This window comes from Saccharopolyspora endophytica, assembly GCF_018070075.1.
GTDB classification, from domain to species: Bacteria; Actinomycetota; Actinomycetes; order Mycobacteriales; family Pseudonocardiaceae; genus Saccharopolyspora; species Saccharopolyspora endophytica.
In genome coordinates this window covers 111,765-165,976 of record NZ_JAGPXE010000015.1, presented here as the reverse complement: position 1 = coordinate 165,976, position 54,212 = coordinate 111,765, and the positions used below count along the sequence as shown (strand labels likewise).

Sequence of the window (54,212 nt, the reverse complement as noted above, 5' to 3'; positions counted from 1 at the left end):
CTCGAAGCCGTCGACGGGCTCGCCGCTCGGCTGCGCGCGAACTCCGAGCGGCTCGGCCGCGCCTTCGACGAGCTGGGACCGGGGATCCGCGTCCTCAACGAGCAGCGCGACGCGTTGCGCTCGGCCCTGGACGCCTCCAGCAGGCTCGGCGCGGTCGGAACCGACGTGCTCAACCGCTCCCGCGAGGACCTGCTGGCGACGGTGCACGACCTGCGCCCGACGCTGCACCAGCTCGTCGCAGCCGGCGACGACGTCCCGAGGTCCCTGGACACGCTGGGAACCCTGCTGTTCCCGCTGAGCACCTACAAGAAGATCGTGCGCGGCGACTTCCTGAACCTGGCGGTGACCCTGGACCTCTCGGTCCCGAGCCTGGAATCCGGGCTGCTGGCCGGAACTCCCGTCGAGACCGTCTTCGACGCCGCCCGCACCGCCCTGCAGGCCACCGACCCGATCCGCGGCCCGCTGGGCATCGGCTCGCCCGTCGAGGAACCACCGCCGTCACCGCCACCCGCGAACCCGCCGCCGGACCCGGCCCTGCCGCTGCTCGGCGACCTGCTGGGAGGTGGTTGATGCTCACCAGACGAGTGCGGCTCCAGCTCGCGGCCTTCGCCGTGCTCACCGTGTTCGGGGTGAGCACGGTGCTGGTCAACTACCTCGACCTGCGCCAGCTCCTGGGCTTCGGGCAGTACGAGGTCACCGCCGTGTTCTCCGACGCCACCGGTCTGCACCCGGGCGCGATGGTCGGCTACCGCGACGTCGAGATCGGCAAGGTGCGTTCGATCGACCTCGGCGACGGCACCGCGGTGGCCACGCTCGGCATCGACGACGACGTGCGCGTCCCCGCGCGGGTGAGCGCCGCGATCCGCAGCAAGTCCGCGATCGGGGAGCAGTCGGTCAACCTCACCCCGTCCGGCGACGGACCGCCCTGGCTGGCACCGGGCGACCGCATCACCGACACGACGACGCTGCCACGCACCGACGAGCTCATCACCAGCCTCGACGACCTCGCCGCCTCCATCCCGCAGGCGGAGCTCAACGTCGTCCTCGACGAGCTCACCACCGGACTGCGAGGTCGGGAACCGCAGGTCACGACCCTCCTGGAGAACACCAGGACGGTGCTGCACCAGGCCGGGCTCCACCTGGAACCCACCGTCGGGCTCATCGCCGAGCTCGGGCCGTTCCTGCGCACGCAGCGCGACATCGCACCCGAAACCCGTTCCACTCTAAGGGATCTCGCTTCGTTCACCGAGCAGCTGCGGCGCAGCGACGGTGACCTGCGCGGGGTTCTGGCCCGCACCCCGCCCGCGGCCGAGGAGCTGATCGGCTTGCAGGACCGGCTGATGCCGGCGCTGCCGCACCTGCTCGCCGACCTGGACGCCACCGGGCAGGTGATCCGGACCCAGCTGCCCGGCGTCTCCCAGACCCTGGTGCTCTACCCGGCGATGACCGCGGCGCTGCAACGCGTCGTCCAGGAACCCGGTGCCGCGCCCGGCAGCGCCCACCTGGGCATCCGCTTCTCCGTCAACAGCACGCCGCCCTGCTACTCGGGCTACACGCCGATGTCGCAGCAGCGCTCCTTCGACGACACCTCGCCCGCGCGGACACCACCGGACCAGTACTGCAAGGTCGCTCCCGACGATCCCCGGTCGATCCGCGGAACGCGGAACTACCCGTGCGCCAACGATCCCGGCCGCCGCGGGCCGACCGCGGCCGCGTGCGGGGCGCGACCGGAGGAGGTCGTGGCCTCCTACGACCCGAGCACCGGCAACGCGATGCTGCCCGACGGTCACCTCCTGGTGCTCGGTGACGTGGCTGAACAACGGGGAGGGGAGCCGACCACATGGCACGATCTGCTGCTCAAGTGAGGCGCACCGGGGGCCTGGTGGTGGCGACGCTGCTGCTGATCGGGCTCGCCGCGCTCGGCACCCACTTCCACAACGCGGCCGAAGCCGCCGCGGAGCGGGACGAATCCGACCGGCAGGCGGTCGTCGTCGCGCGGCAGGCCGCGCTGGGGCTGACCAACATCAGCGCGCAGACCGTCGAGAAGGACTCCCAACGCCTGACCGCGCTGGCGACCGGTGACTTCAGGGACCAGTTCGCCCAGCAGAGCACGGCGTTCCGCGACATCGTCACCGGCTCGAAGGTGACCTCCCGGGGCGAGGTGGTCGAGGCGGCGCTGTCGAGCTCCGACGGCACGACGGCGGTCGCGCTCGCCGCGGTGCGGGCCACGGTCGGCAACGCGGCGTCACCGGAGGGCCAGCTGCGCCAGTACCGGTTGCGGATCACCTTGGAGAAGACCGGCGAGACCTGGCTCGTCGCCAACCTGGAGTTCGTGCCATGACCACCACCGCAGACGCCGTCGAGGAGCGGGACGTCGCCGAGAACCCGGGACGCCGCCGGATCGCCACCGCACTGGTCGTGGTGGTGCTGCTGGCGGCCACGGCCGCCGTCGTGGTCCTGCACCAGCGGCAGGCCGCCGCCGCCCGGGTCGCAGCGGCTCGGGCCGCCGCCACCGAGGTGGCGACCCGGCGCATCCCCGAGGTGCTCAGCTACAGCCACGAATCGCTCGACCGCGACCTGGCCGCCGCCGAGAGGGCGGTGACCGGCGGCTTCGCCCGCGACTACCTCGAACTCCAGCGCACCATGATCCGCCCCGCCGCCGTCCGCGACCGGATCAGCACGCGCACGACGCTGTCCGCGCTGGGGGTCGTCACCGCCACCGACCGGCAGGTGGTGCTGCTGGCGTTCATCAACCAGCTCACCACGAGCAGCCGCCAACCGGCTCCGCTGATCGAGGGAGCTCGGGTCCGGGTGACGATGGAGAAGGTCGGCGACGACTGGCTGGTGTCCACTCTGGACACGGTGTGAACTGGTATTTCCTCGATTGATGTTCACCGCGTCTGTGACAGCGGGGATGAGACCCCGATCATGTGCCAGTGCCGGTGTGATGTTGACCCCGGGGTGGCGCGGTGCGAGTATCGGTGGGACGACGTTCCCACCACGAGCCGTGTCAGAGCCCGTTCCGCTGAGTTCACGAGCTGATCCCCCTCTTGTCGTTCACCGAGGTTGTTCCCCGCTCAGGTCGTCCTCAGGGCGGAGGTGGTCGCTCGACGGTCGGCCGAAAACTCGGCAGGACCACGCCGTTCTTCCAAAGGGGGAGGAGCAGCAATGGTTTTCCAGCTGGAGAAGGTCAACGAAGCGATACGACGGCGGGTTCCGCCGCTCACCTCGATGCCGCTGCCGCGCTCGGTCGACCAGCGCATCTTCGAAAAGCAGTGGCCCGTCACCGAACTCGCGCCACCACCACCCGGCAGCGGCCTCAAACCCGTGCTCGGCGACGCCGGAGCGCCGCTGATCGGCCACTCGCTGGACTTCATGCGCTACGGTCCCGCGTTCGCGCTGCGCCGGTTCGAGCTCTACGGCCCGGTCTCCTGGGCCTACTCTCTCGGCCAGCGCATGGTCACCCTCGGCGGTCCGGAAGCCACCTCGGCCGCCTTGGTCAACAAGGACAAGGCGTTCTCCCAAGGCGGTTGGCGCAAGCTCATCGACAGGTTCTTCCACCGCGGCCTGATGCTGATGGACTTCGAGGAGCACCTCGGGCACCGGCGCATCATGCAGCAGGCCTTCACCCGGCAGCGCCTCACCGGCTACGTCGACCAGATGGGCCCGACGCTGCGCGAAGGCGTCACCTCCTGGGGCGGGCAGGACAAGACCCGGCTGTACTGGCTGCTCAAGCAGCTGACGCTCGACGTGGCGACCCGGGTGTTCATGGACCGGCGCAGCGGTCAGGAAGCCGACCGCGTCAACCGCGCCTTCGTCGACTCGGTGCGCGCGGCCACCGCCGTGGTGCGCTACCCCGTTCCGGGCGGGCGCTGGGCGGCCGGCCTGGCGGGGCGCAAGCTGCTGGAGCGCTACTTCGCCGACAACATCGGGACCGCCCGCGCGGTCGAGGGCGACGACCTGTTCTCCGCGCTGTGCCACGCCCGCAGCGAGGACGGCGAGCAGTTCGGCGACGACGACGTCATCAACCACATGATCTTCCTGATGATGGCCGCCCACGACACCTCCACCATCACCAGCTCCGCCGCGGCCTACTACCTGGCCAAGCACCCCGAGTGGCAGGAGCGGGCCCGCGCCGAGTCGCTGGCGATGGGGGAGGAGATCCCCGACATCGAGGCGCTGGAGAAGCTCGACACGCTGGACCTGGTGATCAAGGAGGCGCTGCGGCTGGTGGCGCCGGTGCCGTCGATGGTGCGCGAGACCGTCCGCGACACCGAGGTGCTGGGCCACCACGTGCCCGCGGGCACGATGGTCGGCGTCTCACCGCTGGTCAACCACTTCTCCCCGGACCACTGGACGAACCCGTTCGACTTCGACCCGGAGCGCTTCGCCGAGCACCGCCGGGAGGACAAGTCGCACCGCTTCGCCTGGATGCCCTTCGGCGGTGGGGCGCACAAGTGCATCGGCCTGCACTTCGGGACGCTGGAGGTGAAGCTGCTGCTGCACGAGATGCTGCGCGCCTACACCTGGAGCGTCCCGGACGACTACGAGGTCAAGTGGGACTACGTGTCGCTGCCGGTCCCGGTCGACGGGCTGCCGGTGCGGCTGCGCCGGAGGTGATCTTCGATTCGTCGCGGTTCCCGGCCCGATCTCCGCGGGGCTAGTGGCTGTTGATGAGTGCGGCGGAGCCGCATCCTCTTCCACCACCTGACGGCAGGGCCGCCCACCAGGCCCGGATCAGGGTCAGCCCGGAGCGCGTGGACCTGCTGCGCGCGGACCTGGTGGCGTTCATGATCAACGGCGGTGACCGGGCGGCCTGTCGCAGATCCCGGGCTTCGACCAGCTGCCGGGCACCGTTATGGCCTACCCGACGATCGCGGCCTCAACACCCCGTCACCGCTGTCCCTGCCCTACGCCCTCGACCAGTTCCGCCCGGCTCTGGAGGCCGCCGCGGCGAAGTGACCCGCGGCGACGTGTCCAGGCGTCCGCCCCGGGGTCACCCGAACGACGCTCCGATGAGGGGGAGGGCGCGGAGTTCCTCGATGGTGAAGGTCAGGCCGGCCAGGGCGCAGGTGGCGCGCATGGTCACCGCGTAGTCGAACTGGCCGGGCTCCAGGTCCTCGTCCTCGACGACGCCGGCCGCCTCGAACGCCGCGCGCAGCTCCTCGGGGAAGTCGTCGAGGTCGTCCTCGAGGAGGTCGTCGACGTTGATCCAGACGACCTCCTCACCGTCGACGGAGAACGTCATGCTCGCGTCGGCGTTGATGGTGAACACGCTGGTCGCCGCGGTGCGGCCGGACGCCGACAGCGCCTCGGTCGCTTCCTCGAAGGTGTGCCCGGAGTCGTCGTAGACGAACGTCCAGTCGCCGACCTGCCCGGCCAGCAGCGCGGCCGCGGTGCCGGGCTCGATGCCCAGGGCCGCGCCCGGCAGCGAGGTCCAGTCGTCGGGCTTGGAGGCGGGCAGCTCGCACGGCTGGATGAGATGCGGCTTGGCGCCGATGGCCTCCAGCGCGGCCTGGGGGTCGAGGCCCCGGACGACGTGCAGGACGTGGTTCGGATCCGCGGCGGCCAGTTCGGTGATCCACTTCGGATCGCCGTCGTCGTCCAGTGCGTTCGGTGGAAAACCTGGTACGGGCACGGATGTCTCGCTTCCGGTCGCTGATCGTGCGCGGGGGTTCCGCACCCATCACACGTGCGGAGGGGTGGATCCGGATCACTCGGGATGGTGATGATGGGCCGCTTTGACTTGATTAGTTCAAGAAAATGCGGCAGGCTGCAGGGCGTGACGACGACTGCGGACTACGAGCGCATGTTGCGCGAGGCTGCGCTGCGTGTGACGCGACCTCGGGTGGCAGTGCTGTCCGCAGTGCACGAGAACGCGCACGCCGACACCGATTCGATCATCGGACAGGTTCGCCACGACCTGCCCAAGGTGTCCCACCAGGCCGTCTACGACGTCCTGCGCGCGCTCACCGTCGCGGGCCTGGTGCGCCGGATCCAGCCGATGGGTTCCGTGGCCCGCTACGAAGCGCGGGTTGGAGACAACCACCACCACGTCGTGTGCCGGTCGTGCGGCGAGATACACGACGTCGACTGCTCCGTGGGTGCCGCGCCTTGCTTGGAGGCGTCGGACTCCCACGGCTTCGTCATAGACGAGGCAGAGGTCATCTACTGGGGGCTCTGCGCAGCCTGCGCCCCCGAATCCGCTGAAGAACTGCACTGAAATTCGGAAGGATTCCCGTGTCTGACAGCCCTGACACCCAAGAGACGAACCAAACCGGTGGTTGCCCGGTCGCGCACGGGGGCCTGACTCACCCCACCCAGGGTGACGCCAACCGCGACTGGTGGCCGAACCGGCTCAACCTGAAGATCCTGGCCAAGCAGCACCCGAACAAGAACCCGCTGGGCGAGGACTTCGACTACGCCGCCGAGTTCAAGACGCTGGACCTGGCCGCGGTCAAGAAGGACATCCAGGAAGTCCTGACGGACTCCAAGGACTGGTGGCCGGCGGACTTCGGTCACTACGGCCCGCTGATGATCCGCATGGCCTGGCACTCCGCGGGCACCTACCGCATCAGCGACGGCCGCGGTGGCGCCGGCGGCGGTCAGCAGCGGTTCGCCCCGCTGAACTCCTGGCCGGACAACGTCAGCCTGGACAAGGCCCGCCGCCTGCTGTGGCCCGTCAAGCAGAAGTACGGCCGCAAGATCTCCTGGGCGGACCTGATGGTCCTCACCGGCAACGTCGCGCTCGAGTCGATGGGCTTCAAGACCTTCGGCTTCGGCGGCGGCCGCGTCGACGACTGGGAGCCCGAGGACGACGTCTACTGGGGTGCCGAGACCACCTGGCTGGGCAGCGACAAGCGCATCTCGACCGAGTCGGGCGAGCGCGAGCTGGAGCGTCCGCTGGGTGCCACCCACATGGGTCTGATCTACGTCAACCCGGAGGGCCCGGAGGGTCAGCCCGACCCGGTGGCCGCCGCGCGCGACATCCGCGAGACCTTCGGCCGGATGGCGATGAACGACGAGGAGACCCTCGCGCTGATCGCCGGTGGTCACACCTTCGGCAAGACCCACGGTGCCGCCCCCGACTCCAACCTGGAGGCCGAGCCGGAGGGCGCCGGTCTCGAGGCTCAGGGCCTGGGCTGGAAGAACAACTACGGCACCGGCAAGGGCGCCGACACCATCACCAGCGGCATCGAGGTCACCTGGACCTCCACGCCCACCAAGTGGACCACCAACTTCCTGTGGAACCTGCTCAGCTTCGAGTGGGAGGTCTACCAGGGACCGGGCGGTGCCTGGCAGTGGCGTCCGAAGGGCGGCGCGGGCGAGGGCACGGTGCCCGACGCGCACGACCCGTCGAAGCGGATCGCGCCGAACATGCTGACCACCGACATCGCGCTCAAGGTCGACCCGATCTACGGGCCGATCGCGCGCCGCTTCATGGAGAACCCGGACGAGTTCGCGGACGCCTTCGCCCGCGCCTGGTTCAAGCTGACCCACCGCGACATGGGTCCGAAGTCGCTGTACCTCGGCCCGGAGGTCCCGGACGAGGACCTGATCTGGCAGGACCCGTTGCCGGCCAACGACAACGACACCCTGTCCGATGAGGACATCAAGTCGCTCAAGGCCAAGATCCTGGAGACCGGCCTGTCGGTGTCGCAGCTGGTGTCCACCGCGTGGGCCTCGGCTTCGACCTTCCGCGGCAGCGACAAGCGGGGCGGCGCCAACGGTGCGCGCATCCGCCTGGAGCCGCAGCGGAACTGGGAGGTCAACAACCCGGACCAGCTGGCGGGCGTGCTCTCGGCCCTGGAAGGCGTGCAGCAGTCCTTCGGCAAGAAGGTCTCGCTGGCCGACCTGATCGTGCTCGGCGGTTCCGCCGCCGTCGAGAAGGCCGCCGCCGACGCGGGTTCCAGCATCGAGGTGCCCTTCACCCAGGGTCGCGTCGACGCCGGTGAGCAGCACACCGACGCGGACTCCTTCGACGCGCTGGAGCCCATCGCCGACGGTTTCCGCAACTACTCCAGCAAGGCCGCGGAGCTCCCCGCCGAGTACAGCCTCATCGACCGGGCCAACCTGCTCACCCTGAGCGCCCCGGAGATGACGGTCCTCATCGGTGGTCTGCGCGTGCTGGGTGCGAACTACGACGGTTCGAACCACGGCGTGTTCACCGACAAGCCGGGCGTGCTGAGCAACGACTTCTTCGTGAACCTGCTCGACATGGCCTACACGTGGCGGTCCACTTCGGACGACAAGTCCACCTACGAGGCCACCGACGCCTCCGGTGCGGTCGTCTGGACCGGTACTCGCGCCGACCTGGTCTTCGGTTCGAACTCCGAGCTGCGCGTGCTGGCCGAGGTCTACGCCTCGGCCGACGGCAAGGAGAAGTTCGTCGAGGACTTCGTCAAGGCCTGGGTCAAGGTCATGAACCTCGACCGCTACGACCTGGTCTGATCCTCGCGGTTCGAGCATCCGCGGTCGCTCTGCTTCGAGCGCGGGCTGAGTCCCGCGCTCGAAGCAGCGGCTCACGCCGTGGTGAGGCCCCGTCCTGTTCAGGGCGGGGCCTTTCCGCGTCTCGGGACTACTTCTTCTTGCGGGTGACCCAGATGGTGATGGTGGCGCGGACGACGACCTGGTCCTTCTTGTCGTAGACGTTGACCGGGACGTCGATCTCCTGGCCCTCGTCGCCGAACTCCGGGATCGCGTCGAGCTCCGCGACCGCGCGCAGGCTCGTCTCGGCCTTGGCGAGGTACTCGACGTTCATCTTCTTCGGCAGCCAGCGGTGCGAGGTGGGCACGGTGGCCTCGGCGACCATGCCCATCGCGACCTCGGCGAGGTTGCACGCGGCGATGGCGTGGTAGGTGCCGATGTGGTTGTGCACGCCCCACCACTTCGGCGAGGTGACCACGCAGCGGCCGGGCTTCATCTCCTGGACCATCGGCAGGATCGTCCGGAAGTAGGGCGCCTTGAGGGCCACGCTCAGCGAGAACAGTCCGCGGCCGCCGAAGACCCGGGAGGCCTTGTTCCAGAGCGCGAAGGTCGGAGTCTGGGAGCTCATGACCCGAGAGCGTATATTACCCGCCAGTAACCTCCGTGGTCCGGTGCGCCAACTCACTCAGCTCAGGAACCTCCGCGCCAGCTTCGCCGCACCTCGCAGCACGCCCCCGGACTCGCCCGGCGGCGGGGGAGGCGGCAGCGGCCGGTCGCCCGGACGCGGCGCGGTGCCGGCGAACTGCATCGCCCGGTACGGCCAGTTGCGCTCGGTGTTCCACTGGCTGACGACCAGGTGCAGGTCGTCGAGCGTGGACCCGGGGACGATGTAGCCGCCGTAGAGCTGGGCGACGTGACCGGCGCCGTGATCCTCGCAGCCCCACGCGCAACCGTGCAGGACCGTGCCGCGGACCGCCTCGTAGAGGTTCGACGTCGGCTCGTCGATGTTGAGCACGTCCACCCGGTAGTCGCCGGCGTTGAACAGCGCCAGCAGCCAGCGGTTCTCGACCTTGCGCAGGCACAGCTCGCCGTAGGAGCCGGTGAGCGCCACCGTCGGCGGGTTGTGCCACGCCCACTGGCCGTCGCGGAAGCCCCAGCCCTGCCACGCGCCGGGGTCGGTGATCCGCTCGGCGGGCACGCGCTGCAGGATCAGGCCCTTGTCGCGCTGGAAACCGGTGGAGAAGGCGTAGACGAAACCGTCGTCGCCGAGCTCCCAGGTCAGCATCTGGAACAGGCCGCCGTGCGCGTCGCCGGGCCAGGTGGCCCCGGTGTGCTCCCAGGTCTCGCCGTTGTCGGTCGAGCGGTGGATCTCCGTCCAGTGCACGTTGCCGAGCCCCTGGCACACCATCACGTGCAGGAACATCTCCCGGCCGATGGTGATGAGATCGGTGGGCAGCACGGTGCTGACCGGGCGTCCGTGGATGACCGAGTCGTGCTCGTAGGGCAGGGCCTGGTCGGCGTAGTCGCTGCGCGGCCCGTACGAGCCCGTCCAGCGGATGCCGCTCAGCGCGCTGGCGGCGTCGCCGAAGACCACGACCGGCGAGCGCCAGCCCGGTCCGCCGACCCCGGCGCGGTCGAAGGTGTCGCCGAACACCGCCACCAGTCGGCCGTCCGGTGCGACCGCGGTGACCCCCAGGTCCGTGCCGCCGATGCCCAGGTGGTCGGTGATCCCCGGTCCGGTGAGGTCCTTGACCTTGCGCAATCCGTTGCCCTTCGTCGGCTTTCGTCGGTCACCCCGACGGTACGTGCTGCAGCTCGGTGGCCGCGTAGTGGCGGAGCTCGTTGATCATGTGGTGCACGATCGCGGGCGCGTTCTCCCGGTGCAGGCAGGTGAGCACGCGGGAACCGGGGTCGGCGATGGCGTTGCTGAGCCGCACCTTCGGCGACGGGTTCTGGCGCAGCGTCAGCGACGGGATGATCGTCGCGCCCAGCCCGTGCGCCACCAGCCCGAGCAGCGTCGGCGCCGTGCCGGTGCCGATGTCGTAGGAGTCGAGTTCGAGCCCGTGCTCGCGGCACATCCGCTCCAGGTGGCGGCGGGTCGCGGGGCCGAACGACGTGGTGATCCACCGCCGCGCGAGCAGCGTCGCCGGCTCGGCGTCCGACGGCCAGGTGGCGGGCACGACCACGCGGAACGGATCCCGCATCAGGTCCACCTCGACGACGCCGGGAGGGCGTTCCGGTCCGTCGGCGCCGGGGCGTTCGCTGAGGATCAGGTCCAGCTCGCCGGTGGCGAGGGCGTGCAGCCGCTCGGACTCGGAGATCTCGTAGACGTGCGGGTCCAGCGCCGGGTTCGCCGCCGCCATCCGCATGGCCACCGGCGCCCCCAGCTCGCTGATCGCCACCGAGAAACCCCCGATCCGCAACGGGCCCGCCGGTCCCTCGCGGAACTGCTCCATGTCCCGCTCCGCCTCGGACAGCGCCTCGGCGACCCGACCGGCGTGATCGGCGAGCGCGTTGCCCGCCGGGGTGAACCGGATCGTCCTGCCGCCGCCGCGCTGCTCCCGGTCCACCAGGTCGATGCCCAGCTCGTTCTCCAGCTTCGTGAGGTGCTGCGACACCCCGGAGGGGGTCAGGTGCAGCAGCCGGGCGGCGGCCAGCACGCTCCCGGTCCGGCGAACGGTGCGCAGGAGCAGGAGGCGGCGCGGGTCCAGGGGCATTCAGCCAGGCTAACCCAGTGTTCCAGAACAAGTAACTTTCGCTGATGTCGAATCCGGTGAACACTGGGTCCTCGTGAAGCCACAACAGCCCGACCAGGCGTACCGCGCGGCTCGGGACACCGTGCTCATCGCGGCCCGGCAGACCGGCGCGGATGCCCTGGGCGAGGACGTCTACTGGACGCTCGGCTCGCTTCGCCAGCTCCTGACCTCGCTCGACGCCGCGTTGGGCAGCTTCGGTGACGGGCTCGTGGACCGCGCGTGCGCGGGTGAGCTCACCAACGTCGAAGGCCCCTTCGCCGGTGACCCCGTCGAATCCGCCCTCACCGCGAACCAGTGGCTGGACCGCGCCCGGACCCACCTCGCCCAGGCCCGCGACGCCGCCGACAACGCCCACATCGCCATCGCGGGAATGGCCCGGTCCCGCTGAGGCCGAGCGGGTGGGGCCGGACTTCAGTGGAAATCCGGGTCCCGATTTCCACTGAAACCGGCCGTGGACCCGATCCCGGTGAGGCGCGGTCCCAGCGGGTCGTGCCGTGACCGCGGGAGGCCAGGGCACGCGGAAGTTTCGACGCCGCACCCGAACCCACCAGCACGCCCACTGGTGATGCCCCCGCGGGGCGCTGACGACGTCGTGGCCACGAGCGACTCCGCCCCTGCGACCGTTCGCTCAGAGCGTGAGAATTCGAATTTCGCGCGAAATTCGAACGCCAAACTTCCGGCTCGAATTTCGCGCGAAATTCGAATCGGGCCTGTGACGGCGGGGCCAGGGCGTTGAGAGCCTCGCTGAGGTGGGGGATGTGACGGGCATTTCGAGCCCGTCAGGGGGTCTCGGTCAGGCCTGCGTAGAGGTCGGGACGGCGTTCGGCGAGCTGGGTGTTGACCCGCCTGGCGGCGGGGGTGGCTGCGGGGTCGACGCGGGCGAAGAGCAGCTCCTCGCCGCTGCCCGCGCGGGCGAGTTCGGTGCCGTCCGGGGCGATCAGGCACGTCTTGCCGATGTAGCTGAGCTCGTCCTCGCTGCCGCAGCGGTCGACGTAGGCGACGTGCATCTGGTTCTCGTAAGCCCGTGCCGGGACCAGGGTTTCGGCCACGACGTCCTCCGGCGGCAGCAGCGCGGTCGGCACCACCAGGAACTCGGTGCCCGCCAGCGCGTGGGCGCGCGCCGGTTCGGGGAACTCGATGTCGTAGCAGATCAGCAGGCCGATGCGGACGCCGTCGAAGTCGGCCTGCACGACCGGCACGTCACCGGGCCGGAAGTACTTCTGCTCCATCGGTCCGTACAGGTGTGTCTTGCGGTAGGCCGCGAGGAGTTCACCGGTCGTCGAGATCAGGAACGACGTGTTGTGGACGGCGTCGCCGACGCGCTCGGGATTGCCGTAGACGATCCCGATCCCGTGCTCGGCGGCGATGCGTCGGACGCGCCTGCCAACGGGTCCGTCGGCGGGCTCGGCGAGCCGTTCGATGTCGGCGCCGATGTTGTAGCCGGTCACCGACATCTCCGGGCACACCAGCAGCCGGGCGCCTCCGGCTGCGGCGCGGCGCGCGACCTCGTCGAGGCGCGACAGCGCCGCCTGCGGAGTGTGGCGTTCGAGCGGACCCTGGTCCAGTGCGACGGTGAGCATCAATCCGACAGACTAGAGCGCCGCCGTCCGTAAGCGAAGTAGATGAGCAGTCCTGCCAGCATCCAGACGCCGAAGGCCACCCACGTCGCCGCGCCCAGGCTCAGCATCAGGTAGCAGCAGGACAGCACGCCCAGCAGCGGCACCAGCGGCACCAGCGGCGCCCGGAACGAGCGCGGCAGCTCCGGGTTGCGCCGGCGCAGGACCACGACCGCCAGGTTGACCAGCGCGAACGCGAACAGGGTGCCGATGCTGGTGGCGTCGGCGAGCTCACCGAGCGGAACCACGGCCGAGAGCACCGCGATGAAGCCCGACACCAGCAGGGTGTTCGCCCGCGGGACCCCGGTCCGCTCGTCGACCCGGGAGAACAGGGGAGGGACCAGCCCGTCCCGCGACATCGAGAACAGGATCCGGGTCTGCCCGTACAGGACCGTGAGCACCACGCTGGCCACCGCCACGATCGCACCGGCCGACAGCAGGATCGACCCCGTCGTGCCGCCGAGCACCTTGCTCAGCGCCGCCTCGGTGCCCTCGAACAGCGTCCAGTGCATCGCGCCGACCGCGGCCAGCGCGACCAGGCAGTACAGCACCGTGACCAGCACCAGCGACAGCATGATCGCGCGCGGCAGGTCGCGCTGCGGATCGCGGGCCTCCGATCCGGCGGTGGAGGCGGCGTCGAAGCCGATGTAGGAGAAGAACAGCTTCCCGGCCGCCGCGCTCACCCCGCCCATGCCCAGCGGCAGCAGCGGCGAGTAGTTGCCGTCCTGCACGGCGGTGAACGCCAGCGCGCAGAACAGCACCAGCGTCGCCGTCTTGATCAGCACCATCGCGGTGTTGATCCGCGCGCTCTCCCGCGCGCCGCCCAGCAGCGCCACCATCGCCAGGACCACGACGACGGCGGCGGGCACGTTGAGGATCCCGCCGTCGCCCGGCGGGGAGCTCAGCGATTCGGGCAGCGACACACCCGCCACCAGGTGCAGGAGCTCGTTGACGTACTGCCCCCAGCCGACCGCGACGGCCGCCACCGACACGCCGTACTCCAGCATCAGGCACCAGCCGCACACCCAGGCGGCCAGCTCGCCCATCGTCGCGTAGGCGTAGGAGTAGGACGATCCGGCGACCGGGATCATGCCCGCGAGCTCGGCGTAGGACAGCGCCGAGAGCAGCGCGGTGACACCGGCGATGACGAACGCCAGCGCCACGCCCGGTCCGGCCAGCGGCACCGCTTCGCCGAGCACCACGAAGATCCCGGTGCCCAGCGTGGCACCGACGCTGAGCATGGTCAGCTGCCACAGCCCCAGCGAACGCCGCAGCGAGCCGCCCTGACCCTGCCCGCTGTCGGCGACGAGGTCCGCGATGGGTTTGCGCCGCACGAGCTGTGCCCCCACGCCGTTCCTCGGTCCGCGCGACGGCGCGAGAGCGTCCTCCACCACGAATGCCTCCACTGTGGACGCAACGGTGCGCCCGCCTCGATGTGAACTGCCACACCACGCTGGCGGGCAACGTTAGCGAGGCAACCGTGTACAGAGAAGCCGCAATCGTTGCGGAGGGAGCCGCCTGACGTTCGAACGTTGCGGCATCCGGAAATACCGGTGAAAACGCCGTCTCGGTCCCGAGGGGACGGGTTGCGGGGCGTTGGGCCAGGTGGCGGGTAGGGTCGTCGTTTTCGGGAGAGGTGGCGCTGTGGGAGTGCGGTTCGAGGAGCTCGATTGGCGGGAGACGCCGATCGGTGCGATCAGCCTGCGGAGGCGCCGGGACCCGGTGCTCGACGTGGACGTCTTCGAGGTCAAGCTCGACGACGAGTACCTGATGTCGAGCCTGTTCACCGTCGCCGAGGTCGAGCTCGCGCGGCTGGGCCTGGCCAAGTCGTCGGGTTCGGAGCTCGACGTCGTGGTCGGTGGGCTCGGACTGGGCTACACCGCGCGGGCCGCGCTGGAGGACCGGCGCGTGCGGTCGCTGCTGGTCGTGGAAGGGCTCGGCGAGGTCATCGAGTGGCACGAGCAGGGGCTGCTCCCGCTCGCGCCCGAGCTGACCGGTGATCCGCGAAACCGGTTCGTGCACGGGGACTTCTTCGCGCTCGCCGCATCTTCTGACGGCTTCGACGGAGGTCGCCGGTTCGACGCGATCCTGCTCGACATCGACCACTCCCCGCAGAACGTGCTCGACAGCGGGCACGCCGGTTTCTACGCCCCCGACGGCCTGCGCGCGATGGCCGCGCACCTGCGCCCGGGCGGCGTTTTCGCGCTGTGGTCCGACGATCCGCCGGAGGACGGCTTCACCCGCGACCTCGCCGAGGTCTTCGACGACGTCACCGCCCACGTGGTCAGCTTCGACAACCACTACACCGGAGGCACGTCGGCCAACACGGTCTACGTCGGCGTGTCCACCTAGGCGTGGTTCAGAACTTGCTCTGCTCTGCGTGGCGGTGCGGGCTGAGTCCCGCACTCTCTATTGCTCGGCCGCCGCCTTGATGTGGCGGAGGGTTTCCAGCATTCCTGCTTCGAGCTCGTCGGCGTGCTCGGATTCGCCGCCGAGCGCGAAGGTGGCGAACGCGGTGCTGATCTTCGGCAGCGTCCGGGTGAGGACGCGGTGCTGGACCAGGCGGGTTCCGGAGTCGGTCGGTTCGAGCTCGAAGGTCCAGCGGGCACCGCTGGTCGTGGTGTCCCACGCCAGCCGCCGCTGCGGTTCGAAGACCGCAACGACGTTGCGGGTCGGCCACACCACCGCCTTGCGCCGGTTCAGGCCGAGGAACCACTGCCCGCGCCGGAACCCGCCGGGCTTGAGCGGCAGCATCGCCACGAGCTCCGGGCTGGCGTCCGCATGGGTCCTGGTCCGCGTCAGCAGCCGCCAGACGTGCTCCGGGCGGGCGTCGATGAGCACTTCCGCCCGCATGTCCCGATCCGCTGCACCCACGTGGCTCCTCCCTCGCGCCCGGTCGAACGCTAAGCGACACCGTGCGTGCGGACAAGGGTGCGATCACGCACCGGCGGTCAGCGTGGCGTAGGCGATGACGTTGTCGCGGTAGCTGTCGCGCTCCGCGTCGAACGCTCCGCCGCAGGTGATCAACCGCAGCTCCGCGGCATCGCTGTTGCCGTAGACCTCCTGGGCCGGGAACTCGGTCTTGGGCACCTGCGCGACGCGGGTGACGGTGAACCTAGCGGTGCGGCCGTCGCGGCGGGTCACGATCACCTCGTCCTCGGGCTGGATCTCGTGGAGCCGGGCGAAGATCCCGTCCTGGCCGCCGCCGTCGACGTGCCCGAGGATCACCGCCGGGCCGAGCTGCCCCGGCGTCGGCCCGAACCGGTACCACCCCGCCTGCATCGGCGTCTCCACCGGCGGCACCTCGACGGTGTCGTCGGCGTTGAGCCCGAGCGGGATCAGCGTCGAGGTGGCCTCGATGGCGGGGATGCGCAGTGCCACCGGGTCGGAGGCGGGAAGCGCGATGCTCGCCCGCGTGATCGGTGCCGGAGGTGCGGTGGGGCCCTCCACGGCGGCCCCACCGCAGCTGGTGAGCGACCCGATCAGCGCTGCGAGCAGCACCGCGCGGAGTCGGCTCACCGGCTCACCGCAGCGTGGAACCTGGCCGGATCAACGCTCTCCGGGCCACCACCGGTCTCGGGAGCGCCCTTCGGGATCCGGGTCACCTGCCGCGGCTCCGCGCCGCTGCTCCCGGACGGCGCGGTCGCCTCGTCGCCGTCGTCCGCGGCGTCGGGCGGGTAGACGGTGAACGTCCACTTCAGGTGCTGTCCTCGACCGCACCACGCGGTGACCGGGTAGTCGCCCGGCACGGTCTTGGGGTCAATGGTCGCGGGCGCCACGTAGGTGTTGATGCCCGAAGGCGTCTCCACCTGCTCGTAGGCGCCGATGTCGAGCACGGGCGAATGGGCCTCGCGCGGCTCGAACGGGCACCCGACCACGACCCCGATGTCGTCACCGGGCTGCGGCCGGCCGTCGCCGGTGATGTGGATGAACGGCGACGGCGGCGGGTAGCCCGGCTCGGAGGGCTCCGTCGTGGTCGGTTCCGTCGTCGTCGATTCGCCGGGGACCGGTTCGGTCGCGGACGTTTCGGCCAGCGCCACCGGCGCAGCCGCCAGGGCCGCGGTCAGGCCCAGCAGCGCGAGCGTGCTGAAAGTGGGCGTGCGCATGATGTTTCTCCTTCACCCAGCCCCGATCAGGCGGATCGCCTCGGGGTGATGTGGGAGAAACGCCGGTGGCCGGGAAAGGTTGGCCGCGTTACCCAACCGAGATGTCCGGTCACCGCATGAACAGGCCTCCGTTGACGTCCCAGCAGGCGCCGGTGACCGAGTGGGCTCCCGGGGAGGCGAGCAGGGCGACGACGTCGGCGACGAACGCCGGGTCGCCGAGGCGGCCCACCGGGATGGTGCGCTGGAACGCCTCCAGGTTCTGCTCGCCGACGATGTCGCGGACCATCGGGGAGTCCTGGGGGCCGGGGGAGACGGCGTTGACCGTCACGCCCCGGGCGGCGAGCTCGCGGGCGAAGACCTTCGTGGCCGACATGACCGCGCCCTTCGACGACGCGTAGTGGCCGCCCGTGGCCGTGCCGCCGTTCTGCCCGGCCAGCGAGGCCATGTTCACGATCCGCCCGTAGCCCTGCTCGGCCATGTGGGCGCCGAAGATCTGGCAGGCGTTGAAGGTCCCGGTGAAGTTGACGGCCATCACCGCTTCCAGCTCTTCCGGGGTGATCTCGAACAGCGGCGTGGCCCGGGTGCGGGCCGCGTTGTTCACCAGCACCCGCACCGGACCGAAATCGGCGAGCACCGAGTCCAGGAGGCCGGCGAGCGCGGCGCGGTCGGCCACGTCGGCGGAGTACCCGCGCGCGGTCTCACCGCTGGGATCCAGCGCGGCGGCCAGCTCCACCGCTCCGGTGCCGTCGACGTCGGCGATCGCCACGGCCTGCCCCTCCGCGTGCAGGCGTCGGGCGATGGCCTGGCCCAACCCGTTGGCGCCTCCGGTGACCACGGCGGTCATAGCAGGAATCCCGCCGCCGGCACCGCGTCCTCGCTGTTGACCAGCCGGATCACCTTGCGCGCGATGGTGTCCTCGGCGGGCGCGGTGCCCAGCCGGACGGTGTAGTCGACGTCGGCGGCCCACAGGTCGTGGGTGCCGCGCTTGTAGGCCACCAGCACCTGCGCGGCCCGCAACGACACCTGGGAGTCGGAGACCTCGGTGGTCACGAAGCGGGAGACCGTGCGGACGGTGATCGCCGAGTCGACGGCGGCGATCGCGTAGCCCTCGGTCATCCGGTTCACCCGCAGCCGCCGCATCCGCTGGTCGTCGTAGACCATGTTGAGGACGTCGTCGAACTCCTCGGCGTCGCGGTCGATCGGGACGACGTAGACGCCGTCGTCGGCGTAGAGCCCCTGCCAGGTGACGTAGTCCTTGCGGTCGAGCAGGTCCGCCTCCCGCCACACCAGCTCGATCGCGCGCGACACGCGCACGTCGCCGAGCGTCGTCGGGGTCCGCAGCTCAGTCATCGCCCATCACCTGCTTCCACTTCTCGTAGGCGGCGCGCATGCCGGTCTCGTCGGTGACGTGGGAGGTCGGCCAGCCCTCCGGCGAGGGCTTCTCGCGCCCCAGCCCGCGGTTGACCATGATCGGCATCTCCGGGGCGCCCGCGGTGCCGCGCTGCACGCGGTCCCAGCCCTCGGCGTCGTCGGGCGTGCCGAAGCCGAACGGGCCCTGGAAGTGCTCGTGAGCGCGCAGCCGCTCCCGGTTGACCGGGCCGGTGATCTCCGGTGGCCCGTCCGGGCCGATCGCGATGTGCTCGATCTCGGTCTCGCCCACGCTGATCGGGCGCAGCACCCGGAAGAACGAGATCGACATCGACACGTTCGGGAACAGGTTGAGGTTGAACCCGGTTCCGTGCATCGCCCGCACGAGCCGCCGGACCTCGGCCTGCTCGACGCCCGCCGACTCCAGCTGGGAGATGAGACCGGCGAAGCGGTCCTGGAGCTTCTCGGTGCCGTCGTCGGCGTCGAGGTCGGAGTGCTCGGGCACCATCTGCATGACCGAGTGCCCGTTGCCGAGATCGTGCGTGATGGCCGCGGGATCGGTCATGAAGCTCATCATGTTGGCCGTCTCGGCGTCCACCGAGGCCATCCAGGCCCGGTGCACGATCGGGAAGTGGTAGCCGTCGGTGGTGTTCTCCAGCTGGATCTTCCAGTTGCCGCTGAACCGGAACCGGTGCGTGCCCAGCACCTTCACCGGATACCCGCCGCCCTGCTTCATGAACCGGTCGATCCACGTCCGCGCATCGCCCAGGAACTCGGCGAGCGGTTCGGCGTCGTCGGCGAAGGTCGCGAAGACCATCCCGCCGTAGGACTCGGTGCGCAGCCGCTTGAGGCCCATGCCGCTGCGGTCCATCACCCCGTTGTAGCCGTCGGGGTAGGGCAGTCCGCGCAGCGAGCCGTCCAGGCCGTAGGACCAGGCGTGGTAGGGGCAGGTGAAACCGTTGGCGCGACCGGTCTTGCGCTCGCACACGCTCGCGCCCCGGTGGCGGCAGCGGTTGAGCATCGTGCGGAGCTCGCCGTGCCGGTCCCGGGTGACGATGACCGGCTGCCTGCCGACGTGGGTCGACTTGAAGGTGCCCGGCTCGGGCAGTTCGCTGTCGTGGGCGACCCACACCCAGGTCCGCTCGAAGATCCGGGTCATCTCCAGCTCGAAGATCTCCGGGTCGGTGTAGATCCGGCCCGCGACCCGGTCGGGTGCGACGAGGTCGGCGGGCGCGAGGTCGTGGACGTTGCTCGCGGTGATCTCGGAGTGCATCGTCTCACCTCAGTACTCGCGCGGCGTGAGCGCCCGGCCGATCCGGGCCTCGATCTTGGCGTACTTCCACAGCTTCCAGTCCGACTGTCCGACTTGGACGGTCCGGAAGAGGTTGCAGGCGGCCTTGACCGTCTCCTGGGTGTCGACGTCGGCCAGCAGGTAGCAGGTCCACGGCCAGGAGTCGGACGGCCCGACCAGGTGGCTGTCGTCGTCGATGTCGCCGATGAAGTCGACCCCGGGCAGCGCCTTGATGCCGTCCATCATCTCGACGAAGGCCGTCCACACGTCGCCGGCGGTGACCCCGTCGCGCGGGAGGTCGAAGAAGTTCTGGTTGATGCCGATGCAGAACAGCACGCGCAGTGGCGGATGGGCCATGGCAACTCCTGTGTCGTGGCGGGATCAGCGGAATCCGGGAACGGTCGGCGGCCTGCCCAGCAGCACGGCGCCCGCGGCGTCGTACATCGAGGGCATCAGGAACGCGTGCAACGCGGGCACCTGCGAGTCCTGGCGCATGCGCTGCAGCGGGTGGGAGTTGTCGATGGTGGAGGTCCCGGAGAAACCGCACACCTCGTGCACGACCTGCGCCGCCGTCGCGGCCAGGTGGGTGGCCGAGAGCCGGATCATCGCGTTGTGCTCGTCGCCGACCTCGCCGCCGGAGGCCACCGCGTCCCAGACCTCCTCGGCGACCTCGTAGTAGAACGCCCTCGCCGAGCGCATCGCGGCCACGGCCTGGGCGTACCCGGTGCGGTAGTAGGCGCGGTCGGCCAGCGGGGGAGCGCCGGTGACACCGGTGCGGGAACCCGCCCGGGAGGCGAAGTCCAGCGCTGCCTGCGCCACCCCGAGGCCCACCGCGGCGTGCACCTGCGCCTGGTAGCCGATGGTGGGGTAGCGGTAGAGCGGTTCGTCCACGCACGCCCCGCCACCCCGGATGAACGTCCACTCGCGCGGCACCTCGACGTCGTCGACGACCACGTCGAACGAGCCCGAGGCTCGCATCCCCGAGACGTCCCAGTCCTGCACGATCTCGACCTGCTCGGGCCGCAGCATCGCCGCGCGTGGCCGGTTGTCGCCGTCGGCGTCCCCGGGGATGCCGACGCTGAGGACGTCGGCGGCCATGCAGCCGCTGGCGAACCGCCACCGCCCCGTGACCAGGTAGCCGCGCTCGGTCGGGGTGACCGGGTTGACCGGGAACATCGCGCCCCCGTAGACCACGTCGGGCCCGTCGGCGTAGAGCTTCGCCTGGGTGTCCAGCGGCAGGCACGCCAGGTACGTTCCGGCCGAGCCGAAACCGGCGACCCACCCGGTCGACCCGTCCACCGACGCGATGCGCTCGACACCGCGCAGGAACTCCGGCGGCGGCATCGGCTCGCCGCCGAACCTCGCCGGTGTGGAGGCGCGGAACAGGCCGAGCTCCTTGAGCCGCGCGACGAAGTCGGGAGGCACGTAGGACTGCGCGTGGAACTCCTCGCGGCGCTCGGCGAGCTCGGCCAGCACGGCCTCCCACGCCGCGTCGCCGGCGAATCCCTGGGGCATGGCACGCTCCTGTCGTCCGGTTGCGATCCGACGCTATGCAGCGGCCACGAGGTGCGACATCGGGATTGCCCAGCTGCCGGGTAGGGGAATCCTTCAGCCGCGGTGGCGGGAAGACCTATCCGCGCACCGGGCCACCGGGATCTAGCCTGGCCCAATGGTGGTCGACTCGCAGGCGCCCGAACTGGTGGATTCCGACTTCGTCGCGATGATGCGCGCCTCCCATCTGTGCGTGCTGATCCACGACGCGGCGACCAAGAACATCCTGTGGGCCAACCCGGCGGCCTGCGCGCTGCTGGAGTGGAGCGTCACCGAGCTGCGCCCGCTGAAGGCCAACCACATGAGCAGCTCCGCCCAGCAGTACGACCGGGTGATCGGCCGGGCGTGGCTGCACGAGGCGGTCGAGAACGGCATGAGCCGCATCGAGTGGCACTACCGATCCAGGTCGGGCCGGGTCATCCCCACCGAGGCGATCGCGGTGCGGGTCGAACTGGCCCAGGGACCAGCGGTGATGGTGCAGTTCCGGGATGTCGAGCGGGAGCAGCGCGTGGAGCGCGAGCTGCGCCAGACCACCTCCTACGTCGACGCGCTGGCGCGGCACACCTCGACGGTCGCGTTCATGCTCGACTCGGCCGGCGCGATCCGCTTCGCCACCGACACCGCCTTGGCGCACCTCGGCCTGTCGGGTGACGCCGATCCACCCGTCGGACTGCTGCTGGAGTCCCACGCCCGGCTGCGCCGCGACGGCACCGAGGTCAGCTGGCAGCAGGCCGCCGCCGCGGCCGACCCCGTCGAGCCGGTGCGGCTGGAGATCCCGGGCGCCGAGCCGGTGACGCTGGAAGGCAGCCTGGAGCGGCTGCGCGACGTCGACGCCTTCCTGATGATCCTCCACGACGTCTCCACCCGGGTCCGCGGCGAGGAGCGGCGCGAGCTGGAGCTGCGCCACGAGAACTACCTGGCCCGCTACAACGCGATGGGCGACATGGCGATGGCCATCGCCCACGAGCTCGGCCAGCCGCTGGCCGCGGCCGCGAACTTCATCGCCGGGGTGCACGCCCGCGCGCAGGTGCTGGAGACCTCCGGGCAGGTTCCGGAGGGCACGACCGGGCAACTCGCCTACGGGCTGGACAGCGCGAACCGCCAGATCGACCGGGTCTCGGCGATCGTCAGCGCGCTGCGGTCGTTCGTCGGCCACCTCGAGCACGTCGAGCAGGTCGCCGACCTCAACGCGGTGATCGACGAGTGCCTGTACTTCGTGCGGCTGCGCGCCGCGGCCGCCGGCGTGGAGGTCGACGTGCGGTTGAGCGATCAGCCGGTGCTGGTGCGCTGCGAGCGGGTGCTGACCGGGCAGGTGGTGCTCAACCTGTGCTTCAACGCCATCGACGAGATCGTCGAGGGCGACGCCGAGCAGCGTCGGGTCGAGCTGGTCACCGAAAGCCGGGACGAAGGCGGCACCGTCACCGTCGCCGACCGAGGCCGGGGTGTGCGCAAGGACGTGTTCGCCGAGTCGTTCACCAGCAAGGAGCACGGCAGCGGCATCGGGCTCGCGCTCAGCTACCGCATCATCAACCGCCAGCACGGCTCCATCTGGTGCCGGCCGCGAGACGGCGGCGGCTCGGTGTTCGGCTTCTCCCTGCCCTCGGCGCAGGAGTCCGCTGCCGATGCGGGTTCTAGGGGAAAGCTTCAGGACGCGCCGGGGAATCCTCGATATCCGAAAGGCGGTCGGCGGCCGTAGTTTCGAGGGGAACCAGCGGGGAGGAGGCACCGTGGCGGATCTGACGCCCGCCCAGCGGGAGTTCCGCGCGGCGATGGCGAACCTCTCGGCCGGGGTCAACATCGTCACCACCGACGGCCCGCGCGGACGCGCCGGCATCACCGTCAGCGCGGCCTGCTCGGTCACCGACGAACCGCCGACGATGCTGGTGTGCGTGCACCGGGCGAGCCGCGCCCACGACGTGCTGGCGGGCAACGAGCGGGTCTGCGTCAACGTCCTCGGCTCCGGCCAGCAGGACCTGGCGCTGCGGTTCGCGGGCGCGACCGGGCTGCCGATGCACGAGCGGTTCGCCGGGGTGGTCTGCGACTTCGCGGAGGTGCCCGTGCTGCGCGACGCCGCCGCGTCGGTCATCGGGCGCCTCGGGCAGGTGCGGGCGCAGGGGTCGCACTCGGTGATGTTCGTCGAGGTCGAGCGGGTGATCACGCGCTCCGGCAGCGGCGCTCTGGTGTACTTCCAGCGGGAGTTCCACAGCCTCGCGGGAGCACATCGTGGATGACCGGAACATGACGCTGACCTGCTACAACGACACCCACGGCTACGGCTGGCGGCACGTCGACCTGTTCGTGCACGACGCCTCCGGCCGCGAGGTCGAGTGGGTGCACTGGCTGGTCCACGCCGACGGCCCGGAGGCCGCCGACGCCGCCACCGCCGAGGTCGAGCCCCTGCTGCGCCGCACCTCGCCGTGGCGGCACGGCGTCAGCGCCTCCGGCATGGACTACTGGGTCGCCGACGCCGAGTGGGAGCGACCGTGACGATGTGGAACCCGTGGTCGCTGCGGGAGCTGGTCACCGACCTGGCCGCCGGGCGCACCACCCCCGCCGAGGCGCTGGAGCGCAGCCGCGGCAGGATCGCCGACACCGATCCCGTCCTGCGCGCGTGGGTCGAGCACGTGGCCGAACCCGCTCTCGCGGACGGCCCGCTGCGCGGAGTTCCGCTGGCGGTCAAGGACATCATCGACCTCGCGGGTGCGCCGACCCGCTGCGGCTCGGCGCTGCGCGCCGACGCCCCACCCGCGACCGCCGACGCCGCGATCGTGCGGGCGTGGCGGGCCGCCGGGGCCACACCGATCGGCAAGACCGTGACCACCGAGTTCGCGTTCTTCTCCCCGGGTCCCACCCGCAACCCGGCCGCGCCCGAGCGCACCCCGGGCGGGTCGTCCAGCGGATCGGCCGCAGCCGTGGCGTCCGGGCAGGTCCCGCTCGCGCTCGGTTCGCAGACCGCGGGCTCGGTCACCCGGCCCGCCGCGTTCTGCGGCGTCGCCTCGCTGGTGCTGGGCCACGGCAGGTTCCCGACCGACGGCGTCGTGGGCCTGGCGCCGAGCCTGGACTCGCACGGCGTGTTCACCGCCTCGGCGGACGACCTCGCCCTGGCCTGGTCGGCGCTCACCGGCACCCCGGAACCGCCCCCGAACCGCGCACCTCGCCTGCTGCGCTGGAACGCCTCCGCGCTGGGCGTCGACGACGCGATGAGCGCGGCGCTGGAGAAGACCTGCGCGAACCTCACCGACCGGGGCGCGGTGGTCACCGCCTTCCCGGAGGAGCAGCTCATCGCCGAACTCACCGAAGCGCACCCGGTGGTCATGGCCTACGAAGCGGCGCGGGAACGCGCCGACGAACTCGCCGCGGCCGACCGGCTCAGCGACCCCCTCGCCACCCTGCTGCGCACCGGAGCGGCCATCACCGACGCCGAGCACGACGCGGCCCGGCGAGTCGTCGTCGAGGCCGACCGGCGCCTGGCGCGGCTCACCGAGTCCTGCGACGCCGTCATCGGCCCCGCAGCCCCGGGGCCGGCTCCGCGCGGGCTCGACGCGACCGGAAATCCGGTGATGAGCCGCGCCTGGCAGGCGCTCGGCCTCCCGACGGCCGCGATCCCCGGTCTGCGCGACGAGAGCGGAGTGCCCTTGGGAATCCAGCTCATCGGCCATCGCGACGGCGAAACCGCCTTGCTGGCAACGGCCCGGGGAGTCGAAGAGGCCTAAACCTCCACCCCGTGCTGGAGCAGGTCCCGGACGAGGGTGCCCAGGCTCTCGGATTCGGTCTTTGCCTTGATGCGGGCCCGGTGCACGTCAACCGTTTTCACGCTCGTGCCCAGGTCGCGGGCGATGAGCTGGCTGGACCGCCCGTCCACGACCAGCCGCAGCACCTCCCGCTCGCGCGGCGTCAGCGACGCGACCCGCTCGCGCACGCGCAGCCGCTCGGTGTGGGCGGTGAAGCACTGCTCGGCCTCGCGCAGCTGGTCCTGGACGACGTCGAGCATGCGCTGCGGCTCGTAGGGCTTCTCCAGGAAGTCCACCGCACCCAGGCGCATCGCCCGCACCGACATCGGGATGTCGCCGTGCGCGGAGCAGAAGATCACCGGTGCCGGGTACTCCCGTTCGGAGAGCTCCTCCTGCAGTTGGAAGCCGCTCAGGCCCGGCATCCGGACGTCCACGATCACCACACCGGGCTCGCCGGGGTCGAACTCGGCGAGGAATCCGGCGGCGTCCGGATAGGTCAGGGCCTGAACGCCGACGGTCTGCAGCAGGAACACCAGCGACCGCCGGTGCGCCTCGTCGTCATCGACGATGTGCACCACCGGCGCGGAAAGCGTCGTCATCGTCCCTCCAGGCGAACCAGGGGAAGTCCAAGACTAGGCAGCAACGCCCCGGGGCGGATAGGTCCGTTGGCGTTAGGCGGAGCCGCATTCTCTTCCACCACCTGAGCAGCTGGCACCGCCGCGGGTTCTTCAGCGCCTTCGTGGCGAGTACGCGGTACGCCGCGTATTGACACACTCAAGGAGCGGCGCACGGAGACCACGAAGGCGCTCAGGTTCCGCCACCCGCGCCGCCATGCAAACCAATCCCTCAACAGTTCTTACTCCCGCAGCAGCACCGAGGTCGTCGGGTGGTCGGAGGCGAAGCGGTCGGGGAGGGGTGCGATGAACACGTTCTCCGTCCGCGTGCGGGTGATCTTCCAGCCTTCGGGTTCTCGGCGGAAGGCGTTGTTGAGCCGGCTGGAGCGCAGGAGACCGCTGCCGTCGGCGAACAGCCAGGGCTGCACGTGGATCCACAACCCGGTCGCCTCGTCACCGGTCACGTGGATCTGCTCGGAGGTCAGGTAGTGCGCGTTGAGCAGCAGCGCCGGGTGCCGCTCCCGGCTCCAGAACCGCTCGAAGTGCGCCCGGATCGCCGCGTGCCCCTCGGCGCGGCCGAACTGGCCGTCGTAGTGCTCGCCGACACCCTCCCAGACCGCGTCGGAGGCGTAGAGCTCCATGATCGCGTCGATGCGCTCGGCGTCGTCGCGCACCGCGAACTCGGGGCACGGCGAGTCGCACAGGAACATGTACCGGGCTTGGATGCGGCGGATGTCCGCTTCGGCCTCCAGGGCCTCGATCCGCCTGGTCAGCGCGGCGATGGTCGACTCGGTCATCGGGCTCCTCTCGTGCGCGCGGGCGCGGTTTCGGGCAGGCGGAGCAGGCACAGCAGGGACACCAGCAGGCCGGCGGCGATGTACCAGCCGACCGACGTCGAGCTGCCGGTCGCGGCGATCAGGCGGTTGGCGATCATCGGAGCGAACCCGCCGCCGAGCACGCTGCCGATCTGGAACGCCAGACCCACGCCGGACTGCCGCTGCTCGACGGTGAACAGCTCCGAGTAGTACGTCAGCAGCGGTCCCCACAGGAATCCACCGATGGTGAACCCGATGATGACCGCCAGGCCCACCGCGAGCGGCGTGCCGATGTCGGCGATCCGGAACATCACCAGCGCGTACACCAGCGCGCCCACGGCGCCGGAGATCATCACCGGTTTGCGGCCCACCCGGTCCGACAACCAGCAGGCCAGCACGATCGTGATCGCGTGGCACAGCAGACCGATCATGCTGCCGACCACGATCGGCTGACGAGGCAGCGCGAGCCCCTGCGGTTCGGCGGCCGTGGCGTAGGACAGCATGAACGTCGCGAGGATGAACATGTTGGCGTTGAGACCCAGGTTCACGCCTGCGGCCAGCAGCAACCGCCTCCAGTCGTCCCGGAACACCGCCAGCAACGGCACCTCGCGCCCGCGAGCGAGGGCGACGAACTCCGGTGTCTCATCGATGCCGCGCCGCGCCCACACGCCGAGGGCGAGCACGAATCCGCCGATCAGGAACGGCACGCGCCAGCCCCAGTCGATCACGGCGTGCATCGGCATCAGCAGCACCAGCGCGAACGCCAGGTTGGCCAGCAGCTGCCCGAGCGGCGAGCCCATCGTCGCGAACGACCCGTACAGACCTCGCCGGTGCGGCGGCGCGTGCTCGACGGCCAGCACCGCGGCCCCGCCGATCTCCCCGCCGCGCGCCAGCCCGTGCAGCATGCGCAGCCCGATCAGCAGCAGCGGCGCGGTGATGCCGATCGCCAGGTAGGACGGCAGCACGCCCATCAGCAGCGTCGAGGAACCCATCACCACGAACGTCAGCTGCAGCGAGAACCGGCGCCCGTAGCGGTCGCCGATCCACCCGAACAGCAGCGCTCCCAGCGGGGTGAGCAGGAACCCGACGGCGAAGGTCGCCAGTCCCAGGAACGAGCCGAACCACTCGTCGCCGCTGATGAAGAAGATCTGCCCGAACACCAGGGCCGCGGCCGTGCCGTAGATGGCGAAGTCGTAGAACTCCAGCGTGGAACCGACCCCGCTGGCCAGGCCGATCCGTCTGACACCGGCGCGCGAGGCGCCGTTCTCACTGAGCACGGGCATGGCGAGTCCTGTCGGTCGAGGAGACGGACGCGTCCGCGTTGTCGCTCAACGCTAGGGACGGCCCCGAGACGCCGCCATTGGAGATTTCCCGACCGGGGACTAGGGGAATCCCTTACCGCAGCGCCGCCGCGCGGATCGCCAGAAGCAGTGGCAGCGAGCCGGATTCCCGCAGCGGCTGCGGAAGGCTGGGCGCCTCCAGGACGTTGGCGCCCGCGCGCAGCTCGCGGCTCATCGTCGCCAGGTCGATGTCGACGAAGTCGAGCGTCGAACCGGGAATGTTGTTGCTGGACACCGAGAGGAGCGTGATGCCGAAGAACTCCGGCTTCGCGCCGCGGTCCATCCAGCGCGCGAAACCCGTGAGCTCGGTTCCGGCGACGGAACCCCCGGTCAGCCCGGTCTCCTCGCGCAGCTCGCGCTCCATGCCGGTGACCAGCACCTCGGCCAGGTCGCGGCGGGGCGAGCCGTCGGCGGTGAGCAGGTCGCGCGGTTCCAGCGAACCGCTGCCCGAGGGATCGCCGTCGCCGACGATCAGCAGCAGCCCGTCGGTGGTGAACGCCAGCGTCGACACCCCCACGACGTCGGCGAGCTCACCGGCGTCGAGACCCCGCAACCGGCCCGCGGTGTCGGTCAGCAACCTCCGACGCAGGTCGAACTCCGCGCCGGTCTCCGGGTCGGTGATCCGCATCCCGCACAGCTCGTTGGACACCTGGAAGTCGAAGTAGCGCGTCCGGTGCAGCCGCACCTCGGCGTCACCGCCGCCGGGCAGCGGGTCCGAGCGCAGACCCACCACGGGACCGTTGAACAGCGGCCGGTCCGAGGAGTGCAGGGTCGGCAGGTGGGGCGCGGTCGTGCGCAGCTCCGGCGCCGGCCGGTACGCCTGCTCGGCGATCCGCACCGCGAAGCGGCGTTCCCGGACGGCGCGGTCGATCTCGTCGCTGAGCAGCGCCGTCCCGACACCGGGCAGGTGGCTGTAGACGGCGGCGGGGTAGGAGGCCGGAACACCGATCTCGGCGTGCGGGAACGGCTCCTCGGCGGGGGTGAACTCATGACCCGACCAGCGGCGGTGCAACCCGCGCAGATCACCGGTCAGCATGGCCACGCCCAGCACCAGCGCGATCAGCGCCAGCACGGCGCCCACCGCGACCGGCAGCACCACGACCGCACCGAGCAGCACTCCCAGCGCCACGACCAGCAACGGCCACTCGCGCACCGCCAGGTACCACGCGTAATCGGACCGGGACCGGACCCGCCGCACCAGCTTCCGCACGTCCACTCCCCGAACTCAAGATCAAACCCGATCACCCTAACCCAGCCGAATCTCAACCCGATGTCGAATCCAGCTCGGCAGGACCGCGGTGTGGCGACGCACGAACGTGTCAGCAACGGGCGCACCCCCGGTTTCGGGTCCGGATTGTCGGGTGTGCTCGGTACCGTCACGCTTGTAGCTGGATGGGCCGATCGGGGGTAGTCGGAGATGCCGGACGTCGCAGTCGAAGCCGCGCGCTTCATCGCGGGTCATGCCGGGGAGCCGATCACCCTGGGCGACGTCGCCGACCACGTCGGCTACAGCCCGTTCCACCTCGCCCGCGCGTTCGAGCGCGCCCACGGCCAGCCGCCCGGGAGGTTCCTGGCCGCGCACCGCTTCCAGCGGGCCAAGCGGCTGCTGCTGGAGACCGACGAACGCGTCGTCGACATCTGCTGCGAGGTCGGCTTCAGCTCGGTGGGAACGTTCACCCGCCGCTTCAGAGCCGAGATCGGCCTGTCCCCGGTGAGCTTCCGCAGGCTGCCCGACCTGCTCAGCGACGCACCGCCGCGCCCGGTGCTGGTGCCCGGTGACGACGACTCGGGCGGCGTCGTCACCGGCGAGGTCCACCTCGACCTCTCGGCGCGCATCGCGCTCGGCGGCGCCGCCGCGATCTACGTGGGCCTGTTCGCGCAGCGCACCCCGCGCGGCGTTCCGATCGTCGGAGCGCTGCTGGACGAGCAGGGGCGCTTCGCGCTCACCGGCATCCCGCGGGGCACCTACTGGGTGTTGGCGACCGCTTTCTCCGCCCGGGCCGACCACGCCCAGCAGCTGGTGCCCGGTTGGAACGTCGTCGGTGGCTCACCCGCACCGCTGGTCATCGGCCCCCGACGGCCTCCGGAGCACCGCGAGATCACCCTGCGGGTCGTGCCTCCGTGGTCGGCTCCGGTGCTGGTGGCGCTGCCGCCGCTGGCCGCTCCGATTGCGCAAGATCGGAGAAGACAACCCCTCGCAGCGGGCCTACCTTGAGCTTGATACCAGCCTTGACCAGCGCAGGGAGCCACTCATGAGTCGTGTCCGAGTCCTCGTCGGCACCCGCAAGGGAGCGTTCATCCTCACCGCCGACGGCAAGCGCGAGTCGTGGGAAGTCGACGGCCCTCACTTCGGCGGCTGGGAGCTCTACCACCTGAAAGCCTCCAAGGTCGACCCCGACCGCCTGTTCGCCTCCCAGTCCATGGGCTGGTTCGGGCAGCAGATCCAGCGCTCCGACGACGGCGGTAGGAGCTGGGAACCGGTCGACAACCACTTCTCCTACGACGGAACGCCCGGCACGCACCTCTGGTACGACGGGACGCCGAGGCCGTGGGAGTTCACCCGCGTCTGGCACCTGGAGCCCTCGGCCACCGACCCGGACACCCTCTACGCGGGCGTCGAGGACGCGGCGCTGTTCCGCACCACCGACGCCGGCCGCAGCTGGCACGAGCTGCCCGCGCTGCGCGAGCACGAATCGGCGCCGAACTGGCAGCCGGGAGCGGGCGGCATGTGCCTGCACACGATCATCCAGGCGCCGAACAACCCCGACCGCTTCTACATCGCGATCTCGGCGGCGGGCGCGTTCCGCACCGACGACGGCGGCAAGTCCTGGCGGCCGATCAACAAGGGCCTGCAGTCCGGCCAGATCCCGGACCCGGACGCCGACGTCGGCCACTGCGTGCACCGCCTCGCCCTGCACCGCGACCGGCCCGACGTGCTGTTCATGCAGAAGCACTGGGACGTGATGCGCAGCGATGACGCGGGCGAGTCCTGGTACGAGATCAGCGGCGACCTGCCCAGCGACTTCGGGTTCCCGATCGACGTGCACGCCCACGAGCCCGACACCGTCTACGTCGTGCCGATCCTCAGCGACGAGCAGCACTTCCCGCCGGAGGGCAAGCTGCGCGTGTACCGCAGCCGCGTCGGCGGCACCGAGTGGGAACCGCTGACCAAGGGCCTCCCGCAGGAGAACTGCTACGTCAACGTCCTGCGCGACGCCATGGCCGTCGACGAGCTGGACGACTGCGGGATCTACTTCGGCACCACCGGCGGCGACGTCTACGTCTCGCCCGACTCCGGCGACACCTGGCGGCCCATCGTCAACAACCTGCCCTCGGTCCTGTCGGTGGAGGTGCAAACCCTGCGATGATCCGCATCCTGCTTCCCGCGCACCTGCGCACGCTGGCGAAGATCCCCGAGCACGAGGTGGTCGTCGAGGTCGACGGCGTCCCGACGCAGCGGCTCGTGCTCGACGCCCTGGAGGCCCGCTACCCGGCGCTGCGCGGCACGGTCCGCGATCACGACACCAAGAAGCGGCGTGCGTTCATCAGGTTCTTCGCCTGCGAGCAGGACCTGTCCAACGAGCCGCTCGACGACCCGCTGCCCGAGGAGGTCGCGGTCGGCAAGGAGCCCTACATGATCATCGGAGCGATGGCCGGCGGCTGATCGCTAGGGTGGTGAGATGCTGGTTCATCACCTGGATTGCGGTCCGATGCGGCCCTTCGGCGGCCGGTTGATCGACGGCGAGGGCTCGGTGCTGCGCCGGGCCCGGATGGTGTGCCACTGCCTGCTGATCGAGACCGAGAGCGGATTGGTGCTGGTCGACAGCGGTTTCGGCAGCGCGGACTCCGACCCGGCGCGGACCTCGCTGCCGAAGGCGTTCCGGCTAATGATGAACCCGCAGCTGGATCCGGCGACCACCGCTGTCGCGCAGGTCAGGCGGCTCGGGTTCGACCCGGCCGACGTGCGGCACGTCGTGCTCACCCACCTCGACCTCGACCACGCGGGCGGCCTGCGGGACTTCCCGCAGGCCAAGGTGCACGTCCACGGCCCCGAACTGCGCGCTGCCACCGGAAGTTCGGACATGCGCTACCGCGAGGCGCAGTGGGCGCACGGACCCGAGTGGTCCGTCCACGAGGACCGGTCCGGGCAGGACTGGTTCGGGTTCGAGGCGGTGCGCGAACTCGACGGGCTGCCCGAGGAGATCCTGCTGGTCCCGCTCGGCGGCCACACCACCGGTCACGTCGGCGTCGCCGTGAACGCGGGCGCGCGATGGCTGCTGCACGCGGGTGACGCGTACTTCTGGCACGGGGAGATGTCGCAGCCCCCGCACTGCCCGCCCGCGCTGCGCGCGTTCCAGCGCGCGATGGCGGTGGACAACCGCGCGCGTGTGAACAACCAGAACAGGCTCCGCGACCTCGCGGGCGAGGTCGACGTCATCTCCGCCCACGACCCCACCGGCTTCGACAACCACGCGCGAGCCTGACCTGACACGGGGCAGATTCCTGGAAATCGGTTTGACCGCTCCACGGCGGCGCCCGCAGACTGGTGCGCGGTCTGGATCGATGCTGGGGGTTGTGGTGGCGGTCGAAACGCGCGCCGATTCCGGTGTGCTGCGTGCTCGCAACGCTGTTGCCGTGGTGTTCGCGCTCAACGGGTTCGCGATGGCCAGCTGGATGTCGCGGATCCCGGAAGCGCGCGATGCGCTGTCGGTTTCGCCGGGCGAGCTGGGCAGGCTGCTGCTGGCGATCTCCGTCGGGTCGATCCTCGCGCTGCCGCTGGCGGGAGCCCTGGTGCACCGCTTCGGCGCCCGAGCGGCCATCACCGGTGCCGCCGTGCTCGACGCCGCTGGAGTGGCGCTGGCCGGCGCCGGTGCCGGGGTGTTCGGCGATGTCTGGGTCACCGCTGCGGGCCTGTTCGCGTTCGGACTGGGCACGGGCGTGTGGGACGTGGCGATGAACATCGACGGCGCAGCGGTGGAGCGCCGGATCGGCCGCACCATCATGCCGCGCTTCCACGCGGGTTTCAGCCTCGGCACCGTCATCGGAGCCGGGGTGGGGGCGGCCTGCGCCGGACTGGGCGTGCCGATCGTGGTGCACCTGGTCGGTGCGGCGGTCCTGGTCGCGGTGATCCCGGCGTTGGCGGCACCGTCCCTGCTGCCCGCGCACGACGACGAGGAGAAGGAGTCGCCCGGAGGCGGGATCGTCCGCGTCTGGGCCGAACCGCGAACCCTGCTGGTGGGGTTGATGGTTCTGGCGATGGCGCTGACCGAGGGCACCGCCAACGACTGGCTGGCGGTCGCCCTGGTCGACGGCTACGACATCCCGCCGTGGCTCGGCGCGGTCGGTTTCGCGGTGTTCCTCAGCGCCATGACCGCGGGCCGCGTCGTCGGCACGGTGCTGCTCGACCGCTTCGGCCGCACGAGGGTCCTCTGGGCGACCATGGCCACCGCCGGGATCGGGGTGCTGCTGGTGGTCTTCGGGACCTGGCTCCCGCTGGTGTTCCTGGGCGCTGCGATCTGGGGAATCGGTGCGTCCCTGGGATTTCCGGTCGGGATGAGCGCGGCCGCCGACGACCCGGCCCGCGCGGCGGCCCGCGTCAGCGTCGTCTCCACCATCGGCTACACGGCGTTCCTCGCCGGCCCACCGCTGCTGGGCTACCTCGCCGACCAGGTCGGCACCCTGCACGCCCTGCTGCTGGTCGCGGCCCTGCTGGTCCCGTCAGCCCTGGCGGTTCCGGCCGCGAGGCCACCCGAGCACGAGTCCCGCTGAGGGGCGCTCGGCCAAGGGCCTTGAAAAAGGCGGCGTTAGCTTTTGTTTCAGGTGTGGGACTCAGCTCGCACCGCCGCGGGTTCTCAGCGGTTCTCCGGGGAGGACAGCCGTAGCGCCGTGTATTTGGCGCATACATCAGTCTCGGATCCCGGAGGCAGAGAGCAGCTGAGGTTCCGCTACCCGCACCGCCAAGCAAAACGAGTCCTCACAGCCATCAGACCTCGACCTCGGAGCGATCGCCGCCCCACAGGGTGTGGAAGGCGCCTTCCCGGTCCGTGCGGCGGTAGGTGTGGGCGCCGAAGAAGTCCCGCTGGCCCTGGGTGAGCGCCGCCGGGAGGCGTTCGGCGCGCAGCGCGTCGTAGTAGGCGAGGGCTGCGGCGAAACCCGGTGCGGGAACGCCCTGTTCGGTGGCGGCGACGAGGACCGCGCGCCAGTCGTCCTGGGCTTCGGCGATCTCCTCCGCGAACTCGTCGTCGGAGAGCAGGCTCGGCAGGTCAGGGCGGTTGTCGTGGGCCGCGCGGATGCGATCCAGGAACGCCGCGCGGATGATGCACCCACCGCGCCAGATCGCGGCGATGGCACCGAGGTCCAGCCGCCAGTCGTACTGGGCGCTGCCCGCGGCGATCTCGTGGAACCCCTGCGTGTAGGACACGATCTTCGACGCGTACAGCGCCTGCTCGACCCGGTCGGCGAACCTCGCCGCCTCGGCTTCCCCGAGCGCGCGCGGGGTGGGCCCCGCCAGGCCGCGCGACGCCTCGCGCAGCGCGGTGTGCCCGGACAGCGAGCGGGCGAAGACCGCTTCGGCGATGCCCGAGACCGGAACGCCCAGTTCCAGCGCCAGCTGCACCGTCCAGCGCCCGGTTCCCTTCTGCTCGGCCTGATCGGCGACCACGTCGACGAACGGTCGCTCCGTCGCGGCGTCCACGTGGGACAGGACTTCGGCGGTGATCTCGATCAGGTAGGAGTCCAGCCTGCCGGTGTTCCAGGCCCGGAAGATGCCGGCGATCTCCTTCGGCGGATACCCGGCGACGTCGCGCAGCAGCTGGTACGCCTCGCCGATGAGCTGCATGTCGGCGTACTCGATGCCGTTGTGCACCATCTTCACGAAGTGCCCGGCCCCGTCCGCTCCGACGTGCGTCACGCACGGTGCGCCGTCGTCGGCCTTGGCGGCGATCTTCTCCAGCATCGGGCCGAGCGAGGCGTAGGACTCCGCCGAGCCGCCGGGCATGATGCTCGGACCGCGCAGCGCGCCTTCCTCCCCGCCGGAGATGCCGGTCCCCACGAAGTGGATGCCCTGTTCGCGCAGCTCCAGCTCGCGGCGGCGGGTGTCGGCGAAGTGCGCGTTGCCGCCGTCGATGATCACGTCCCCGGTGTCCAGCAGCGGTGCGAACTCGCGGATCACCGCGTCGGTGGGGTCACCGGCCTTGACCATGATGACCAGTCGTCGCGGCCGTTCGAGCGCTGCCACGAAGTCCTCGGCGGATTCGGCCGGGACGAACGCGCCCTCGTGCCCGAACTCGTCGACGAGCTCGCGGGTTCTGGCGGGAGTGCGGTTGTGCAGCGCGACGGCGTAGCCGTTGCGCGCGAAGTTGCGCGCCAGGTTGCGCCCCATGACCGCCAGTCCGCTGATGCCGATCTGCGCTGGTGTGCTCATTCGCATGACTCCCGTGGTGGCGTCGGTTCTCGGCGGGGGCTCAGCTGCTCGCGGCGGGTTCAGGGACGTCGAGCGGGTGCAGCAGCGAGGTCTCGTCGCGGCCCCAAGCACTCAGCAGGTGGTCGGCGAGCCTGCCCTCGAGCAGTTCGGTGGCGCGGACGCCGAAGACGACGTCCTCGGCCAGCCGCGGTTCCCGGTCGAGCAGGTCGCCGATCACGTCCCGGCGCATGACCTGCTCGTGCACCGCGTCGGCCTCGACGTGCTCGGCGAAGAAGTGGACGCACTCCTGCGCCGCCCCGAGCCTGTCCAGGGCCTTGGCGAGGCGCTGCGCGCTGGGCGCCGTGGTGATCTCGGCGGCCGCGAAGTGCCCGACCAGCGCACCGCGCAATCCCTGGTGCAGGCCCAGCAGCGACATCAGGTTGACGATGGCGATCTGCGGCTCCGGCACCACGTCCAGGTAGTGCAGGTAGTCGGCGGACAGCCCGGCACCGGTCAGCAGGTCGGCGAAGAGCTGGGAGTGGACCCGCTCGCCGCGCCCGCCGCCGAACTCGTCGAACTCCACCGCCACCAGCGACGCCTTCGCCTGGCCCTGCAGGCGCGGGATGACCCACGCGTGCGGATCGGCCTCCTTGAGGTGGTAGATCGAGCGGTGCGCGAAGTACTCCCGGACCTGCCACCACTGCCCGCGGTCGCGCAGGTGGTGCGAAACTCCGTTGCCGGGAACCGGTTCCACCAGCAGCTCGTCGAGCACGGCCGTGACGTCGTCGGAGACGTCGGTGCCGGCGCGCAGCGCGTCCAGGAAGACGCGTTCGAGCTCGCCGCGCAGGGCCAGCAGGCCCGGGTCCCACTCCCACTCCGGCGAGACGCCGTCGAACCCGCGGTAGTGCAGCTCGTAGCAGGTGTGCAGGGCGATCGCGAGGTCTTGCCCCCACGGGTCGCGGTCGTGCGCCAGCTCCGGGGGCGGCGCGGGGGCCGGGGGTTCCCGGCGGAGCGTGGCGGTGACCGCGGCGGACAGCGGGCCGCGCGGTTCCGGCAGGCTGGTCATCGCACCCCTCCCTCGACTCGGATGGCTGCGAGCAGCGCCCGGTCGCCTCGGGCCGCCGCAACGCGCTGCCGTCGGGCGCCGGTGCCGCAGTGCAGCAGTCCGGCGACGAGCTTGCGGACCGTCGCCAGCTCGCGGGTCTCCTCGAGTTCGCTTGCGGCCCAGCGGATCATGCGGTGGACGAGTTCGGCGGACTGCGCACGGCGCCGCGCCACCAGGTCGATGCCGGGCCCGTCGAGCCCGTGGCGGGCCGCGGTCCACACGGCCGCCTGTTCGAGTCGTGGATCGATCTCCGGGGCTTCGCGGCCGGCGTCCAGCTCGCGCTGCGCCGTCCGCACCAGGGCCCGGGTCACCACCGCCTGCAGCAGGGATTCGCCCACGGTGGTGGCCGCGTCCGCGACGCGCAGCTCGACCGTCGGCAGGTGCGGTGAGGGCCGCGCCAGCCAGAAAGACATGGCCTCGTCGACGAGAACTCCGCACTCGACGAGCCGCGCGACGTGCTCGTCGTGCTCGGCCGCGGAGCGGAACCGCGGCGGGATTCCCGAGCCGGGGAACCGGGTCTGCTGCACCAGGCGCCAGCTCGCGTAGCCGGTGTCGGCGCCGAGGTGGAACGGCGAGTTCGCCGACATCGCCAGCAGCGACGGCAGCCACGGGTGGAGGTGGTTGATCACGGCCACGGCCTGCTCGCGGTCGGGCACGCCGACGTGCACGTGGCAGCCGCAGGCCTGGTAGTCGGTGACGACCGCGCGGTAGGTCTCGGCGATCCGGTGGAAGCGCGCGCCGGGTGAGATCGCGCCCGGTTCGCCCGGGAACGGCGGTGTCCCGGAGGAGATCAGCGCCAGTCCTTCCGCATGCGCCGCGCGGCTCATCCGCTCGCGCGCGGAGCGCAGCTGCCCGCGCAGCTGCGCCGAGGCGGTGCACACGCCGGTGGCGGCCTCGGCCTGGCTGGTCAGCAGCTCGGGGTGGAAGCCGTGCTGCGGATCGAGGTCGGCCGCTGCGGCCAGCACCGCCGGACCCCGTCCGGACGGCGCGCGGCTCTCCGGATCCACCACGAGGAACTCCTCTTCGACGCCGAAGGTGCGCGAGGGTTCGGGAGCCTGTTCGACCGCCGGCTCGGCGTTCTCGACGGCGGGAGTGTTCACCGGCGCGCTCCTCCCCGTGGCTGCGATCCGGCCTGCATGGCGTTGCTTTCCCCGGCGAGGGCGTGGTCAAACCTCTGAGCTCGTGGTTTGCGACTCGGCGGGGGCGGAAACCTGTGGGTCATGAGATTGCTGAGGACCTCGGCCGTGTACCGGCCGCAGGGCGACACCTGGCTGCTGGCGCGGGCTTTGAGCGAAGCCGGGATCGAGCCCGGCGGCCGGGTGCTCGACGTGGGCACCGGGACCGGTGCGCTGGCGCTGGCGGCGGCGCGCATCGGCGCCGCGGAGGTGACGGCCGTGGACGTCTCGATCGCGGCCGTCGCGGTGGCGGGTGTGAACGCCTGGCTGCGCGGCTTGCCGGTGCGCGCGGAGCGGGGCGATGCGCTGGCGCGCGACTACCCGGATCCGTTCGACGTGGTGCTGGCCAACCCGCCCTACGTGCCCGCGCAGGGCCCCGAGCCCCCGCGCGGCGCGGCGCGGGCGTGGGACGCCGGGTACGACGGCCGCGCGGTCATCGACCGGCTGTGCGTTCGCGCGCCCGAGCTGCTGGGCGGTGGCGGGACGCTGATGCTGGTGCAGTCCGATCTGGCCGATGTGGAGGCGACGCTGGCGCGGCTGCGCGCCGGGGGCTTGAAAGCCGCTGTGGTGGATCGCCAAGCGCAGGCGTTCGGCCCGGTTCTCGACCAGCGCGCGGCCGTGCTGGAGGCCCGCGGGCTGATCCGGCGCGGGCAGCGCAGCGAGGAGCTGGTGGTGATCCGTGCGGACCGGCCGCGCTGACCCCGACCTCAGGCGGGTCACCGTCGTCCCCGGAGGGCCGGTCCTGGTGGAAGGTCCCGTGCGACTGGTGCTCGAGGACGGGACCACAGTGGACTCCGACCGCTTCGTGGTCGCCGTGTGCGCGTGCCGCCGCAGTCAGAACTACCCCTTCTGCGACACCAGCCACCGCCGCAAGGTGCGCGACGCGTGACCGCCGGGCTCGACGTTTCGCGACCGGGGCTCCCGGGTAAACCGTGGTCTCCCGAGGATGAGGAGGGTGTTCAGATGTCTGCGATGGACAAGGCCCGCCACAAGGTGGAGGAGGCCGTGGGCAAGGCCAAGGAGAAGCTCGGCAGTGCCACGGGCGATCGCAGGACCGAGGCCGAGGGCAAGACCGAGCAGACGAAGGGCAACCTCAAGCAGGCCGGTGAGAACGCGAAGGACGCCTTCCGCCAGGACGGGTGACTCCCAGCGCCGGTCCGAGAAGTCCGCGCGACTCAACCGGTTTCCCCTCGGCGGGGGCTGATGGCGAGCCCCCGCCGAGTCACGCCCGAAAGTTCCCGAGGAGGCTCCCGATGCAGGAGCAGGACTTCCCGTTGCCGGACTACGACCAGTTGTCGACGGGGTCGTTGCAGCACATGATCCGATCGCTCGGTCAGGACGAGCTGACGCGCGTGCTGGAGTACGAGCAGGAGCACAACGACCGCCCGCAGGTCGTCGAGATGATGCGGCAGCGGCTCGACGAGCTCCGCCGCGGTGCGCAACCCGGATCGGGGGAGCACCGGGCGGAACCGGCGGAGGCGCAGGACTCCGCGAAGGGGTCGCCGGTGACGCCGGCCGGGGCCCCGGAAGCGATGCACCCGCTGCGGCACGGAAACCACAACCGCCCCGGCACCACGTAGAAAGCCCTGCGCAAGGCGGGATTGGGGCCGTCAGCGGCGCAGTCCCGCGTCCCCTGGGGGTGCGCATGACGCCGCTGCGGTCGGTGTTCCACCGGGACGACCTGGCGCGGGTGCGGCAGGCCGAGGCGCTCGCTGCACTTGGTCGCACCCGGGCCACATCACGCTGCCCACCGAAGACCAGCCCTGATCACCGCCGACCGGACCCGCTGCCGCGCCTGACCCACGCGCGTCGAGGTCAGTCGCTCGTCTTGAGCTTCTTCATGATCATGTGGGAGTCGACCCTGGCCACCGCGCGCAGCGCCATGAGCTTGGTCGTGAGGAAGGTTTCGAAGGTCGCCGAGTCCTCCACGGCCACGCGGATGAGGTAGTCGGGGCGGCCGAAGAGGCGGTGCACCTCGACGACCTCGTCGTAGGCGGTGATGGCGCCTTCCAGCTCCTCGACGGTCTGCAGGTCGTTGATGCTGATCTCGACCGAGACCATGACCTCGAAGCCGCGGCCGGTGGCGGCCGGGTCGATGCGGGCGCGGTAGCCGGTGATGATCCCCTCGGACTCCAGGCGCTTGACCCTGCGCAGGCACGGGGCGGGTGTGAGGCCGACCCGCTGGGCGAGCTCGACGTTGGTCAACCTGCCGTCCTGGCTCAGGTGGAACACTATTGCGCGATCCAGGTCATCCATCGACATGATGTTGCTCTCGCGGTCGGAAACCGGGCACGTACGGCAACCACATTACTTCCTTCGCCACCTAAAATTGCAGCCATGCCTGCTGTCCTGGTCGCTGAGACCGCTTCCTCGCCGCGCGCCGACCTGCGGGGTGCTCTGCGCGATTCGAGCTCCGTGGGGCTCGCGATGATCCCGCTGGGCATCGCGTTCGGACTGCTCGTGGTGCACGCCGGTCTCGACTGGTGGTGGGCGACGGCGTTCGCCGCCCTGATCTACGCGGGCTCGCTGGAGTTCCTGCTGATCGGCCTCGTCGTGGCCGCCGCGCCGCTGGCGCACGTCGCGGTGACGGCGCTGCTGGTCAACTTCCGGCACGTGTTCTACGCGCTGTCGTTCCCGCTGCACCGGGTGCGCAGCCGAATCGGCAAGGTGTACAGCACTTTCGCGCTCACCGACGAGGCCTACGCGCTGTCGACCGGGCCCGCGGCGCAGGAGTGGAGCGGCAGGCGGATCGTGTGGTTGCAGGTGCTGCTGCACATCTACTGGGTCGCGGGCGCGACGCTGGGCGCGCTGTTCGGGGCGCTGGTGCCGTTCCAGCTCGACGGTCTCGACTTCGCGCTCACCGCGCTGTTCGTAGTGCTGGCCATCGACGCCTACCGGGCGCGTCGCAGCGTTCCCGTCCCGGCGCTGGCGATGGTTTGCGCGTTGGTGAGCGCGCTGCTGTTCCCCGAGCAGATGCTGCTGGTCTCCCTCGGGCTGTTCACCGCCTGCCTGCTGGTGAGCCGAATCGTGTTGCGGAAGAAGGACGTCGATGCCTGACCCGATCCACATCGCCGGCGCGGTGGCCGTGTCCGTCGCCGTCACCTGGGCGTTGCGGGCGTTGCCGTTCGCCGCTCTCGCACCGCTGCGCAGCAGCGCGACCGTGCACTTCCTCGGCGCGCGGATGCCGGTCGGCGTCATGGTGATCCTCGCCGTCTACACGCTGCACGACACCCAGGCCACCGCGTACGCGCCGACCGCGCTGTCGCTGGCGGCGACCATCGGGTTGCACCTGTGGAAGCGCAACCCGGTGCTGAGCATCCTCGGCGGGACCGCCGTCCACGTGCTGCTGACCAGCGTGGTCTTCGCTCAGTCCTGGTAGGTGCGGTAGGCGGCGACGAGCTGGGTCTCGGCGGCGTCGAAGTACGCGTCGAGCTTCTCCGCCGCTGCCTCGCGGTGTCCCGCGGTGAGCAGGTCGGCGATCTCGCGGTTGAACCCGAGGTAGGGCTTGTGGAACTCCTCGGGGCGCGACATGACGTGGAACGCCAGGCGCAGCTCGGCCAGCAGCTGGCGCATCGTGTCGTTGACCCGGGGGCTGCCCGCCAGCGCGGCCAGCGCCTCGTGGAAGCGCATGTTCGCCGTACCCACGTCCCACCAGCGCTCCTCGGTCGCCGCGCGCTCGCCGTCGCTGACCGCGCGGTCCACCGCTGAGACCAGGTCGGGGTTCTCGCCGCGGCGCACCGCGCTGGTCTCCAGCAGGCGGCGGATCCGGTAGAGGTCGATGACGTCCTCGGCGGAGAGCACCCGGACGAACACGCCGCGGTGGAACTCGTGCACCAGCAGCCGTTCGTGCACCAGCAGCCGGAAGGCTTCGCGCAGCGTGTTGCGGGAGACCGCGAGGGCCTTGCCCGCGCTCTCCTCGGACAGCCGGGTGCCGGGGGACAGGGCGCCATCGATGATCCGCTGCCGCAGCACGTCGGCGACCCGCTCGGCGGTGCTGGTGCGGTCGAGCAGCGCTCGGTCGGCCGCCAGCAGGTCAGCCCACGGATCGGTCGCGGTCAAGCCGGCTCCCTGTGCAGTAGGTGCAGGTGATCAACAGTTTAACGGGAAAGTTCCAAACGGGGTATTGCGGGATTGTTCAACAATTCTCTATGTTGTTCCGAACCACAGCCACCGCGGGATCGGAGTGCCATGACCGAGACGAGCACACCCCGGCAGAACGGATCGAAGGGGAAGCGCAGCACGCTGCTCGGTGCGGTGTTCCTGATGGCCACCAGCGCCATCGGGCCCGGCTTCATCACCCAGACGACCCAGTTCACCATCCAGCTCGGGGCCGCCTTCGCCTTCGCGATCCTGGTGTCGATCCTGGTCGACATCGCCGTCCAGCTGAACGTGTGGCGGGTCATCGGCGTCTCCGGCATGCGCGCCCAGGACCTGGGCAACAAGGTGCTGCCCGGCCTCGGCTACGTGATGGCCGCGCTGGTGGTCTTCGGCGGGCTCGTGTTCAACATCGGCAACATCGCCGGAACCTCGCTGGGCCTGGACGCGCTGTTCGGGCTCGACGCCAAGATCGGTGGCACGCTGTCCGCGGTGATCGCGATCGGCATCTTCCTCAGCAAGCGCGCGGGTGTGGCGATGGACCGCATCGTCGTGGTGCTGGGGATCGTGATGATCGCGCTGACCGCCTTCGTCGCGTTCTCCTCCGCGCCTCCCGTCGGCCAGGCGCTGGTGCAGGCCGTGTGGCCGAGCGAGGTCGACTTCCTGGCCATCACCACGCTCATCGGCGGCACCGTCGGTGGCTACATCACCTACGCCGGGGCGCACCGGCTGGTCGATGCCGGCGTGACCGGACCGGAGCAGATCACCGACGTCAGCCGCAGCTCCGTGGTGTCGCTGCTGGTCACCGGTGTGATGCGGCTGGTGCTGTTCCTCGCGGTGTTCGGCGTGGTCGCCGGCGGCGTCGCGCTCAGCTCGGCCAACCCGACCGCCGAGGCGTTCCAGCACGCGGCCGGTGAGATCGGGCTGCGGCTGTTCGGCATGATCCTCTGGGCAGCCAGCATCACCTCGGTCGTCGGCGCCGCCTACACCTCGGTGTCCTTCCTGGTCACCTTCTCCCGCTCGCTGGAGAAGGCCCGCAACTGGCTGGTCGTGGCGTTCGTGGCGATCTCCGCGCTGGTGTTCGTGCTGCTGGACCAGGCGCCCACCACACTGCTGGTGCTGGCCGGTGCGCTCAACGGGCTGATCCTGCCGGTGGGCTTCGGCGTGCTGATGTTCGTGGCCGCCCGGCGCGGCGACCTGCTCGGCGGCTACCGCTACCCGCGCTGGCTGCTGGTGGTCGGAGCGGTCGCCTGGCTGCTGACGGTCTACCTGGGCGTCAACTCGGTCGGCGGCATCGCGGCGCTGTGGAAGTGAGGACGAACATGGATCTCAACGCTGACCTGGCCGAAGGTTTCGGCCGCTGGGAACTCGGCGACGACGAAGCGCTGCTGGACGTGGTCACCAGCGCCAACGTGGCCTGCGGCTTCCACGCCGGGGACTCCGTGGTGATCCGCGCGGCGGTGACCCGGGCCGCCGAGCGCGGCGTGGCGGTCGGCGCGCAGGTCGGCTACCGGGACCTGGCCGGGTTCGGCCGCCGGTTCATCGACGTGCCCCCGCGCGAGCTGACCGACGACGTGATCTACCAGATCGGCGCGCTGGCCGGGTTCGCCCGCGTGGCGGGCACCGAGGTCGCCTACGTCAAACCGCACGGCGCGCTCTACAACGCGATCGTGCACCACGCCGAGCAGGCCGCCGCCGTGGTCGAAGCGGTCCGCGCCTTCGACCCGGGACTGGCCGTGCTCGGCCTGCCCGGCTCGGAGTGGCTCTCCCAGGCAGAGCGGGCAGGGTTGCGGACCTTCCGCGAAGCCTTCGCCGACCGCGCCTACACGCCCGAGGGCACCCTCGTGTCGCGGCGCGAACCCGGCGCGGTGCTGCACGACCCCGAGGAGATCGCCCAGCGCTGCCTGACACTCGCCGCGGGCGAGCCGATCCGGGCCGTCGACGGCAGCGAGATCCAGGTGCGCGCCGACTCGATCTGCGTGCACGGCGACAGCCCGGGAGCGGTCGCCATCGCCCAGGCCGTGCGCGACCGGCTCAGCGGGGCGGGCGTGGTGCTGCGGCCGTTCGTGGCGGGAGGGAGCTGATGCGCTTCCTGCCCTGCGCCGACTCGGGACTGCTGATCGAACTGGCCGATCTGCAGGAGGTGCACGCGCTGTACGCGGCGCTCGCCGACTCACCGCCCGAAGGCGTCATCGACCTCGTCCCCGCGGCGAGAACGCTTCTGCTGCAACTGGATCCGCAGCGGTCCGACGTCAAGGCGATCGAGGCCGCGGTGCGAGCCGTCGAACCGCGCGGCGGACTGCGCGAGGAGGGCGAGCAGCTGGAGGTGCCGGTCGTCTACGACGGCGCCGACCTCGCCGAGGTCGCCCGGCTGACCGGGCTCACCGAGCGCGAGGTCGTCGACAAGCACACCGGAGCCGAGTGGAAGGTCGCCTTCGGCGGATTCGCACCGGGTTTCGGCTACCTCAGCGGCGGCCCGCAAGACCTCGTGGTGCCTCGCCGGTCCGAGTCGCGCACCGCCGTTCCCGCCGGAGCCGTGGGGCTGGCGGGCGCGTTCAGCGGCATCTACCCGCGGGAATCGCCCGGTGGGTGGCAGCTCATCGGGCACACCGACCTGCAGATTTTCAGCATCGACCGCGATCCGCCCGCGCTGCTGCGCCCGGGTGTGCGAGTGCGGTTCCGGGAGATCGGATGACACTGGAAGTCCTGGCCACCGGCCCGCTCGCCACCGTTCAAGACCTCGGCAGACCGGGCCTGGCGGGGATCGGCGTGGGCACCTCCGGTGCTGCCGACGCCCCCTCGCTGCGGCTGGCGAACCGGCTGGTGGGCAACGACGAGAACACCGCTGCCATCGAGGTCACCTTCGGCGGGCTCGTCGTGCGCCCCACCCGCGACGTGACCGTGGCGCTCACCGGAGCACCGTGCCCCCTCTCGGTCGACGGTCGAGGCGCGGCCGCGAACGCGGTGCTGCGCGTGCCCGCCGGAGCGGAGCTGCGGCTCGGCGTCCCGGCGATCGGGTTGCGCAGCTACCTCGCGGTGCGCGGCGGCATCGACGTCGAACCGGTGCTCGGCTCGCGCTCCACCGACGTGCTCTCCGGACTCGGTCCCGACCAGCTCCGGCCCGGTGCCGCGCTGCCGATCGGTGCGCCGCCCTCGCGGTTCCCGGTCGTGGACATCGCGCCCGTCGCCGGTCCCGCCGAGGAGATCGTGCTGCGGGTCCAACCGGGCCCGCGCGCCGACTGGTTCACCGACGAAGCGCTGGAATCGCTGGTCAGCGCGCCGTACGAGGTCACCTCCGAGAGCAACCGGGTCGGCATGCGCCTCGACGGACCGGTGCTGGAGCGCAGCCGGACCGAGGAACTGCCCAGCGAGGGCATGGTCGCCGGCGCACTCCAGGTGCCGCCGCTGGGAACCCCGACGCTGTTCCTGGCCGACCACCCCGTCACCGGCGGGTACCCGGTGATCGGCGTGGTGCCGGCCGCCGACGTGGCCAAGGCCGCGCAGGCGCGACCCGGCCAGCACGTCCACTTCCGCTGCATCTGAGGAGGCCACGATGGCGAAGGACATGTCACCCGAGCAGGCCCGGGAAGCGTTCCGCGGTGGGCTGCGCGTGCCGACCTCGGGCTTCAGCGCCGGGTGGACGCAGGCGAACCTGATCTCGCTGCCGCGCGAGCACGCCTACGACTTCCTGCTGTTCGCCCAGCGCAACCCCAAGTCCTGCCCGGTGCTGGACGTGACCGAGCCGGGCGAGACCAGCGCGTCGCTCTTCCGGGGCGACCTGCGCACCGACCTGCCCGCCTACACCGTCTACCGGGACGGCGAGCTGGTGGAGGAGCGCGCCGAGGTCGTCGACCTGTGGCGGGAGGACCTGGTCAGCTTCCTCGTGGGGTGCAGCTTCACCTTCGAGGCCGCGCTGCTGGAGGCCGGTGTCCCGGTCCGGCACATCGAGGCGGGCAGCAACGTGCCGATGTACCGGACCTCCCGGCAGTGCCGACCGGCCGGAGGGCTCTCGGGTCCGCTCGTGGTGTCGATGCGTCCCGTCCCCGCTGAACTGGTCGCCACCGCCGTGCGGGTGACCTCCCGATACCCGGCGGTGCACGGAGCCCCGGTGCACGTCGGTTCTCCGGAAGCCCTGGGGATCACCGACCTCGGCGCACCCGACTTCGGCGAGGCCGTGGAGGTCCGCCCCGGTGAGGTCCCGGTCTTCTGGGCCTGCGGGGTCACGCCGCAGGCCGCGGTGATGCAGTCCAAGCCGCCGTTCGCCATCGGTCACGCCCCCGGCCACATGGCCATCACCGACGCCCGCGACAGCGACTACCAGCTCCCGTAGCCCGGCGACGGGGGCGTGGGCGCTGCGATCCTCGTCATGATTGCGACACCCACGCGGTGACCTCTGCTTACCGTGGGTTCGTGACTTTTCGCATTCCGCTCCAGGTCCGCAGCTACGAGCTCGATGCGCTCGGCCACGTCAACCACGCGGTGTACCACCAGTACGGCGAGGTGGCTCGGGTCGCCGGGTTCCAGGCGGCCGGGTGCGACTGGGACGGGCTGGTAACCCGGAAGCTGTCGCCGGTGCTGCTGAGCACGACGGTGAACTTCCGGCGCGAGCTGCGCGCCAACGAGCACATCGAGGCGTCCTGCGAGGCGAAGTTCGGCTCCGGGAAGTCCTTCCACCTCGACACGGTGATCACCAAGGCCGACGGCACGATCTCCGCCGACATCACCTGCGTGCTGGGCCTGATGGACCTCGAAGCCCGCAAGCTCGTCGCCGATCCTAGGAGCGCGCTCGAAGCGGTCGGCTTCGACGCCGAGGCGCTGGCCCCGGGGGCCTGAGCGGTTCAGCGCTCGGCGTTCACCGACGTGCGCCGGCCGGGCAGCTCGAAGGCCAGGATCCGGCGGGCGGCCGCCGCGGCATCGCGGTCGAGCCGCCGCCAGTCCTCGTAGGGTTCGGCCTGCGCCCGCAGCGGGGCGAGGTTCTTCAGCAGGATTCGGGTGTTCGTCTCAGCGCTCATCGTTCGGCTTCCCGTCAACGGGGTGTCTCCCCACTGAGGTTGATCGCCGAGCGGTGGTCCGGGGTTAGCCGGAAGTAGCGCAGACCACGTCGGAGATCACGGCATCACCGAGCCGATCTCCACCGCGCCGCCCTGCCCGGGGATCATCGTGACGTTGCGGTGCACCGGGCGCTCCGGCGCCGCATCGATCGCGCTCAGGTCGGTGCGGCGGGCGATCTCCCGGGTGAGGATGCGCATCTCCTCCATCGCCAGAGTCGCGCCGAGGCAGCGTCGGTCGCCGCCGCCGAACGGGATCCACGTGGTGGAGCCGGGTTTCACGCCGACGAACCGGTCCGGGTCGAAGCGGAACGGGTCGGCGTAGAGGTCTTCGCGGTGGTGCAGCGAGAGAACTCCGATCAGCACCCGCGACCGCTCCGGCACGACCCAGTCGCCGAAACGCCAGTGGGACATGACCCGCCTGCCCAGCATCGGGATCACCGGGCGCACCCGCATCGCCTCGTGGATCGTCGCGTCGACGTAGCCGCCGTCGTCCTCGGCGCGGGCCGCGTCGCGGAGCCTGCCGTAGGACTCGGGATGCCGCACCAGCCGCTCGAACGCCCAGCCGATGGAGTTGGCGGTCGTCTCGTGCCCCGCCAGCACCAGCGTCAGCAGCTCGTTGCGCAGCTCGCCGTCGGTGAGCCCGGCGCCCTCGTCGTCGCGGGCGTCGAGCAGCAGCGACAGGATGTCGTGCCGCTCGCCGGGCACGTGCGCGGCGCGGCGCTGGGCGATCACCGCCAGCATCGCGCGGTCGAGGTGCGCCAGCCCCCACTTCTGCACCCCCACCGGCTCCGCGCTGCGCATCGACACCAGCTCGCTGACCCGCGCCAGCGGGCTCACCGACAGCGCCAGCATCTGCCGCAGCCGCCTGCGCAGCAGCTGCTCGGACTCGTTGGAGCGGTAGTCGATGCCGAACACCCCGGACATGATCACGTCGAGGGTCACCTGCTGGGCGGAGTCGGCGAGCCGGATCCGGGAACCGGGCTGCCAGCCGTCGATCTCGCGGGTGGTGGCGTCGAGGATCTGCTCGCGGTAGCGGGCGATGGCCTTGCCGTGGAACGGCGGCATCAGCAGCTTGCGCTGCCTGCGGTGCCGCTCACCGGTGGCGGTCAGCACCGACTCGCCGACGATGGGCCGCAGCTGCGACTGCCCGGCGGTGGACGGCGCCAGGGCCGGACCGGCGGTGAACAGCGACTTCACGTGGTCGGGGTGCGAGGTGATCGTCAGCGGCCGCTTCTCCAGCAGCGTGTTGACGCGGAAGACGTCACCGTGGAGCCGGGTTCCCCCGAACAGCACGCGCCCCTGGTCGCGGCCCAACCGCAGGGTCTGCAGCAGCGGCCCGGACCCGTGCAGCGGTGGTGGCGTGCCCAGCTCGTCGACCGGTCCGGCCGGGGACGGTGCGAGCTCCCCGGACCCGGAGGGTGTCGCGGACTCCCACCAGCGGCGCCGGTGCTCGCTGGGGGACGTGGCGGTCGAGGTCGTCATGACCACAACGCTATCGGCGGGTGACCGCGCCCACATCGTCCTGCGGGCCCGGTCCCACCTCCTACCTGAGGAGGAGTCCGCGACGATTCCGGCGGGCCGGGCGGCGTTCTAGGCTGGCCCGGATGAAGGGTCTGATCCGCTACGTGCACCGCCGAGCCGCGGCGCTGCCGTTCGGCTACCCGCCTGCGGTGGTGCTGCCCGGCCACGCGTGCCTGGTGGTGGTGTCGGCGGTCGCGGTGGTGCAGCGGCTGGCGGCCGAGGTCGCGGACTGGACGCTCGTCGGCGGTCTGCTCGCGATCCTGCCGGTGGTGTACCTGCTGGTCGGAACGCCGATCCCGGACTCGGGACGGCCCGTCGGCGTGGCCGGGTGCGCGATGCTGGGCACCTCGATCCTGCTGGTGCACCCGGTGCCCAACGACCTCGCGCCGCTGATCCTGGTCGTGATGCTCGCCGAGTGCGCGGCCGTCACCTCGGTTCGGGTGAGCCTGACGGTCGCCGCACTGGCCGCGCTGGTCCCGACCGCGGCGGCAGCCGTCGGGCACCTCGGCTACGGCCTGCCGTTGTCCCTGGTCACGGTCGCGCTCGGCTGGGCCACCGGTTTCATCATCAGGACCCAGCTGCGGTCGTTCGAGCGGGAACGCGAGGTGCAGGCCGAGCGGGCGGTGCAGGCCGCCGACGACGAGCGCCGCCGCATCGCGCGCGAGGTGCACGACGTCGTCGCCCACTCGCTGAGCATCACGCTGCTGCACCTCACCGGTGCCAGGCGGGCGTTGCAGGAGGACCGCGACGTCGACGACGCCGTCGAGGCGCTCACCGACGCCGAACGACTCGGCAGGCAGGCGATCGCCGACATCCGCCGCACGGTCGGGCTCCTGGACGCCGAACCGTCGAAGGTCCGCCCGGAGCCGGGCATCGACGACATCGCCGATCTCGTCTCCGACGTCGTCAGAGCCGGTGTCCCGGTGACCTACGAGGTGGACGGCGACGCCCGATCCGTTTCCGCCGCAACGGGCCTCGCGCTCTACCGGATCGCCCGGGAGTCGCTGGCCAACGTCGTCAAGCACTCCCCGGGAACCACCGCGCTGGTGCGGCTGGTCGTCGACGACGGCGTGGTGCTGACCGTCGGCAACGCGTTGCCGAGCGCGGCAGGAGCGGCCGAGCCCGGCAACGGCATCGCGGGCATGCGCCAGCGCGCCGAACTGCTGGGCGGACGCCTGCGAGCCGGTCCCGCCGGCGACGAATGGGTGGTGCGCGCGGAGTTCTCACCGGAACCGCACGACCTGCTGCCGACACCGGGGGAGGCCCGATGATCAAGGTTCTGCTCGTCGACGACCAGGAGCTGGTGCGCTCGGGGCTGCGGCGGATCCTGCGTCGCAAGGACGGTTTCGCCGTAGTCGGGGAGTGCGCGGACGGAGCGGAGGTGGCCTCGGCCGTCGCCGCCGACCGGCCCGACGTGGTCGTGATGGACCTGCGGATGAAGCACGTCGACGGCATCGAGGCGACCCGCGGGCTGCAGGCGACCGACGACGCCCCGCCGGTGCTGGTGCTGACCACCTTCGACGACGACCAGCTGCTCTCCGGCGCCCTGCGCGCGGGCGCGAGCGGCTTCCTGCTCAAGGACTCCCCGGCCGAGGACGTCATCCGCGCGGTCCGGTCGCTGGCCGCGGGCGAGGCGTGCTTGGACCCGGCCGTCACCGGGCGCGTGCTCACCGCCTACCGCTCGTCGTCCCCGGCACCGGAGGTCGCCGTCGACGAGCTCACCTCGCGCGAGCGCGACGTCCTGGTGCTCATCGGACGAGGCCTGTCCAACTCCGAGATCGCCGCGGAACTGGGCATTTCCGAGGTGACGGTGAAGAGCCACGTCGGCCGCATCTTCGTCAAGCTCGATCTGCGAGACCGCGCGGCCGCCATCGTCTACGCCTTCGACCACCGCATCGTCACGCCGAGGTAGTGCTGCGCCTCCGGGAACGCAGTCATCCGGCTGCCGGCGAGCGGCCCGGTGCTGAGTGGCCGCACCCGGGGCTGCGCCGGGCATCGGGAGGAACCCGGCACCACCCCCAGACATCCCAGGTGCGCCTGACCACACCATGGCGGCAGCCGGTGGCAGCGGACAAGGGGTTTTCGATAGGAGGAAAACCCGCTGCGCACACCCGTCAGCGCACTCGGAACCAGGACGCCGCGCGGTTGCGGAACTCGTGAGGCCGAAGCGCGCCCGCCCCGTCGGGAAGCGCGGCGAGCACGGGCACGCCGGTGGTGCGGGGGAGCTCGGTGAGGTTGCAGCGCTCGGCCAGGCCGGGTTCTTCCGGCACGGCGCCGAGCACCAGGCCGACCGGTTCCAGGCCGCGCGAGCGCAGCGCCTCGACGGTGAGCTCGGTGTGGTTGAGCGTGCCCAGGCCGACCCGGGTGACGACGTGGACCCGGACCTCGTGGTCGCGGGCGAGGTCGGCGGCGAGGTCGGGCAGGGTGCCTCCGGTGGTGTCGAGGCGGACCAGGGCACCGCCCGCACCCTCCACGATCACCGTGCGGTGCGCTCCGGCGAGCTCGCGAACGCGGGACGCGTGGTCGCCGATCGTCGGGATGTCGACCTCGCGCAGGCGGGCGGCGGTGTCCGGGGCCAGCGGGTCCGGGAGGTGGGTGAACTGCGCGACCTGGCAGCCCGCCAGGCGGCGGACCACCTCCACGTCGGGCTCGTCATCGCCGGTCTGCGTCGGCTTGGCCACCACCACGTCGGGTCCGAAGTGGACGGCCAAAGCCGCGGTGGCCACGGTCTTGCCGACCCCGGTGTCGGTTCCGGTGACGAAGACGATCACGGTGCTCCTCCGTGCTGCTCGACGACGCGCGTCAGCGCCTCGACCGCGTGCTCCCAGGGCTCATCGCCGATCCCGGCCTGGGTGGTGATCCGCAGCCGCGACACGCCGTCGGGCACCGACGGCGGCCGGAAGCAGCCGACCCGCACCCCGGCGTCGAGCGCGGCGGCCTGCGCCGCGAGCGCCACCTGCGGAGACGGCATCGGCACCGACAGCACCGCACCCGCCGACCGGCTCACCGCGAGGCGGTCGGCGAGCTCGGAGGCCCGCCCGTGGACCCGCCGGGGGAGTTCGGGCCGCTCGCGCAGCAGGCGCAGCGCGGCCAGCGCCCCGGCGACGGGTGCGGGAGCCAGCGCGGTGTCGAAGATGAACGGCCGCGCGCGGTTGACGAGGTGGTCGATCAACGCCTCCGACCCCAGCACAGCGCCGCCCATCGCGCCGAGGGACTTCGACAGGGTCGCCGTCATGACGACCTGCGGAGCCTCGCCCAGTCCGGCCACCAGACCCCGGCCGCGATCGCCCACGACACCCAGCCCGTGCGCCTCGTCGACCAGCAGCAACGCGCCCCGCTCGGCGCAGATCTCAGCCAGTTCGGGCAGCGGTGCCGCATCGCCGAGCACCGAGTAGACCGACTCGGTCAGCACCAGCGCCCGCCGCCCACCGGCCTGGTCCAGCGCTGCCCGCACCGCGTCGACCTCGTTGTGCGGCACCACCTGGATCGTCGCGCGGGACAGCCGGGCCGCGTCGATCAGCGACGCGTGCACGTGCGCGTCCGAGACGATGAGCGCGTCGCGGTCGGCGAGCGCGGTCACCGCGGACAGGTTCGCGTGGTAGCCGCTGGACATCACCAGCGCGGACCGCCGGCCCGTGAACCCGGCGAGCTCGGCCTCCAGCTCGCCGTGCGCCGTCGTGGTGCCGGTGACCAACCGGGACGCGCCCGAGCCCGCGCCCCACGCCAGCGCCGCGTCGGCGGTGGCCCGGCGCACCTCGGGATGCGCGCTCAAACCCAGGTAGTCGTTGCTCGCCAGGTCGATGACGTCCTCGTCCACCGAGCGCGCCCGCAGCGCGCGCTGCAGGCCCGCCCGCTCGCGAGCCTCCCGCTGCTCGGCCAGCCACCCGTCCCAGCTCATCCGGCCTTCACCGCCGCGGCGATGCCGGCGCACAGCGTCGCCACGTCCTCGTCGGTGCACACGTACGGCGGCATCGTGTAGATCAGGTCCCGGAACGGGCGCAGCCACGCGCCCTCGGAGAGCGCGGCCTCGGTCGCCGCGGCGACGTCGACCGGGTGATCGAGCCGCACCACCCCGACTGCGCCGAGCACTCGCACCTCGGCCGCGTCGATGTCGTGCAGCGCCTGCAGACCGCGGTTGATCCGCCGCACGTCGTGCACCCACCGGCCGGTGGCGAGCAGGTCGAGGCTGGCGGAGGCGACCGCGCAGGCCAGGGGATTGCCCATGAACGTCGGACCGTGCATGAGCACGCCCGAATCGCTGCCGGAGATGCCGCGAGCCACCTCGCTGGTGCACAGCGTCGCCGCCAGCGTCAGGTACCCGCCGGTCAGCGCCTTGCCCAGGCACAGCACGTCCGGGCTGACGCCGCCCGCCTCGGACGCGAAAAGCGTTCCGGTGCGCCCGAAACCGGTGGCGATCTCGTCGAAGACCAGCACCAGCCCGTGCTCGTCGGCGACCTCGCGGAACACCCGCAGGCATTCGGCGGGGTAGGGGTGCATCCCGCCCGCGCCCTGCAGCAGCGGTTCCACGATCAGCCCGGCCAGGGTTCCCGCGTGCTCGGCTGCGAGTGCGCGGAAGCCCGACGCCCACTCGGCGACGTCACCGCCGATCCCCGGCGGTCGTGCGCCGAAGACCTGATCCGGCAGCACCGTCGACCACATCGAGTGCATGCCGCCGTCGGGATCGCACACGCTCATGCAGTCGAACGTGTCGCCGTGATATCCACCGCGCACGGTGAGGAACCGCGTCCGCTCGGGCCGCCCGACGCCGCGCTGGTGCTGCAGCGCCATCTTCATCGCGACCTCGACGCTCACCGACCCGGAGTCGGCGAGGAAGACCCGGTCGAGCCCGTCGGGGGTGAGCTCGACCAGGCGCCTGGCCAGTTCTACGGCCGGCTCGTGGGTGAGGCCGCCGAACATCACGTGCGAGAACCGCTCCGCCTGCTGCCGCAGCGCCTCGTCGAGCACCGGGTGCCGGTAGCCGTGGATCGCCGACCACCACGACGCCATCCCGTCGACCACCTCGCCGACGCCGTCGATGGCGATCCGGCTGCCCGAAGCGCCGGTCACCAGCCGCGTCGGCGCGGGGGCGAGCATCGAGGTGTAGGGGTGCCACAGGTGCTCGCGGTCGAAGGCGAGCAGGTCCGCCGCACCCATCACGCGTTGGGCAGGACGTCGGTGCCCGCGCCCCGGCGCCGGATAGCCGGGTCGACGGGCCGCTGCGCGATCTCCTCGTCGGAGCCCAGCACGACGAAGCCGTTGTCGCGGATCATCGCGATGTCGGCCTCGGCCTCCTGGCCCTCGGAGGTGAGGTAGTCGCCGAGGAAGATCGAGTTGGCGACGTGCAGCGCGAGCGGTTGAAGCGAGCGCAGGTGCATCTCGCGGCCACCGGCGATCCGGACCTCCCGGTCCGGGCAGACGAACCGCGCCATCGCCAGGATCTTCACGCAGCGGGTGGGGGAGAGCTCCCAGGTGTTCTCGAACGGGGTGCCGTCGAAGGGCATCAGGAAGTTCACCGGGATCGAGTCTGATTCGAGCTCCTCGAGCGCGAACAGCGCCTCGACCAGCTGCTCATCGGTCTCGCCCAGTCCCGCGATCAGGCCCGAGCACGGCGACAGGCCCGCCTCCTTCGCCTTGCCCACGGTGTCGACGCGGTCGGCGTAGGTGTGGGTCTGGACGATCGTGTCGTGGTGGCTCTCGGCCGTGTTGATGTTGTGGTTGTAGGCGTCCACCCCGGCGTCCTTGAGCCGCTCGGCTTGGCCGTCGGACAGCAGCCCCAGGCAGGCGCACACCTCGACGTCCGGGTGCTCGGACTTGAGCGCACCGACCATCTCGGTGACCTTGTCGATGTCGCGGTTCGACGGGCCGCGACCGGAGGCGACCATGCACACCCGGCTGGCCCCGCCCTGGAGACCGGCTCCCGCCTGCCGCAGCGTTTCGTCCTTGGACAGCCACGAGTACTTCAGGATCGGCGCGTTCGAGCCGAGGGCCTGCGAGCAGTAGTTGCAGTTCTCCGGGCACAGACCGGACTTCAGGTTCACCAGGTAGTTGACCTTCACGGTGTTGCCGAAGTGCGCCCGCCGCAGCCTGCCCGCCGCCGCAACGACGGACATCAGGTCGGCGTCGTCGGCGCGCAGGACGGCGAGCGCGTCGTCGGCGGTGGCCGGAGTTCCGGCTAGGACCGCCTCGGCGAGCTGATCGAAGGTGGTGCCCATGGGGTCCTCTCCCGAAGTCGACCTGAACAGTGTTCA

62 protein-coding genes (1 of these 62 only partly in view) are annotated in these 54,212 nt (G+C 71.2%); 33 read left to right on the top strand and 29 right to left on the bottom strand.

Translation table 11 applies throughout. The features are described 5' to 3' along the window. From KBO27_RS28540 to KBO27_RS28515, 6 genes are all read left to right on the top strand, one after another. Positions 1-570: the 3' end of an MCE family protein gene (locus KBO27_RS28540; protein WP_210972947.1), read on the top strand. It extends 588 nt beyond the left edge of the window; 570 of the gene's 1,158 nt are visible here — the last part of the coding sequence; the start codon falls outside the window, past its left edge; it ends in the stop codon at positions 568-570. Then, on the top strand, positions 570-1,865 hold the full coding sequence (locus KBO27_RS28535; protein ID WP_210972946.1) for an MCE family protein: 1,296 nt from the start codon (positions 570-572) through the stop codon (positions 1,863-1,865). The genes KBO27_RS28540 and KBO27_RS28535 overlap by 1 nt, the downstream gene beginning before the upstream one ends. After that, the gene (locus KBO27_RS28530; protein WP_210972945.1) at positions 1,862-2,341 is read left to right on the top strand and encodes an Rv1363c family protein; all 480 of its coding nucleotides are present in this window, start codon (positions 1,862-1,864) and stop codon (positions 2,339-2,341) included. Before KBO27_RS28535 ends, KBO27_RS28530 begins: the two co-directional genes overlap by 4 nt. Continuing rightward, complete coding sequence (locus tag KBO27_RS28525; RefSeq protein WP_210972944.1) at positions 2,338-2,868, top strand: hypothetical protein; 531 nt, start codon at positions 2,338-2,340, stop codon at positions 2,866-2,868. The genes KBO27_RS28530 and KBO27_RS28525 overlap by 4 nt, the downstream gene beginning before the upstream one ends. A gap of 300 nt (positions 2,869-3,168) precedes the next feature. Continuing rightward, positions 3,169-4,620 (top strand): cytochrome P450, encoded by a 1,452-nt coding sequence (locus tag KBO27_RS28520; RefSeq protein ID WP_210972943.1) that lies wholly within the window; start codon positions 3,169-3,171, stop codon positions 4,618-4,620. Positions 4,621-4,803: 183 nt separating this feature from the next. After that, positions 4,804-4,962, top strand: a complete 159-nt coding sequence (locus KBO27_RS28515; RefSeq protein WP_210972942.1) for a hypothetical protein — start codon at positions 4,804-4,806, stop codon at positions 4,960-4,962. A 34-nt stretch (positions 4,963-4,996) separates the two neighbouring features. On the opposite strand, the gene KBO27_RS28510 is transcribed toward KBO27_RS28515, so the two are convergent. Further along, positions 4,997-5,638, bottom strand: a complete 642-nt coding sequence (locus KBO27_RS28510; protein ID WP_210972941.1) for a DUF6461 domain-containing protein — start codon at positions 5,636-5,638, stop codon at positions 4,997-4,999. 171 nt (positions 5,639-5,809) lie between these two features. Here KBO27_RS28510 and KBO27_RS28505 point away from each other — a divergent pair, with 171 nt between their 5' ends. Beyond that, a complete protein-coding gene (locus KBO27_RS28505; protein WP_132672899.1) occupies positions 5,810-6,223 on the top strand; it encodes a Fur family transcriptional regulator in 414 nt (137 codons plus the stop codon). A gap of 17 nt (positions 6,224-6,240) precedes the next feature. Beyond that, on the top strand, positions 6,241-8,451 hold the full coding sequence (gene katG / locus KBO27_RS28500; protein ID WP_210972940.1) for a catalase/peroxidase HPI: 2,211 nt from the start codon (positions 6,241-6,243) through the stop codon (positions 8,449-8,451). A 127-nt stretch (positions 8,452-8,578) separates the two neighbouring features. Here the strand turns inward: katG and KBO27_RS28495 are convergent, their stop codons facing one another. Genes KBO27_RS28495 through KBO27_RS28485 form a run of 3 tightly spaced genes read right to left on the bottom strand, consistent with a single transcriptional unit; the run spans position 8,579 to position 11,144 of the window. Continuing rightward, positions 8,579-9,055, bottom strand: a complete 477-nt coding sequence (locus KBO27_RS28495; protein WP_210972939.1) for a hotdog fold domain-containing protein — start codon at positions 9,053-9,055, stop codon at positions 8,579-8,581. Between the two features lie 57 nt (positions 9,056-9,112). Beyond that, the gene (locus tag KBO27_RS28490) at positions 9,113-10,189 is read right to left on the bottom strand and encodes a glycoside hydrolase family 183 protein (RefSeq protein ID WP_132672857.1); all 1,077 of its coding nucleotides are present in this window, start codon (positions 10,187-10,189) and stop codon (positions 9,113-9,115) included. 28 nt (positions 10,190-10,217) lie between these two features. Further along, the gene (locus KBO27_RS28485) at positions 10,218-11,144 is read right to left on the bottom strand and encodes a LysR family transcriptional regulator (protein WP_210972938.1); all 927 of its coding nucleotides are present in this window, start codon (positions 11,142-11,144) and stop codon (positions 10,218-10,220) included. Positions 11,145-11,217: 73 nt separating this feature from the next. Between KBO27_RS28485 and KBO27_RS28480 the strand changes: the two genes are divergently transcribed. Further along, positions 11,218-11,571, top strand: coding sequence for a hypothetical protein (locus KBO27_RS28480; protein WP_210972937.1), 354 nt, complete (start codon positions 11,218-11,220; stop codon positions 11,569-11,571). Between the two features lie 391 nt (positions 11,572-11,962). On the opposite strand, the gene KBO27_RS28475 is transcribed toward KBO27_RS28480, so the two are convergent. Both KBO27_RS28475 and KBO27_RS28470 read right to left on the bottom strand, forming a co-directional pair. Continuing rightward, positions 11,963-12,763: a carbon-nitrogen hydrolase family protein gene (locus KBO27_RS28475; protein WP_210972936.1), complete on the bottom strand. Its 801-nt coding sequence runs from the start codon at positions 12,761-12,763 to the stop codon at positions 11,963-11,965. Continuing rightward, positions 12,763-14,148, bottom strand: coding sequence for an amino acid permease (locus KBO27_RS28470; RefSeq protein WP_210972935.1), 1,386 nt, complete (start codon positions 14,146-14,148; stop codon positions 12,763-12,765). The genes KBO27_RS28475 and KBO27_RS28470 overlap by 1 nt, the downstream gene beginning before the upstream one ends. 295 nt (positions 14,149-14,443) lie before the next feature. Here KBO27_RS28470 and KBO27_RS28465 point away from each other — a divergent pair, with 295 nt between their 5' ends. After that, positions 14,444-15,151: a polyamine aminopropyltransferase gene (locus tag KBO27_RS28465; protein ID WP_210972934.1), complete on the top strand. Its 708-nt coding sequence runs from the start codon at positions 14,444-14,446 to the stop codon at positions 15,149-15,151. Positions 15,152-15,208: 57 nt separating this feature from the next. On the opposite strand, the gene KBO27_RS28460 is transcribed toward KBO27_RS28465, so the two are convergent. The 8 genes from KBO27_RS28460 to KBO27_RS28425 all read right to left on the bottom strand — a co-directional run bounded on the left by KBO27_RS28460 (position 15,209) and on the right by KBO27_RS28425 (position 21,079). Further along, positions 15,209-15,673, bottom strand: coding sequence for an SRPBCC family protein (locus KBO27_RS28460; RefSeq protein ID WP_210972933.1), 465 nt, complete (start codon positions 15,671-15,673; stop codon positions 15,209-15,211). 63 nt (positions 15,674-15,736) lie between these two features. Beyond that, entirely contained in the window at positions 15,737-16,318 is a 582-nt protein-coding gene (locus KBO27_RS28455) for a class F sortase (protein ID WP_210972932.1), read from the bottom strand. Then, the gene (locus KBO27_RS28450) at positions 16,315-16,905 is read right to left on the bottom strand and encodes a hypothetical protein (protein ID WP_210972931.1); all 591 of its coding nucleotides are present in this window, start codon (positions 16,903-16,905) and stop codon (positions 16,315-16,317) included. The genes KBO27_RS28455 and KBO27_RS28450 overlap by 4 nt, the downstream gene beginning before the upstream one ends. 109 nt (positions 16,906-17,014) lie before the next feature. After that, positions 17,015-17,749 (bottom strand): SDR family NAD(P)-dependent oxidoreductase, encoded by a 735-nt coding sequence (locus KBO27_RS28445; RefSeq protein WP_210972930.1) that lies wholly within the window; start codon positions 17,747-17,749, stop codon positions 17,015-17,017. Then, positions 17,746-18,255 (bottom strand): aromatic-ring-hydroxylating dioxygenase subunit beta, encoded by a 510-nt coding sequence (locus KBO27_RS28440; protein ID WP_210972929.1) that lies wholly within the window; start codon positions 18,253-18,255, stop codon positions 17,746-17,748. Before KBO27_RS28440 ends, KBO27_RS28445 begins: the two co-directional genes overlap by 4 nt. Further along, a complete protein-coding gene (locus KBO27_RS28435) occupies positions 18,248-19,546 on the bottom strand; it encodes an aromatic ring-hydroxylating oxygenase subunit alpha (protein WP_210972928.1) in 1,299 nt (432 codons plus the stop codon). Before KBO27_RS28435 ends, KBO27_RS28440 begins: the two co-directional genes overlap by 8 nt. A 9-nt stretch (positions 19,547-19,555) precedes the next feature. Beyond that, positions 19,556-19,921: a hypothetical protein gene (locus tag KBO27_RS28430; RefSeq protein ID WP_210972927.1), complete on the bottom strand. Its 366-nt coding sequence runs from the start codon at positions 19,919-19,921 to the stop codon at positions 19,556-19,558. Between the two features lie 24 nt (positions 19,922-19,945). Beyond that, positions 19,946-21,079, bottom strand: coding sequence for an acyl-CoA dehydrogenase family protein (locus tag KBO27_RS28425; RefSeq protein WP_210972926.1), 1,134 nt, complete (start codon positions 21,077-21,079; stop codon positions 19,946-19,948). A gap of 154 nt (positions 21,080-21,233) precedes the next feature. Between KBO27_RS28425 and KBO27_RS28420 the strand changes: the two genes are divergently transcribed. From KBO27_RS28420 to KBO27_RS28405, 4 genes are read left to right on the top strand one after another with little or no spacing between them, the layout of a single operon-like run. After that, positions 21,234-22,811, top strand: a complete 1,578-nt coding sequence (locus KBO27_RS28420; RefSeq protein WP_210972925.1) for a PAS domain-containing sensor histidine kinase — start codon at positions 21,234-21,236, stop codon at positions 22,809-22,811. A gap of 31 nt (positions 22,812-22,842) precedes the next feature. Then, positions 22,843-23,346, top strand: coding sequence for a flavin reductase (locus KBO27_RS28415; RefSeq protein ID WP_210972924.1), 504 nt, complete (start codon positions 22,843-22,845; stop codon positions 23,344-23,346). Next, the gene (locus tag KBO27_RS28410; RefSeq protein ID WP_307870673.1) at positions 23,339-23,602 is read left to right on the top strand and encodes a hypothetical protein; all 264 of its coding nucleotides are present in this window, start codon (positions 23,339-23,341) and stop codon (positions 23,600-23,602) included. The genes KBO27_RS28415 and KBO27_RS28410 overlap by 8 nt, the downstream gene beginning before the upstream one ends. A 2-nt stretch (positions 23,603-23,604) precedes the next feature. Next, positions 23,605-24,828: an amidase gene (locus KBO27_RS28405; RefSeq protein ID WP_210972988.1), complete on the top strand. Its 1,224-nt coding sequence runs from the start codon at positions 23,605-23,607 to the stop codon at positions 24,826-24,828. On the opposite strand, the gene KBO27_RS28400 is transcribed toward KBO27_RS28405, so the two are convergent. From KBO27_RS28400 to KBO27_RS28385, 4 genes are all read right to left on the bottom strand, one after another. Further along, entirely contained in the window at positions 24,825-25,445 is a 621-nt protein-coding gene (locus KBO27_RS28400; RefSeq protein ID WP_210972923.1) for a response regulator transcription factor, read from the bottom strand. The two genes, KBO27_RS28405 and KBO27_RS28400, sit on opposite strands and share 4 nt — an antisense overlap. Before the next feature lie 257 nt (positions 25,446-25,702). Then, positions 25,703-26,257, bottom strand: coding sequence for a nuclear transport factor 2 family protein (locus tag KBO27_RS28395; protein ID WP_210972922.1), 555 nt, complete (start codon positions 26,255-26,257; stop codon positions 25,703-25,705). Then, complete coding sequence (locus tag KBO27_RS28390; RefSeq protein ID WP_210972921.1) at positions 26,254-27,558, bottom strand: MFS transporter; 1,305 nt, start codon at positions 27,556-27,558, stop codon at positions 26,254-26,256. The genes KBO27_RS28395 and KBO27_RS28390 overlap by 4 nt, the downstream gene beginning before the upstream one ends. Before the next feature lie 112 nt (positions 27,559-27,670). Then, entirely contained in the window at positions 27,671-28,825 is a 1,155-nt protein-coding gene (locus KBO27_RS28385; RefSeq protein ID WP_210972920.1) for a hypothetical protein, read from the bottom strand. A 207-nt stretch (positions 28,826-29,032) separates the two neighbouring features. Here KBO27_RS28385 and KBO27_RS28380 point away from each other — a divergent pair, with 207 nt between their 5' ends. From KBO27_RS28380 to KBO27_RS28360, 5 genes are all read left to right on the top strand, one after another. Beyond that, positions 29,033-29,830 (top strand): helix-turn-helix domain-containing protein, encoded by a 798-nt coding sequence (locus KBO27_RS28380; protein WP_210972919.1) that lies wholly within the window; start codon positions 29,033-29,035, stop codon positions 29,828-29,830. A 37-nt stretch (positions 29,831-29,867) separates the two neighbouring features. Next, positions 29,868-30,983 (top strand): WD40/YVTN/BNR-like repeat-containing protein, encoded by a 1,116-nt coding sequence (locus tag KBO27_RS28375; RefSeq protein WP_210972918.1) that lies wholly within the window; start codon positions 29,868-29,870, stop codon positions 30,981-30,983. Next, positions 30,980-31,279 carry a MoaD/ThiS family protein gene (locus KBO27_RS28370; RefSeq protein ID WP_132672837.1) on the top strand — a complete coding sequence of 100 codons (300 nt, stop codon included), beginning with the start codon at positions 30,980-30,982 and terminating at the stop codon, positions 31,277-31,279. The genes KBO27_RS28375 and KBO27_RS28370 overlap by 4 nt, the downstream gene beginning before the upstream one ends. 16 nt (positions 31,280-31,295) lie before the next feature. After that, on the top strand, positions 31,296-32,099 hold the full coding sequence (locus tag KBO27_RS28365; protein WP_210972917.1) for an MBL fold metallo-hydrolase: 804 nt from the start codon (positions 31,296-31,298) through the stop codon (positions 32,097-32,099). A 91-nt stretch (positions 32,100-32,190) separates the two neighbouring features. Beyond that, a complete protein-coding gene (locus KBO27_RS28360) occupies positions 32,191-33,384 on the top strand; it encodes an MFS transporter (RefSeq protein WP_307870672.1) in 1,194 nt (397 codons plus the stop codon). 214 nt (positions 33,385-33,598) lie between these two features. Here KBO27_RS28360 and gnd read toward each other — a convergent pair whose 3' ends face one another. Genes gnd through KBO27_RS28345 form a run of 3 tightly spaced genes read right to left on the bottom strand, consistent with a single transcriptional unit; the run spans position 33,599 to position 37,222 of the window. Next, positions 33,599-35,038 carry an NADP-dependent phosphogluconate dehydrogenase gene (gene gnd / locus KBO27_RS28355; RefSeq protein ID WP_210972916.1) on the bottom strand — a complete coding sequence of 480 codons (1,440 nt, stop codon included), beginning with the start codon at positions 35,036-35,038 and terminating at the stop codon, positions 33,599-33,601. 40 nt (positions 35,039-35,078) lie between these two features. Further along, positions 35,079-36,083 carry an iron-containing redox enzyme family protein gene (locus tag KBO27_RS28350; protein ID WP_210972915.1) on the bottom strand — a complete coding sequence of 335 codons (1,005 nt, stop codon included), beginning with the start codon at positions 36,081-36,083 and terminating at the stop codon, positions 35,079-35,081. Continuing rightward, entirely contained in the window at positions 36,080-37,222 is a 1,143-nt protein-coding gene (locus tag KBO27_RS28345) for a carboxylate-amine ligase (RefSeq protein WP_210972914.1), read from the bottom strand. Before KBO27_RS28345 ends, KBO27_RS28350 begins: the two co-directional genes overlap by 4 nt. Before the next feature lie 120 nt (positions 37,223-37,342). On the opposite strand from KBO27_RS28345, the gene KBO27_RS28340 reads away from it, so the two are divergent. From KBO27_RS28340 to KBO27_RS28325, 4 genes are all read left to right on the top strand, one after another. Next, a complete protein-coding gene (locus tag KBO27_RS28340; RefSeq protein ID WP_210972913.1) occupies positions 37,343-37,996 on the top strand; it encodes a HemK2/MTQ2 family protein methyltransferase in 654 nt (217 codons plus the stop codon). Then, a complete protein-coding gene (locus KBO27_RS28335; RefSeq protein WP_210972912.1) occupies positions 37,977-38,186 on the top strand; it encodes a CDGSH iron-sulfur domain-containing protein in 210 nt (69 codons plus the stop codon). Before KBO27_RS28340 ends, KBO27_RS28335 begins: the two co-directional genes overlap by 20 nt. Before the next feature lie 74 nt (positions 38,187-38,260). Beyond that, positions 38,261-38,440 carry a CsbD family protein gene (locus tag KBO27_RS28330; RefSeq protein WP_210972911.1) on the top strand — a complete coding sequence of 60 codons (180 nt, stop codon included), beginning with the start codon at positions 38,261-38,263 and terminating at the stop codon, positions 38,438-38,440. A 110-nt stretch (positions 38,441-38,550) separates the two neighbouring features. Continuing rightward, entirely contained in the window at positions 38,551-38,877 is a 327-nt protein-coding gene (locus tag KBO27_RS28325; RefSeq protein WP_210972910.1) for a DUF8129 domain-containing protein, read from the top strand. Between the two features lie 235 nt (positions 38,878-39,112). Here KBO27_RS28325 and KBO27_RS28320 read toward each other — a convergent pair whose 3' ends face one another. Continuing rightward, entirely contained in the window at positions 39,113-39,553 is a 441-nt protein-coding gene (locus tag KBO27_RS28320; RefSeq protein ID WP_210972909.1) for an Lrp/AsnC family transcriptional regulator, read from the bottom strand. Between the two features lie 81 nt (positions 39,554-39,634). On the opposite strand from KBO27_RS28320, the gene KBO27_RS28315 reads away from it, so the two are divergent. After that, the gene (locus tag KBO27_RS28315) at positions 39,635-40,354 is read left to right on the top strand and encodes an AzlC family ABC transporter permease (protein WP_210972908.1); all 720 of its coding nucleotides are present in this window, start codon (positions 39,635-39,637) and stop codon (positions 40,352-40,354) included. Beyond that, positions 40,347-40,676 (top strand): branched-chain amino acid transporter permease, encoded by a 330-nt coding sequence (locus KBO27_RS28310; RefSeq protein WP_210972907.1) that lies wholly within the window; start codon positions 40,347-40,349, stop codon positions 40,674-40,676. The genes KBO27_RS28315 and KBO27_RS28310 overlap by 8 nt, the downstream gene beginning before the upstream one ends. On the opposite strand, the gene KBO27_RS28305 is transcribed toward KBO27_RS28310, so the two are convergent. After that, entirely contained in the window at positions 40,664-41,356 is a 693-nt protein-coding gene (locus KBO27_RS28305; RefSeq protein ID WP_132681813.1) for a GntR family transcriptional regulator, read from the bottom strand. The two genes, KBO27_RS28310 and KBO27_RS28305, sit on opposite strands and share 13 nt — an antisense overlap. A gap of 129 nt (positions 41,357-41,485) precedes the next feature. Between KBO27_RS28305 and KBO27_RS28300 the strand changes: the two genes are divergently transcribed. The 6 genes from KBO27_RS28300 to KBO27_RS28275 all read left to right on the top strand — a co-directional run bounded on the left by KBO27_RS28300 (position 41,486) and on the right by KBO27_RS28275 (position 46,225). Beyond that, positions 41,486-42,706, top strand: a complete 1,221-nt coding sequence (locus KBO27_RS28300; protein WP_210972906.1) for an NRAMP family divalent metal transporter — start codon at positions 41,486-41,488, stop codon at positions 42,704-42,706. An 8-nt stretch (positions 42,707-42,714) separates the two neighbouring features. Next, complete coding sequence (locus KBO27_RS28295; protein WP_210972905.1) at positions 42,715-43,476, top strand: LamB/YcsF family protein; 762 nt, start codon at positions 42,715-42,717, stop codon at positions 43,474-43,476. Beyond that, positions 43,476-44,087 carry a 5-oxoprolinase subunit PxpB gene (gene pxpB, locus KBO27_RS28290; RefSeq protein WP_210972904.1) on the top strand — a complete coding sequence of 204 codons (612 nt, stop codon included), beginning with the start codon at positions 43,476-43,478 and terminating at the stop codon, positions 44,085-44,087. Before KBO27_RS28295 ends, pxpB begins: the two co-directional genes overlap by 1 nt. Next, positions 44,084-44,935 carry a 5-oxoprolinase subunit C family protein gene (locus KBO27_RS28285; RefSeq protein WP_210972903.1) on the top strand — a complete coding sequence of 284 codons (852 nt, stop codon included), beginning with the start codon at positions 44,084-44,086 and terminating at the stop codon, positions 44,933-44,935. Before pxpB ends, KBO27_RS28285 begins: the two co-directional genes overlap by 4 nt. 10 nt (positions 44,936-44,945) lie before the next feature. Continuing rightward, complete coding sequence (locus KBO27_RS28280; RefSeq protein ID WP_210972902.1) at positions 44,946-45,722, top strand: putative hydro-lyase; 777 nt, start codon at positions 44,946-44,948, stop codon at positions 45,720-45,722. A gap of 80 nt (positions 45,723-45,802) precedes the next feature. Then, positions 45,803-46,225, top strand: coding sequence for an acyl-CoA thioesterase (locus KBO27_RS28275; protein WP_210972901.1), 423 nt, complete (start codon positions 45,803-45,805; stop codon positions 46,223-46,225). A gap of 5 nt (positions 46,226-46,230) precedes the next feature. Here KBO27_RS28275 and KBO27_RS28270 read toward each other — a convergent pair whose 3' ends face one another. Together KBO27_RS28270 and KBO27_RS28265 are read right to left on the bottom strand one after the other, a co-directional pair. Further along, positions 46,231-46,404 (bottom strand): hypothetical protein, encoded by a 174-nt coding sequence (locus tag KBO27_RS28270; protein ID WP_165944521.1) that lies wholly within the window; start codon positions 46,402-46,404, stop codon positions 46,231-46,233. A 96-nt stretch (positions 46,405-46,500) separates the two neighbouring features. Next, positions 46,501-47,925, bottom strand: a complete 1,425-nt coding sequence (locus KBO27_RS28265) for a cytochrome P450 (protein WP_210972900.1) — start codon at positions 47,923-47,925, stop codon at positions 46,501-46,503. A gap of 122 nt (positions 47,926-48,047) precedes the next feature. On the opposite strand from KBO27_RS28265, the gene KBO27_RS28260 reads away from it, so the two are divergent. Together KBO27_RS28260 and KBO27_RS28255 are read left to right on the top strand one after the other, a co-directional pair. Next, a complete protein-coding gene (locus KBO27_RS28260; RefSeq protein ID WP_210972899.1) occupies positions 48,048-49,235 on the top strand; it encodes a sensor histidine kinase in 1,188 nt (395 codons plus the stop codon). Continuing rightward, a complete protein-coding gene (locus tag KBO27_RS28255) occupies positions 49,232-49,876 on the top strand; it encodes a response regulator (protein ID WP_210972898.1) in 645 nt (214 codons plus the stop codon). The genes KBO27_RS28260 and KBO27_RS28255 overlap by 4 nt, the downstream gene beginning before the upstream one ends. Positions 49,877-50,078: 202 nt before the next feature. On the opposite strand, the gene bioD is transcribed toward KBO27_RS28255, so the two are convergent. The 4 genes from bioD to bioB are packed head-to-tail and all read right to left on the bottom strand — an operon-like array spanning position 50,079 to position 54,176. After that, positions 50,079-50,735, bottom strand: a complete 657-nt coding sequence (bioD, locus tag KBO27_RS28250) for a dethiobiotin synthase (protein ID WP_210972897.1) — start codon at positions 50,733-50,735, stop codon at positions 50,079-50,081. Further along, positions 50,732-51,862, bottom strand: a complete 1,131-nt coding sequence (locus tag KBO27_RS28245; RefSeq protein ID WP_210972896.1) for an 8-amino-7-oxononanoate synthase — start codon at positions 51,860-51,862, stop codon at positions 50,732-50,734. The genes bioD and KBO27_RS28245 overlap by 4 nt, the downstream gene beginning before the upstream one ends. Next, entirely contained in the window at positions 51,859-53,118 is a 1,260-nt protein-coding gene (locus tag KBO27_RS28240; protein WP_210972895.1) for an adenosylmethionine--8-amino-7-oxononanoate transaminase, read from the bottom strand. Before KBO27_RS28240 ends, KBO27_RS28245 begins: the two co-directional genes overlap by 4 nt. Next, entirely contained in the window at positions 53,118-54,176 is a 1,059-nt protein-coding gene (gene bioB, locus KBO27_RS28235) for a biotin synthase BioB (RefSeq protein WP_210972894.1), read from the bottom strand. Before bioB ends, KBO27_RS28240 begins: the two co-directional genes overlap by 1 nt. Positions 54,177-54,212 lie beyond the last annotated feature (36 nt).

Bases quoted from the DNA above. Each gene is read 5' to 3' on its own strand.
- KBO27_RS28535 (WP_210972946.1), top strand. From the start codon at position 570: ATGCTCACCAGACGAGTGCGGCTCCAGCTCGCGGCCTTCGCCGTGCTC.
- KBO27_RS28525 (WP_210972944.1), top strand. From the start codon at position 2,338: ATGACCACCACCGCAGACGCCGTCGAGGAGCGGGACGTCGCCGAGAAC.
- KBO27_RS28520 (WP_210972943.1), top strand. From the start codon at position 3,169: ATGGTTTTCCAGCTGGAGAAGGTCAACGAAGCGATACGACGGCGGGTT.
- KBO27_RS28505 (WP_132672899.1), top strand. From the start codon at position 5,810: ATGTTGCGCGAGGCTGCGCTGCGTGTGACGCGACCTCGGGTGGCAGTG.
- KBO27_RS28495 (WP_210972939.1), bottom strand. From the start codon at position 9,055: ATGAGCTCCCAGACTCCGACCTTCGCGCTCTGGAACAAGGCCTCCCGG.
- KBO27_RS28485 (WP_210972938.1), bottom strand. From the start codon at position 11,144: ATGCCCCTGGACCCGCGCCGCCTCCTGCTCCTGCGCACCGTTCGCCGG.
- KBO27_RS28475 (WP_210972936.1), bottom strand. From the start codon at position 12,763: ATGCTCACCGTCGCACTGGACCAGGGTCCGCTCGAACGCCACACTCCG.
- KBO27_RS28450 (WP_210972931.1), bottom strand. From the start codon at position 16,905: ATGCGCACGCCCACTTTCAGCACGCTCGCGCTGCTGGGCCTGACCGCG.
- KBO27_RS28445 (WP_210972930.1), bottom strand. From the start codon at position 17,749: ATGACCGCCGTGGTCACCGGAGGCGCCAACGGGTTGGGCCAGGCCATC.
- KBO27_RS28440 (WP_210972929.1), bottom strand. From the start codon at position 18,255: ATGACTGAGCTGCGGACCCCGACGACGCTCGGCGACGTGCGCGTGTCG.
- KBO27_RS28435 (WP_210972928.1), bottom strand. From the start codon at position 19,546: ATGCACTCCGAGATCACCGCGAGCAACGTCCACGACCTCGCGCCCGCC.
- KBO27_RS28430 (WP_210972927.1), bottom strand. From the start codon at position 19,921: ATGGCCCATCCGCCACTGCGCGTGCTGTTCTGCATCGGCATCAACCAG.
- KBO27_RS28425 (WP_210972926.1), bottom strand. From the start codon at position 21,079: ATGCCCCAGGGATTCGCCGGCGACGCGGCGTGGGAGGCCGTGCTGGCC.
- KBO27_RS28420 (WP_210972925.1), top strand. From the start codon at position 21,234: ATGGTGGTCGACTCGCAGGCGCCCGAACTGGTGGATTCCGACTTCGTC.
- KBO27_RS28405 (WP_210972988.1), top strand. From the start codon at position 23,605: ATGTGGAACCCGTGGTCGCTGCGGGAGCTGGTCACCGACCTGGCCGCC.
- KBO27_RS28400 (WP_210972923.1), bottom strand. From the start codon at position 25,445: ATGACGACGCTTTCCGCGCCGGTGGTGCACATCGTCGATGACGACGAG.
- KBO27_RS28395 (WP_210972922.1), bottom strand. From the start codon at position 26,257: ATGACCGAGTCGACCATCGCCGCGCTGACCAGGCGGATCGAGGCCCTG.
- KBO27_RS28390 (WP_210972921.1), bottom strand. From the start codon at position 27,558: ATGCCCGTGCTCAGTGAGAACGGCGCCTCGCGCGCCGGTGTCAGACGG.
- KBO27_RS28380 (WP_210972919.1), top strand. From the start codon at position 29,033: ATGCCGGACGTCGCAGTCGAAGCCGCGCGCTTCATCGCGGGTCATGCC.
- KBO27_RS28375 (WP_210972918.1), top strand. From the start codon at position 29,868: ATGAGTCGTGTCCGAGTCCTCGTCGGCACCCGCAAGGGAGCGTTCATC.
- KBO27_RS28370 (WP_132672837.1), top strand. From the start codon at position 30,980: ATGATCCGCATCCTGCTTCCCGCGCACCTGCGCACGCTGGCGAAGATC.
- KBO27_RS28365 (WP_210972917.1), top strand. From the start codon at position 31,296: ATGCTGGTTCATCACCTGGATTGCGGTCCGATGCGGCCCTTCGGCGGC.
- gnd (WP_210972916.1), bottom strand. From the start codon at position 35,038: ATGAGCACACCAGCGCAGATCGGCATCAGCGGACTGGCGGTCATGGGG.
- KBO27_RS28350 (WP_210972915.1), bottom strand. From the start codon at position 36,083: ATGACCAGCCTGCCGGAACCGCGCGGCCCGCTGTCCGCCGCGGTCACC.
- KBO27_RS28340 (WP_210972913.1), top strand. From the start codon at position 37,343: ATGAGATTGCTGAGGACCTCGGCCGTGTACCGGCCGCAGGGCGACACC.
- KBO27_RS28330 (WP_210972911.1), top strand. From the start codon at position 38,261: ATGTCTGCGATGGACAAGGCCCGCCACAAGGTGGAGGAGGCCGTGGGC.
- KBO27_RS28325 (WP_210972910.1), top strand. From the start codon at position 38,551: ATGCAGGAGCAGGACTTCCCGTTGCCGGACTACGACCAGTTGTCGACG.
- KBO27_RS28320 (WP_210972909.1), bottom strand. From the start codon at position 39,553: ATGGATGACCTGGATCGCGCAATAGTGTTCCACCTGAGCCAGGACGGC.
- KBO27_RS28315 (WP_210972908.1), top strand. From the start codon at position 39,635: ATGCCTGCTGTCCTGGTCGCTGAGACCGCTTCCTCGCCGCGCGCCGAC.
- KBO27_RS28310 (WP_210972907.1), top strand. From the start codon at position 40,347: ATGCCTGACCCGATCCACATCGCCGGCGCGGTGGCCGTGTCCGTCGCC.
- KBO27_RS28300 (WP_210972906.1), top strand. From the start codon at position 41,486: ATGACCGAGACGAGCACACCCCGGCAGAACGGATCGAAGGGGAAGCGC.
- KBO27_RS28295 (WP_210972905.1), top strand. From the start codon at position 42,715: ATGGATCTCAACGCTGACCTGGCCGAAGGTTTCGGCCGCTGGGAACTC.
- pxpB (WP_210972904.1), top strand. From the start codon at position 43,476: ATGCGCTTCCTGCCCTGCGCCGACTCGGGACTGCTGATCGAACTGGCC.
- KBO27_RS28285 (WP_210972903.1), top strand. From the start codon at position 44,084: ATGACACTGGAAGTCCTGGCCACCGGCCCGCTCGCCACCGTTCAAGAC.
- KBO27_RS28280 (WP_210972902.1), top strand. From the start codon at position 44,946: ATGGCGAAGGACATGTCACCCGAGCAGGCCCGGGAAGCGTTCCGCGGT.
- KBO27_RS28270 (WP_165944521.1), bottom strand. From the start codon at position 46,404: ATGAGCGCTGAGACGAACACCCGAATCCTGCTGAAGAACCTCGCCCCG.
- KBO27_RS28265 (WP_210972900.1), bottom strand. From the start codon at position 47,925: ATGACGACCTCGACCGCCACGTCCCCCAGCGAGCACCGGCGCCGCTGG.
- KBO27_RS28260 (WP_210972899.1), top strand. From the start codon at position 48,048: ATGAAGGGTCTGATCCGCTACGTGCACCGCCGAGCCGCGGCGCTGCCG.
- KBO27_RS28255 (WP_210972898.1), top strand. From the start codon at position 49,232: ATGATCAAGGTTCTGCTCGTCGACGACCAGGAGCTGGTGCGCTCGGGG.
- KBO27_RS28245 (WP_210972896.1), bottom strand. From the start codon at position 51,862: ATGAGCTGGGACGGGTGGCTGGCCGAGCAGCGGGAGGCTCGCGAGCGG.
- KBO27_RS28240 (WP_210972895.1), bottom strand. From the start codon at position 53,118: ATGGGTGCGGCGGACCTGCTCGCCTTCGACCGCGAGCACCTGTGGCAC.
- bioB (WP_210972894.1), bottom strand. From the start codon at position 54,176: ATGGGCACCACCTTCGATCAGCTCGCCGAGGCGGTCCTAGCCGGAACT.